Raw genomic sequence first — 49,203 nt, forward strand, 5'->3', positions numbered from 1 at the left:
CCATGTCCTCGACCGCTGCCGGGCCTTGGTGGATCCTGGGCTGCGGGCAGCGTCGTCATCGCGCGGTCCCCTCGCCGGTGCCGGTGCCGGTGCCGGTGCCGACGCCGACGCCTGCTTCCGGGCCGGGGCCGGTGTCCGTGCGGGGGCCCGCGTCGACGCCCAGCTCCTCCTGCGCCCGTGTCACCATCTGCCGGGCGTGCCGCAGTCCGATCCGCTCCAGGGTCCGGGCCAGCTCGGCCAGTTCGGTCGCGGTCTCCGCGCGGTCGCGGCCCAGCCGGGCAAGGGACTTGGCCAGACCGAGCCGGGCCAGCGCCTCGCCGCGCGGTTCGCCCATGGCGCGGAACTCGTCCAGCGCCAGCTCGTAACGCTCCCGGGCCTCCGCCCAACGCCCGGCACGGTAGAGGACGTTGCCCTGCATCTTGTGGTTGTAGGCGAGCGCGCTCGACAGGTTCATGGCCCGGCAGGTCGTCTCCGCCTCGGCCAGCAGGGCCAGTGCCCGCCCGGTGTCGCCGTCGCGCACCGAGACGACGTCGGCGAGCCCGCGCAGCGCCCAGGCGTGCCCGCGCCGGTCCTCCGCGCGCTCCGCTATCTCCGCCGCCTCCTCGAACAGGGCGTACGCGCTGTCGTGGGCGCCCGAGTTGCGATGCATCTGGGCGATGCCCTCCAGGGCCCAGACCGTGTGCCGGGCCTCGCCGCGCCGCCGGGCCTCGGCGAGGAGCTGTTCGTGCAGCCGTCCGACGGCCTCGTAGTCGCCCTGGATGCGGCCGGTCTCGGCCAGGCCCGCCAGCGAGTAGCCGCGGGCCACGACGTCGCCGCCGCGCTCACCGAGTTCGGCCGCGAGCTCCAGCAGACGCCGGGCCAGGGGGAGCGCGCCGCGCTGGCGGGCCAGCGTGCCGCCGCTCCACAGCGCCCAGGCCATCGCCGCGACGTCGCCCGCGTCCCGGGCCGCGCGGTAACTCGCCTTCCAGGCCAGGTCCGCCTCCCGCACCTGCCCCAGTCGCCGGTGCGCCTCCGCCACCGCCAGGCCCGAACGCGCGGCCTCGGCGCGCTGTCCGGCCCGTTCGGCGGCCCGGAGCTGTTCGGTGCCCGCGGCCAGCACGTCGACCAGGGAGGAGTTCACGGAGAGGGTGGTGAGGGCGCCCTGGTACTCGGGGGCGTGTGCTTTGCCGTACATCGATGCCTTTCCACGGGGTGGGACGCTGTCCGGCACGACATCTATGCACTGTGCGTATACATGTCGTGTATACATGTCGTGTATACATGCCGCGTATACATGATGCGTATAGTGCGCCGGAAATCAGCCCCGGCACTGGAGGCCGGGGCCGTCGTCTGTTGTGGATCAAGACGTCGGATCGGGCGGGGAGGTTGCCTCTCAGGCGCCGAAGAGCTGGGTCCAGTACGTACCCGCAGGTCCGCCGCCCGCGAAGCCGACCCCGATATGGGTGAAGTCGGGCTTGAGGATGTTGGCCCGATGCCCCGGACTGTTCATCCAGCCCTCGACCACCTCGGCGGGGGAGCGCTGCCCGCAGGCGATGTTCTCGCCGATCGAGCGCCGGGTGGAGCCCGCCGCGGCGGCCCGGTCCCACGGCTGGATCCCCTCGGGCGAGGTGTGGGAGTAGAAGGCGCGCGCCACCATGTCCGCGCTGTGGGCCCGCGCGGCGGTCGCCAGCAGCGGATCTGCGGACAGGGGCCGCAGGCCCGCGCGGGCGCGCTCGGTGTTGGTGAGGGCCACGACCTCGGCCTCGGCGCGGGCCAGTCCGTCGGCGGTGAGCGGGGTCGCCCACAGCGCGGTCCAGTAGGTGTCACCGTCGGCCGGGACCCGGGCCACACCCGCGTGGGTGAACGCCGGGTCCTGGAGGGTGCGCCGGGGCTGGTCGGATTCCAGGCAGTAGGCGACGAACTCGGCCGGGGTGCGCGGTCCCGACACCAGATGCTCGCCGACGGTGAGATAGGCGTATCCGGCGGCGGTGACGCGCTGGTGGACGGAGACGCCGTCCCGTCCCTCGACGCCGAGGCGGCGGGCCGCGGCCATGGCCGCGGCGTGCTCGCGCGCCGCACCGGCCAGCCGGGCGTCGAGGGCGACGGGCGGGGAGCCGGCCCGGGCACGGGCGGAGTTGACCAGGTCCAGGAAGCCGTCGGGATCGGGGGCGGGCACGTGCCCCTGCGCGGGGCCGCCCGCCGGGACGGGGACCCGGCCGTGCGCGGGCCGGACCGCGGACGCCGTCGGCCGGACCGCCGGTGGTGCCGGGCGGGCGGACGGTGGTGCCGGGCGGGTCGTCGGTGGCGCGGGGGCCGCGGCGGACGGTCCGGGCGGCTCGTCGGTGACGTCCACGCCGAAGTCCCGAGCCAGGCCCGCCAGCCCGTCCGCGTACCCCTGCCCGACGGCGCGCAGCTTCCAGCCGGTGCCGCGCCGGTATATCTCCGCGAGCAGCAGGACCGTCTCCTGTCGGGGCCGCGACGGGGCGAACCGGGCGAGCGCGCGGCCCTGCGGGTCGGTGACGTACAGGACGGGAGCGGGCAGCCGGTCCAGGGAGGTGCCGGGGTCGGCGGGGCTGACCACCACGGTGACCCGGGTGGCGCCGGGCCGCAGCGAGGCCGGGTCGACGCGCAGGGTGTCACCGCCGAGCCGGGCGCCCGGGGCGGTCGGCTGGTTGTAGAAGACGAAGTCGCCGTCGCCCCGGACCCGGCCGCTGTCGTCGGTGACGAGCGCGGACACGTCGAACGGGCCGGGCACCCGGACGGTCAGCGCGCCGTCCGGGAGGGGCACATTGCCGCCGGGGACCAACTCGCTCATCCTGCCGCCCTGGTGTCGTGGTGCCGGACCTGCCGGGCCCTCGATCGGACAACGCGCCCCGACCCCCGGGGGTTCCTGGCCCGACGCCCGACGCCCGACGCCCGACGCCCGACGCCCGGCGCCCGACGCCCGGCGCCCGGGGTCAGTCCCGCTCGATCCCCGGGGCGATGTCCTCGTGCCGCTCCACCGATGCGGCCCGCCCGGCCGCGCCGGCCGCGCCGCCCACGCGGTTGCGCACACCGCAGAACGCGGACTCCAGCGTGCCCAGCATGGTGTTGAGCACCTTGCCGTTGTTGGAGGTCGTGGCGAGCGCGGTGAGGCTGCGGCCGCCGTCCCCGGTGGTGAACGCGTAGCTGTAGTAGCCCTGCACGGCACCCGTGTGCCCGTACACGGACACCCCGCAGGACAGGTCGCGCCGCCGCAGTCCGAGCCCGTACCCCTGGGTGGGGTTGACCACGGTCCATCGCTTCATCTCGGCCAGTCGCGCGGCCGAGGTCAGCCGGCCGCGCAGCAGCGCCGCGTAGAAGGTGCCGAGGTCCCGGGTGCTGGAGATGATCGCGCCCGCGCTCTGCGCCCACGACGCCGTCTGCTCGGTGGCGTCGACCAGCGGGGCGCCGGCCTTGTCGGGGGTCAGATAGCCGTGGGCGTGGCGGCCGGGGATCCCGGTGTCGGGATGGACGTAGAAGGTGTCGCGCAGTTTCAGCGGATCGATGATCCGCTCCCGGTACTCGGTGCCGACCGGCCGGCCTGTGAGCTTCTCGATCAGCAGACCGGCTACGACGAAGTTGGTGTTGGAGTAGGAGTAGGCGGCGCCGGGCGCGTTGGTGGGCGCGTGCCGCAGCGACAGGGCCACCAGCCGGCGGTAGGTGAAGACCTTGGTGCGGACCGCTTCGAAGCCCTGGACCGAGTCGGCGAACATGTCGTTCGTGTAGTCGTACAGACCGCTGCGGTGGCTGAGCACCTGGCGCACCGTGATCCGGGCGTCGGGCAGCAGGCCCGGCAGATGGCGGTCGACCGGGTCGTCCAGTTTCAGCCGCCCCTCGTCGACCAGTTGGAGCAGGACGACGGCGGAGAACGTCTTGGTGATGCTGCCGACCCGGAAGCGGTCGGTGTCGGCCAGGAGCCGTCCAGTGGTCCGGTCGGCCACCCCGACGGCCGACCACCGGACCGTGCCGTGGTCGTCGATCCTGGCCATGGCGCCCGGCGCGCCCTGCTGCTGCGCCGTGCGCAGGACTCCGCGCAGCCCCGTGAGATCGGGTTCGGGCAGCAGGGGGCGGGTGGTCGTGGCCGGGGCCGCGGTGGGGCTCGCTCCCCGGGGTGTCGCGTGCGCCGGTGCCGCCAGGAGCGACAGCAGGACTGTCGTCGCCAGTGCCGTACCTCTTCGGGCCGTCGTTGTGACCATGCGGTTCCTCGTCCGTCGTCGGTCGATGGGGAAGCGAGTGTCACGAGCGGACGTCAATGCGAGATGTGTCACACCCGTGCGAGGGCAACCTTCTCGCGTCTCGTCATATCTCCTCGTTCGACGCACAGTTGGTCGCTCACCGATCACTGAGCGGGATGGATTTGCAAAGTAATGCCATGAAAAGCAGCTAAAAAGACCATTCGCTCTTTACATGGACATGACTGATCCATAAGGGTTCCACTCTGGGGCTCTCCCGGCCCCCATGGCGTTCGACACCGCCATGCGTCAGGGCGGTCGGTGCTCCCGGCCGTCTGCGAACTAAGGAACCCTCAGCAGTGCGCAGACCCCATATACGCAGCCTGGCGGTGGCCGTCGCCGTGACGACGACCGCCACCGGACTGGCGGGCACGGCCCTCGCGGCCCCGGCCACGGGGACGGGCGCGGGCACCGCCTCGACCTCGCCCGCGTCCGTGGTGGGGGCGGCCGTGGCCGTCGCCTTCGCCCACGCCTCGGCGACCGGCCTCGCGCCCGGCGACGAACTGCACGCCCGGGACGTGCTGATCGACCCGGAGGGCGCACGCCACGTCCGGTTCATCCGCACCCACCGGGGGATGCCGGTCCTCGGTGGCGACATGGTCGTCCACCTCACCCGGAACCTGACGTACGCGGGTGTCACCCGCGCCGCCGACCACACGGTCAAGACCGTCGCCACGGCCAGGCTCACCGCGCGACAGGCCGAGCAGAAGGCCGCCGCCGTCGCCAAGGGCGACGCGGGCGGCGCCCGGCTCGTGGTCGACGCCCGCGACGGCTCCTCCGCCCTCGCCTACCAGGTGCGGGTGAGCGACAGCGACACCACCGAGAGCGGCGGCTCCCGTACGGTCGTCATCGACGCCGTCACCGGCTCGGTGCGCAGCAACGCCCCCGACCAGGACGAGTTCCTGTCGCCCCGGCTGCTGGACACCCTGCGCCGGCGCGGCGAGACGATCTCCCCGGCCGTCGGCACCGCCCCGCGGTCCGCCTCCTCGATCGTCGGCTCCTCGATCGCCGGCTCGTCGGCCTCCGCGGTGTCGTCCGCCGCGGTGACCGCGGGCCGCTACCCGGCGACCGCCTTCGGCACCGGCACCTCGCTCTTCGTCGGCAAGGTCCCGCTGGTCACCACCCGGACCGCCGCCACCACGTACGTGCTGAAGGACCCCTCCCGCTGGGGCACCGAGACGCGCGACGCCAAGGGCGCGGAACTGGAGGTCTTCGGGCAGGGCAAGCAGTTCACCACCACGAACGACTCGTGGGGCAACGGCGCCGTCTCCAGCCGTACCACCGCCGCCGTCGACGCCCAGTACGGCATCACCAAGACCCTGGACTTCTACAAGAAGACCTTCGGTCGCAAGGGCATCGAGAACAACAGCAAGGGCGCCCGCGCCATGGTCCACTTCGGCAACAAGGTGGGCAACGCGTTCTGGGACCCGTACTGCGACTGCATGCTGTACGGGGACGGCGACGGGTCCGTCATCAAGAAGCCGCTCGTCGTCCTCGACGTCACCGGCCACGAGCTCACCCATGGCGTCGTGGACGCCACCGCCGGCCTGGAGCCCACCCGGTACGACAACCTGGGCAACCAGTACGGCGAGCCCGGCTCGCTCAACGAGTCGCTCGCCGACGTCTTCGGCTCCAACGTCGAGTTCAGCGCGAACAACGCGAACAACCCGCCGAACTACCTCATCGGCGAGAAGCTGGGTCTGTCCCAGAAGTTCCTGCGCCGCCTGGACAAGCCCTCGCTCGACACGATGGAACGCACGATCGACTACTGGTCGCCGGCGGTGTACGACACCGAGGTCCACGCCGGCTCCGGCGTCTCCTCGCACGCGTACTACCTCCTCGCCGAGGGGAGCGGCAAGAAGACGATCGGCGGTGTCACCTACGACTCGCCGACCTACGACGGTCTGCCGGTCACCGGCATCGGCCGCACCAAGGCCACGGCGATCTACTACCGGGCACTGACCCGCTACATGGTCTCCACGACCGACTTCCACGACGCGCGCGTCGCGACGCTGAAGGCGGCGAAGGACCTCTACGGGGCGGACAGCGCGGAGTACAAGGCGGTGGACCGGTCCTGGGCCGCCGTCAACGTCACCGCCGCCAACACCCCGGCCGCGCGCAACTGACGCGAGGCCGGACCGGGTGCTCCGCCCCGGGCGGGGCACCCGGACCCGCGGCCGTGCCGCCTCGCCAGGAGCCGGGACCGGCCGGACGCGCGTGCGGTTCCCGGGCGATCAGCCGGACGCGTTCGCCTGCCGGGGGATCAGCCCCTCCCGGTAGGCGATCGCCACCGCCTCCGTACGGCTGGCGGCGCCCAGCTTGGCCAGGATGTTGGAGACATGGACGCTGGCCGTCTTGCCGGTGATGAAGAGCTCCTCGCCGATCAGACGGTTGCTGCGGCCCAGCGCGAGCAGCCGCAGCACGTCCTGCTCGCGCGCGGTCAGGGGGGAGACGCGGTCGTCGGACGGCCGGGTGTCCGCCAGCCGCCCGCGCCGGACCAGGGCGTCCACCTGCTCCCGCAGCGGCGCGGCACCGAGCAGGTCGGCGCACTCGCGTACCGCCCGCGCCTGCGCGGCGGCCTCCTCCCGGCGGTCGGCGACCAGCAGCGCCTCGGCGAACCGCAGCCGGCAGCGCGCCCGCTCGTACACGTCGCCGTAGTCGAACGCGACCACCGTCCTTTCCCAGATCACCGGATCCGGTCCGGACACGGCCCGGGTCCACTCCGCCTCCGCGCGGGCCAGCCACGCCTGCCCCTCGGGACCCTGCGGTGCGGCGGGCTTTCCTTGCGCGGCCGTCTCCCGGGCCAGTTCGACCAGTTGCGTCGCGGTGTCCGTCCAGCGGTCCAGCTCGCCTTCCTGGCCCGGCTGGCCCGCCTGGCCCGTGCGACCCGACCGGCGCAGCTCCGCGGCCCGGTCGGCGACCGCGGACAGCGCGAGCGCCACCAGCCGGACCGCGGCGTCCGGCAGCCGTCCCCCTTCGGACAGCGCCGATACCGAGGTGCGCGCCCGCTCCACGGCTTCCTGCGGGTCCCCGCGCAGCGCGGCGTCGTCCGTCAGCACGATGCCCGCGACGAGCGTGGCGAGCCAGTCGAAGGGCTGCCGCAGCAGCTTCCGAGCCTGCTCGGCGGCCGACCGGTCGCCGCGTGCGACACCGACGTACCACGCGGGCCCCAGCGCGAACCCGCCCGACGGGGGCAGCGCCTCGGCCGCGTCCGCCGCCGCGCCCAGACACGCGTCCCACTGCCCCAGGGTGTACATCGCCAGCAGCTGGAGATAGCGCATCTCCAGCGGATACGGCGCGGCCTGCAACCCTGTGCGGCGGGCCCGGTCCAGGCCATCCGCCAGCCAGGGCAGACACTCCTGGAACTCGCCCGACTCGAAGCAGCCGATGGCCAGATGGAACAGTGCACGCATCTCGACCGTCGTGTTGCCCGAACGGCGGGCCAGTTCGCGGGCCTCCTTCAGCCGCTCACGGCCCTGCGGGGTGCGCCGGGTGCAGCCCTCCAGCCCCGCCAGCGAGATCAGCAGGTCGGCCTGCGCGTCGGTCACCCGCAACTCGCGCGCCACCGGCAGCGCCTGCCGGGCGACGCGCAACGCGGTCTCGTCGTCGCCGAGCTGACGTGCCGCCAGGACGTGCGTGGCCGCCGCCCACACCCAGGTCGGCGACGGAGGATCGGCCGGTATGAGCGCCAGCGCCTCGCCGCTGTGCGCGAAGGCCGCGCCGTGGTCGACGCCCAGCAGGTTCCCGGCGAGGGTGTAGCGGACCCGGGCGGCGAGTTCGGAGTCCGCGTCGTGTCCGACGCCGGCCAGCGCGGCCCGGGTGAGCGCGACCGCGCGATGGCCCTCGCCCGTGTGCGCCGCCGCCACCGAGGCACGCAGCATGAGCGTGATCCGGTCCGTCCCCTCGCCCGTGGGCAGCGCCGCCGCGTCCACCGCGGGCCAGAGGTCCAGGGCCGTCTCCAGGTGCCGCAGCTCCTCCGCGGGCGCGCCGACCCGCTGGGCGTGCCCGGCGGCCTCCAGCGAGGCGGCGAGGGCCTCGGCCAGGTCGTGGCTCTCGCGGTAGTGGTGGGCACGCTCCGCGGCCGTCTCGGCCGCGTTTCCCCGTCCGGCCAGCAGGCGCGCGAACGCCCCGTGCAGCCGCGCCCGTTCACCGGGCAGCAGATCGGCGTAGACCGCCTCGCGGGCCAGCGCGTGCCGGAAGGCGTACGTGTTGCGGCTGTCGGTCACCAGGAGCTGATGCCCGACGGCCTCGCGCAGCGCCGACTCCAGCTCGTCCTCGGGCAGCCCGACCGCCTGGCTCAGCAGGTCGTGCTCGACCCGGCGCCCGGCGACGGCGGCCGTCCGCAGCATCGACTGGGCGGTCTCGGACAGTTGCTCGACCCGAATGAGCAGGAGGTCGGCCAGGCCGCTGGGCACCCCGCCCACCCGCGCGTCGGTGGCGGCGAGCAGTTCCTCCGCGTAGAAGGCGTTGCCCTCGGCCCGCTCCACGATGCCGCGGACGGTCGCCTCCGGCAGCGGACGGTCCTGCCGGGCGCGCACCAGCCGGGCGACCTCCCCGTCGGTCAGCGGCCGCAGCTCCAGGCGCTCGACGGCGGGCAGCCGCACCAGTTCGGCCAGCAGGGGACGCAGCGGGTGGCGGCGGTGCAGGTCGTCGGCGCGGTACGAGCCGAACACGGTGAGCCGGTGGGCGGGCGCGCCGCCCACCGGGCGGGCGAGGAAACCACGGCTGAGCAGGAAGCGCAGCAGGTCCCGGGAGGACTGGTCGGCCCAGTGCAGATCCTCCAGCACCAGCAGCAGGGGCGCGGTCCTGGCCAGGTCGGCCAGCAGCGACGCGACCGCCTCGAACAGCCGCAGCCGCCCGCCCGCGTCCCCGGCGGCGTCCGGCCCCGCGCCGAGCAGCCGGTCCACGGCGTGATGGGCGGCCAGGACCGGCGCGAACCGCTCGTCGGCGGCGACCGCCGCCAGGATCTCGGTGAACGGCAGATACGGCAGCCCGACGTCCCCCAGATCGACGCAGTGGCCGGTGAGCACGGTCGTACCGGACTCGGCCGCCCGCGCGGCGGCCTCGTCCAGGAGCCGGGTCTTGCCGACCCCGGCGTCCCCGGCGAGGAGCACGGCACGGGACTCGCCGGCGCGGGCGAGCTCCAGCACACCGGCGAGGCGGGCGAGTTCCGCCTCCCGGCCGACGAGAGCGGTGGTGAAGACGGGTTGCGGCACGCCCCCATCCTGGCACGGATCACCGACAGCGCCCCGGCCGCGACCGACAGTGCCGCGGCCGCGCGACGGCAGGCTCAGTGCAGCGACTGCGACCAGTTCGCCGGTACGCGCCCCGCCGGTCCCGGTGCGGGCTGGTCCAGCGGGTGGTGCTCGGGCGGCGTGAGATCAGGCCCCGACTCGTACAGTTCGCTCGTCTCGTAGTTCCAGAACCAGTCCTCGCCCGGTTCGAAACTGCGCACCAGCGGATGCCCGGACGCCTTGAAGTGGGCGGTGGCGTGCTGGGCGGGGGAGGAGTCGCAGCAGCCGACGTGCCCGCACTGCGTGCACCGCCGCAGATGGAACCACCAGCCGCCGACCGCGTCGCAGTCCACGCAGCCCTCGCCGCTCGGCGGGACGCTCGGGTCGATGCCGTCCACGTTGCTCACAACGCCTCCTCGGAAGTGGTCTCGGACTCTGCCCCGGTGAGCGGCAGCAGGATCCGGAACCGGGTGTCACCCGGCACGGACTCGACCTCGATGCTGCCGTGGTGCTTGTTGACGACGATCCGCCAGGAGATGTCCAGGCCGAGACCGGTGCCCTGGCCCACCGGCTTGGTGGTGAAGAACGGGTCGAAGATCCGGCCGCGGATCTCCGGCGGAATCCCGCCGCCCGTGTCCCGGAACACCACCACCAGCTGGTCGTTCTCCCGCGCGGTGCTCACCGTCAGCGTCCCCTCCCCGCCCGCGTCGGCGATGGCGGAGACCGCGTTGTCGATCAGGTTGGTCCACACCTGGTTGAGCTCCGCCGGGTAGGCCGGGACGCGGGGCAGCGAACGGTCGTACTCCTTCACGACCTTGATCTTCTGGCCGATCTTCCCGGAGAGCATCAGCAGCGTGCTGTCCAGGAGTTCGTGCACGTCGGCGACCTGGAAGGGGGCGCGGTCGAGCTGCGAGTACTGCTTGGCGGCGTTGACCAGGTTCGAGACGCGGGTGGTGGAGTCCTCGATCTCGTCCATCAACAGCTCGGTCTCGACCGTGTAGTTGAGCCATCCCACCGCCCCGGGCAGGATCTCCTCGTCCACCGCCGCGGCGACCTGGTCCAGCCAGTCGACGTGCAGACCGGCCTGGACGAAGGCGGGCGCGAGCCGCCAGCCGTCCGGGATGTCGTGGTCGTCGAGCCAGTCGGTGACGGCGTCCTCCCGGTCCGAGGCCTCCAGCGGGCTCAACGTGGGGGCCTTGGCGACCAGTTCGGCCGTCCGCTCCTGGATCTCGATGAGGCTGACGAGGGCTTCGCGCGGATACGGGCCCGCCGAGATCACACTCAGCTTGTGCCGCATCTTCGCCACCCGCTCGCGCAGCGTCGCCGTGGCCCGCACGGCCGCCGCGGCCGGGTTGTTGAGCTCGTGCGTGAGCCCGGCGGACAACGAGCCCAGCGCCAGCAGCCGTTCGCGCTGGCCGATGAGCCGCTGCTGGCTCTTCGAACCGAAGAACAGCCCCTCCAGCAGATGGACCGCCATCGGGAACCACTCCTGCATGATGCCCGCGAACGTGTCCGCGGGCAGTACGAAGAACCGCGTCGGCTCCGTGACCCGCATCGAGTTCGTGTAGACCTGCCGCACCCGGTCGTCGCCGATATAGGCCTGCATCGCCCCCGCGTACACCCCGCGCTGCGAGGTCCGGCCGACCTCGACATCGTCGTCGCCGACCCGGCGCAACAGCACGACCGTGCCCTCGACCATCACATAGAAGCAGGTGGCGGGCTCTCCCTCGGTGTACACCGGCCCCGGTTCGTACTGCTCCACCCGCCCCTCGTGGCACAGTCTGCCGAGCTGCTCCGGGGTGAGCTTCTCGAACAGGAACAGCGATCCGATCTCCTGCGGGCGGCACTCCACCCGCCGCCCGCTCACGACTGCTCCAGATACCGGTGGACGAGCATCACGGCCATGGCTCCCTCTCCGACGGCGGACGCGACGCGTTTCGCGGACTCGGCGCGGGCGTCGCCCGCCACGAACACGCCGGGGACACTGGTCTCCAGGTGGTACGGCGGCCGGTCCAGCTCCCAGCCCGCGGGCGGCCGCCCGTCGGGTGTCAGGTCGGGTCCGGCCAGGATGAACCCGCGCTCGTCGCGCAGCACCGTGCCGTCCAGCCAGTCGGTCAGCGGGGCCGCGCCGATGAACACGAACATCCACTGCGCGTCGACGAGTTCGCTCTGCCCGCTCGCCGAGTCGCGCAGGGTCAGCTGCTCCAGGTGCTCGGAGCCGTGCGCGCACTCCACGACCGTGCCGGTGCGCACGGAGATGTTGGCCGCCTCCTCGATCTGCTGGATCAGGTAGTACGACATCGACGCCTCCAGCGACGGCCCGCGCACCAGCAGCGTCACCGACTTGGCGCCCCGGGACAGGTACATCGCGGCCTGCCCGGCGGAGTTGGCGCCACCCACGATGTACACGTCGTGTCCCTGGCAGGAGGCCGCCTCGGTCAGCGCCGACCCGTAGAACACCCCGCAGCCGGTGAGGTCGGTCACGCCGGGCGCGGGCAGCTGCCGGTAGGAGACGCCCGTCGCCAGGATCACGCTGTGCGCGGCGATCGCGGAGCCGTCCGAGAACCGTACGATCCGGGCCGCGCCGTTGATCTCCAGGCCCGTCACCTCGCGCGCGGTGAGGATCTCGGCACCGAACTTGGCTGCCTGCCGCCGGGCCCGGTCGGTGAGCTGCGCGCCCGACACCCCGTCCGGGAATCCCAGGTAGTTCTCGATCCGGGAGCTCTGCCCGGCCTGCCCGCCGGTGGCCTCGCGCTCCACCAGCACGGTCCGCAGCCCCTCGGAGGCCCCGTACACGGCCGCGCCGAGCCCGGCCGGGCCGCCGCCGATGACGACGAGGTCGTAGAAGTCGGCGGTCGGGGTGGTGGCCAGCCCCACCCGGGCGGCCAGCTCCGGCGCCTCCGGCTCGACCAGCGGGGTGCCGTCCGGGGTGACGACCAGCGGCAGCCGCTGTCCGTCCTGCCCGGCCGCTTCGAGCAGCCGCTTCCCCTCCGGCTCGTCGGCCGAGTACCAGCGGTAGGGCACCTGGTTGCGGGCCAGGAACTCCCGTACGTCCGACGAACGCGCCGACCAGCGGTGCCCCACGACCTTCGTGATCGCCACCGACCGGTAGTCGCTGGCCCGCCAGGCGACCAGCAGGTCGTCCAGGACCGGGTAGAGCTTCTCCTCCGGCGGGTCCCAGGGCTTGAGCAGATAGTGGTCGAGGTCGACCACGTTGATCGCGTCGATCGCCGCGCTGGTGTCCGCGTACGCGGTCAGCAGCACCCGGCGCGCCCCCGGATACACGTCCAGGGCCTGTTCCAGGAACTCGATGCCGTTCATCTGCGGCATGCGGTAGTCGGCCAGGATCACCGCCACGAGGTCGCCGCGCAGCTTCAGCTCGCGCAGCGCGTCCAGCGCGGACTCTCCCGACTCCGCGCGCACGATCCGGTACGACTCGCCGTAGCGCCGTCTGAGGTCCCGGGCGACGGCACGGGAGACCCCCGGGTCGTCGTCCACGGTCAAGATGACGGTCCGCGCTGCCTCGGCGGCCTGTGCCATACGTCTCCCACCCCGAGTGGTCGGATGTGCGGCACGGCGCCTGCGTCGCCGCCGGGCCGACTTCCGCCATCGTATGTTCGATCGCCCGGCTTCGCTCGGGTATGCGGCGGCCCGGGCCGCCCGCGATCATGAAAGGCGGGCGTGCCGGGAGGGCCGTGGGGAAGACTGGGGGCCCACGGACGACACGCGACACAGGGAGGCGACGCGCATGACGCGCCCCATCACGGCAGGCGTCGACGGAACGGACGAGAGCCTGGCCGCGCTCGCCTGGGCGGCGCGGGAGGCCGTCCGCAGGCGGCTGGCGCTGCGGGTGGTGCACGCCTGGCGGTTCCAGCAGGACGCGGCGCCGGACGTGGCCGAGCGCGACACGCAGGAGCGGTGGGTGCGGGACGCGGTGGCCGGTGCCGTGCGCACCCTCGCCGAGCGGCACCCCGACCTGGAGGTGACCGCCGACGTACCGGAGGGCGACGCGGCCGAGTCCCTCGTCGCCGCCGCGGCGGACGCCGAGCTGCTGGCGCTGGGCTCGCGCGGGCACGGCGCCGTCGTGGGCTTCCTGCTGGGCTCCGTCGGACAGCAGGTGATCGCCGAGGCGGTCCGGCCCGTGGTCCTCGTACGGGCCGGGGACCAGGCCGCCGCCGAGGCCGGCGGCCGCGAGATCGTCGTCGGGCAGGAGGGCGGACCGGACGACAGCGCCGACGTGCTGCGGTTCGCCTTCGAGACGGCCGCCGCCCGCGGTGCCACCCTGCGCGCGGTGCGGGCCTGGACGCTGCCGCCCGCGTTCGCCTACAGCCCGGGTTCGCTCCGGCTCCTCGACGACGCCGGGGGCCTGGAGCCGTACGAGACGAAGGCGCTCGGCGAGGCCCTCGCACCCTGGCGGGCCCGCTTCCCGGAAGTGCGGGTGGTCGAACACGTGGAGATGGGCAGCGCGGGCCAGGTCCTGCTGTCGGCGGCCGGGCGGGCACAGCTGGCGGTGGTCGGACGCCGGGCCCGCCGTACCGCCGTGGGGGCCCGGATCGGCTCCGTCGCGCACGGGGTGCTGCACCACGCGCCCTGCCCGGTCGCCGTCGTCCCGCACGCCTGAGCCACCCGGTGCCGGGGGCGTCCGAAGCGGCCCGGGCGCCCCGGTCACTCGGGATCCGTCGGCTCCAGGGTGTCGCGCGCCTTGGGAAGGATGTTCGCGACGTAGTCCGCCACGGCCCGGTCCAGACCGATGTCGTGCTGGGCCCGCTCGGACAGGTACCAGCGGTGTTCGAGCAGCTCGTGGTAGATCTCGGCCGGGTCCATCGCACCGCGCACTTCGAGCGGCACGGCGCGCACGGTGGGCCGGAACACGTCCCGCACCCAGCGGTGCGCCAGCACCTCCGGGCGGGCCGCGAGCGGGTCGCCCGGCGCGTAGTCGCTCTGGGTCGCCATCCAGCTCTCCAGATCGTTGAGCAGCCGTCTGGCCTGGTTCTCCTCGGTGTCCAGGCCGGTCAGCCGCAGCAGCTGACGCTGATGGTGACCGGCGTCGACGACCTTGGGCACGAAGGTGACCGCGTCGCCGTGCGAGGAGTGCTCGATCTGCATCTCGGCGACGTCGAACCCCAGGTCGTTCAGCCGGCGTATGCGGCGCTCCATGTAGTGGTGCTTGCCCGCCGGGTAGACGGAGGTGCGGGTCAGCTCCTGCCACAGCCCGTCGTAGCGGGCGCAGATCTCCTGGCCGAAGCCGATCGGATCGACGGCCGGGTGCAGCGCCCCGGCCGCCTCCAGATCGAGCAGCTCGCCGCTGATGTTGACCCGGGCGAGGTCGAGGTCGTACTCGCGCTGCCCGGGGCTCAGCCGCGGGTGCAGCTCGCCGGTCTCCGCGTCCACCAGGTACGCCGCGTAGGCCCCCGCGTCGCGCCGGAACAGCGTGTTGGACAGCGAGCAGTCGCCCCAGGCGAACCCGGCCAGATGCAGCCGCACCAGCAGCACCGCGAGGGCGTCCATCAGCCGGTGCATGGTCGCCGGGCGCATGGTCGTCTCGAACATCGAGCGGTACGGCATCGAGCCGCCGAGGTGCCGGGTCACCAGCGCCGGTTCCAGCGGGGCGCCCGCGGCGTCGAGGCGGCCGGTGACCACGGCGAGCGGGTCCACCGCGGGGATGCCCAACCGGTCGAGGTCGCGCAGCAGTTCGTACTCGCGCAGCGCGGGCCGCTGCGCGAGCTCCTTGACGGCGATCACCTCGTCGCCGGCCCGCGCGTAGCGCACCACGTGCCGGGAGATGCCCCGCGGCAGCGGCACCAGGAACTCCTCGGGCCACTCCTCCAGGGCCGTGTCCCAGGGCAGTTCGAGCAGGAGCGCGGGGTGCTCCGGGTTGGTGGCACTGATCTGCAAAGCCATGGCCCGAGCTTAGGCGGCGCGCTCCCGGGCCAGTCGTGCCGCCGCCTCGACCGATCCCCGGTGCACGGGTCCGTGTCCGGGGAGCAGCAGGTCGGCGGAGAGGGCCTCGATGACGGACAGGGAGGCGACGGCCCGGGCCCGCTCGTGGTGGAACATGTCGGGCAGCAGCTGCGGGCCCTTGGTCCGCGCGGTGGCGTGGCCGCTGACCAGGGCGTCGCCGGAGACCACCGCGCCGACCTCGGGCAGATGGAACACGGCGTGTCCGACCGTGTGGCCGGGGGTGTGCACGGGCACGGGCCGGCCGGGCAGATCCAGCGCGCCGGTGCCGGTGAACGGCGCGGGCGCCGTCACGGGGTGCTGCTCGGCGCCGCCGACGCGCAGCACGTGCACCAGCCACGGCAGCACACCCGGCCGCCAGATGTTGCCCAGTACCTGTCCGACGCTCACCTGCTGGAGGAAGTCCCGGCGCGCGTGCGGCACTTCGTCCTCGTGCAGGTAGACCGGCGTGCCGTAGGTGCTGCGCAGGTATTCGGCCGAGCCCAGGTGGTCGTTGTGGGCGTGGGTGATCAGCACGGCGGCCACGGCCTCCGGCGAACTTCCCACCGCGGCCAGGGACTCCAGGAGCTGCTGCCGGTCTCCCGGATAGCCGGTGTCGATCAGGGTCGCGGCGTCCCCCTCGGTGAGGATCACCCAGTTGGTGTTGCTGCCGTGCACCAGGTAGGTGCCGTCCGCGACTTGCTGCACATCCGCCCGCATGATCGCCCCGTGTGGTGTGGTCCGTGCCTGACCCGCACAGCAAAGCAGATCATCAAGACGGCCCTCCAGGCGGGGCGGCTCCGTAGGATCCCTCGTATGCCTTGGATACGCCGCCGCGCGCGCCAGCCCGAGCCGTCCCCGGAGCGCCTGCCGGACCTGGAGTTCCTCGCCCTCGTGAAGGCGAGCCTGGAGGAGTACGCGCCCGGTGTGACACGGGGCGCCGAACTCAAGGGCCAGTCGCTGCTCAGTCCGCACGGATGGGCCGTGGCCGTGGCGCCCCCGCACCACGGAGGCGGCCGCCACTACGATCTCGTCGCGCTGCCGGACGTGAGTATCCAGCCGGACGTGCCGTGCTTCATGGACTGTGTCGTCGCCATGTCCGGCGACCCACGGCAGGCGGCTAACGCGTGGGTGGAGACGGCCGGCGCGTGCCTGCTCGAACTCCTCGACCCGCAACAGCGCTTCGCGGAGCACGCGGGTCCCGGGGACGAGCGCGGCGTCCCCGGTATGCACGCGATCGTCTCCGGCGTGGTCGGCTTCGGATTCGACGCCTCCGAGAACCGGCGCATCCAGACCGCCCTGGTGGAAGCGAACGTGCTGCACCGTCTTGCGGACACGTTCACCGCGGACCTGGAGTCCCCGTTCTTCAACGGGGTCAAGTTCTTCTACGGCGGGCAGCCCGGCTCGATGCAGACCGAGATCCGGGTCAACGGGGAGCGCCACGAGGCCGCCTCGGCCGCGATGGCGGCACTGGACCTGCCCGAGCCTTCGGTGTTCACCGCCGTGCGCGGTTACGCGTTGCTGATCCCCGAGCGGGCCGACGGCGGGGAGCCGGAACACCGCTGAGCCCCCCTGAGCCCGCCGCACCCGGCGGTGCGATCGGCGGACCTCCGTCACCGCACCCCGTGCGGCCGGAACTGGACGCTGATGCGCGGCCCGGCGGCGCGCGTGGACTTGGGTACGCAGTGCTCCCAGGTGCGCTGGCAGGAGCCGCCCATCACGATCAGGTCGCCGTGGCCCAGCGGACGCCGCACGGTGTCGCCGCGTCCGTGCAGCGGCCGCAGCAGCAGATCGCGGGGCGCGCCCACGGAGAGGATCGCCACCATCGTGTCCTCGCGCGCGCCCCGGCCGATCCGGTCGCCGTGCCAGGCGACGCTGTCCCGCCCGTCGCGGTAGTAGCACAGCCCGGCCGTGGTGAAGGGCTCGCCCAGCTCGTCCCCATAGCGCGCCGAGAGCAGCTCGCGTGCCTCGGCCAGCACCGGATGGGGCAGCGGATCGTCGGCGCCGTAGAACGCGAGCAGCCGGGGCACGTCCACGACCTGGTCGTACATCTTCCGCCGCTCGGCACGCCACGGGACCTCGGCCGCCAGCTGTTCGAAGAGTGCGTCGGCTCCGGCGAGCCAGCCGGGAAGCACATCGATCCAGGCGCCCAGGCCGAGCTCCGTGCGGCGCGTCCCGTCGAGCCGGCCCAACCGCAGCCGGTCGGTCTGGTCGAAGAGCGAGCCCTGGAGGTGCGTGGTCATGGAACCAGCGTACGCCTTAATCGAAAATATGTTCCCTTCCCAGAGCCGGGTGCCACCGGATTTCCTCACCCGTCGCACACCTCTTTCGATGCACTGATGTATCGGATACATTCGCGTATCGAACGGAGGTGGGGCATGGCGCAAGCGGCGCAGCAGCCGGCGGGGCGGGTCACCAAGCGCCGGGTCCGCACCCGCGCCAACCTGCTCTCCGCGGCCTTCTCGGTGTTCGCCGCCAAGGGGTACGGGCGCGTGTCGATCGAGGAGGTCTGCGAAGCCGCCGGCTACAGCAGAGGCGCCTTCTACTCGAACTTCGACAGCCTGGACGAGCTGTTCTTCGCCCTCTACCGCGAACGCGCCGACCTCATCGCCGACCAGGTCGCCGGGGCGCTCGCCCTCGACGGACCCGACCTCGACGTACCCGCCGCCGTGGACCGCGTCACCGAGGTGCTCCTGCTCGACCTGGACTGGCTCCTGGTGAAGACGGACTTCCTGGTGCACGCCGCGCGCGACCCGGTCGTGGCCCGGACCCTTCTGGAGCACCGGGCCCGGCTGCGGCAGGCCGTCGCCGACCGGCTCTCCCGGGCCCGGGGGCACACCGAACTGCCCGCCGTGCTCGGCGACGTGGACGGCGCCGCCCACGCCGTGGTCGCCGCGTACGACGGCGTCACCACCCAACTGCTGCTGGACAAGGACGTCGAGGGCGCCCGCGCCTGGCTCAAGCAACTGCTCACCGCGCTGCTCACCGACGGCAGCGACAAGCCCGCCGCGCAGCGCGGCGGATGAGGAAGGAAACGGTCGCCATGGACGCGGACGTCATCGTCGTCGGAGCGGGCCTCGCCGGCCTGGTCGCGGCGCACGAACTCACCAGCCGGGGCCGACGCGTCGCCCTGGTCGACCAGGAGAACGCCGCCAACCTCGGCGGCCAGGCGTTCTGGTCCTTCGGCGGACTGTTCCTCGTCGACTCCCCGGAACAGCGCCGCCTGGGCATCAAGGACTCCTTCGACCTCGCCTGGACCGACTGGCAGGGCAGCGCGCAGTTCGACCGCGCCGAGGACGAGGACTCCTGGGCGGTGCGCTGGGCCCGCGCCTACGTCGAGTTCGCGGCGGGGGAGAAGCGCTCGTGGCTGGAGGGCCACGGCATCAAGCTGCTGCCCACCGTCGGCTGGGCGGAGCGCGGCGATCTGCGCGCCGACGGGCACGGCAACTCCGTACCCCGCTTCCACATCGCCTGGGGAACCGGCACGGGCGTCGTCGAGCCGTTCGTCGCGTACGCACGCCAGGCCCAGCGCGACGGACTGCTCACCTTCCACCACCGCCACCGGGTCGACGAACTCGTCGTCGAGGACGGCGCCGCGCGCGGGGTGCGGGGCACCGTCCTGGCCGACGACGACTCTCCCCGCGGTGTGGCCTCCAACCGCGAGGCGGTCGGCGAATTCGAGCTCACCGCGCAGGCCGTCGTCGTCACCAGCGGCGGCATCGGCGCCGACCACGACATCGTCCGGCGCTACTGGCCCGAGCGGCTGGGCACGCCCCCGGCCCACATGGTCACCGGCGTGCCGGAGTACGTCGACGGGCGCATGCTCGACATCAGCGCCGCGGCCGGTGTCAGACTCGTCAACCGCGACCGCATGTGGCACTACACCGAGGGCATCCAGAACTGGAACCCGATCTGGCCCGGCCACGGCATCCGCATCCTGCCCGGCCCGTCCTCGCTGTGGTTCGACGCCCTCGGCCGCCGGCTGCCCGACCCGTGCCTGCCCGGCTACGACACCCTCGGCACCCTCAAGCACCTGCGCACCACCGAGGACCTCGCGGGCCACGACCACTCGTGGTTCGTCCTCACCAGGAAGATCATCGAGAAGGAGTTCGCGCTGTCGGGCTCCGAGCAGAACCCCGACATCACCGCCAAGGACCGCAAGGCGGTGCTGCGCGACCGGCTGCTCGGCAAGGGCGCGCCCGCCCCGGTGACGGACTTCCTGCGGCACGGCGCCGACTTCGTGATGGCCGACACCCTGGAGCAGCTCGTCGAGAAGATGAACGGCCTCACCGACAAGCCGTTGCTCGACGCGGCCGGGATGCGCCGTCAGATCGAGGCCCGCGACCTCCAGATGGCCAACCCCTACAGCAAGGACTCGCAGATCCAGGGCATCCGCAACGCCCGCCGCTACATCGGCGACCGGCTCGGCCGGGTCGCGACCCCGCACCGGATCCTCGATCCGGCGGCCGGCCCGCTGATCGGCGTCAAGCTGCACATCCTCACCCGCAAGACGCTCGGCGGCATCCAGACCGACCTGGACTCCCGCGCCCTGGGCGCCGACGGCACCGCGATCGACGGTCTGTACGCGGCCGGAGAGGTCGCCGGATTCGGCGGCGGCGGTGTGCACGGCTACAACGCCCTGGAGGGCACGTTCCTCGGCGGCTGCCTCTTCTCGGGGCGGGCGGCCGGACGGGCGGCGGCGAAGCAGACGGCCTGACCGTTCCCGCCGGTCGCCGCCGCGACCGGGGTGACTGCCGCAACCGCCGTGACGGTCGCGGCAGTCACGGCGGCCCGGCCCGTCGCGCTCAGCCCTGGAGGAGGTGGGCCAGGACGGCCGCGTGGCTGTGGTCCGGGGACTTCGAGGCGGTCAGCAGGGTGACGGGCCCCTCCTCGGCCGACTCGCGCAGCACGTCGACGAGCTCCGCCGCCTCCGGCGCGGCGAGCTCCGCCTCGTAACGGCGCGCGAACTCCTCGTACGACGCCTCGCCCTCGTGGTACCAGCGGCGCAGCTCGGTGGACGGGGTCAGGCCCTTGGGCCACTCGTCCACCGCCGCCGCGTCCTTCGACAGGCCACGCGGCCACAGCCGGTCGACCAGGACCCGCACACCGTCCTCGGGCTGCGGCGTTTCGTAGACGCGGCGCACACGCACGCTCATGGTCAGGCCCCTCCGTAGTGGCAGTGGTCCTCTCGAGCCTACGACCGCGCGCAAGGTGACGCCCCGTGACTTGACCTGAACGAGGGGGACCGCCGGGCGGGGGCGCCCCTAGTCTGTGGGGGTTTGATCATCGCCACCCCCCAGGAGCGCATGTGAGGCCCACTCAACAGCAGTCCGTCAGAAGCACCACCGTCCTCGGCCGCAGGGCCGTCGTCGGAGCCGTCCCCGTCGCCGTCGCGGCCCTGCTCGCGACCGCCGGGCCCGCAGCGGCGGGCACCACGGGCGCATCCGGTGCCGCGGACCCGTACTTCCCGCTCGCCGGAAACGGCGGCTATCACGTCAGCCACTACGGCCTGACCCTGGACTACCGGCCGTCGAACCGTCACCTCGACGGCAGGGCCGTGCTCACCGCCCGCGCGACCGAGCATCTGACCCGCTTCGACCTCGACTTCAAGGGCCTGAAGATAACCGGCCTCACCGTCGACGGGCACAAGGCGGCCTTCCGGCGCAGCGGCCAGGAACTCGTCGTCACCCCGCGCCACGCCCTGCGCAAGGGGCAGCGGTTCTGTGTCACCGTCACCTACGGCGGCACCCCCGCGCCCGTCACCGACCCGGACGGCTCCGCCGACGGCTGGATACCCACCGACGACGGAGCCTTCGTCGCCGGTGAGCCGCAGGGCGCCATGACCTGGTTCCCGGCCAATAATCATCCCAAGGACAAGTCGGCCTACGACTTCACCCTCACCGTCCCCGAGGGACATGCCGCGATCGCCAACGGCGTCTACCTCGGACGGCGCACCGCCCACGGGAAGACCACCTACCGCTGGCACCAGGCCGAGCCGATGGCCGCCTACCTGGCGACCGCGACCGTGGGGAAGTTCAAGGTCCAGCAGTACACCACCCGCGACGGCGTGCAGGTCGTCAACGCCGTCGACCCGCGCGAGGCGGCCGCCGCCGCACCCGTGCTGAAGAAGCTGCCCTCCGTGCTGGAGTGGGAGAGCAAGGTCTTCGGCCCCTACCCGTTCCGGGCCGCCGGCTCGATCGTGGACCACGCGCCCGACGTCGGCTACGCCCTGGAGACCCAGACGCGGCCCCTGTACGACTCCGCGCCCGACCTGGCCACCCTCGTCCACGAGAGCGCCCACCAGTGGTTCGGCGACTCCGTCTCCCTGACCAGCTGGAAGGACATCTGGCTCAACGAGGGCTTCGCCACGTACGCCGAGTGGCTCTACAGCGAGCAGCACGGGGGCGACAGCGCCCAGAAGACGTTCGACGCGCTGTACGCGCGTCCGGCGGGCGACGACCTGTGGGCGTACCCGCCCGCCGACCCCGGCAGCGGCGCGAACATCTTCGGCACGCCCGTCTACGCGCGCGGCGCGATGGCCCTGCACGAGCTGCGCACCGCCGTGGGCGACCGCACGTTCCTCCGCATCCTGCGCGCCTGGGCCACCGAGCACCGCGACGGACACGGTACGACCGCGCAGTTCGAGCGTCTCGCGCAGCGGGAGTCCGGCAAGAAGCTCGACGGCCTGTTCCGGACCTGGTTGTACGGCACCGGCAAGCCGGCCCGCTCGGACCGGTCGTAGGGACCGGCCAGTCGCGCCCCCGTGTCGGCCGCCGGAGCGGGGCCGACACGGGGGCCGTCCGCGGTCGCAGGGGGCGCGGTCCGCGCGTGTGCGGCCGTCGCGGGCGCGGGTCCGCGCGTGTGCGGCCGTCGGGGGAGGGGCGCGCTATCCCGAGTGCCTGCCGGAGCCCAGCCGGCGCCTGAGCGCGCGCCGTGCCGCCTCGTCCGTGCCGCCCCAGACACCGAGGGCCTGCCCCGTGTCCAGCGCGAACCCCAGACATTGCTCCCGGACCGGACAGCGCGCGCAGACCCCCTTCGCCTGTTCGGTCTGGAGCAGCGACGGCCCCGAGGTGCCGACCGGGAAGAACAGATCGGGGTCCTCGGTCCGGCACTCGGCGCGGAATCGCCAGTCGTCCATGGAAGTCACCTGCGATCGGGATCGTGTGTGCGCTTGTGGAGGATTAATGTGAACCACTTGCCTGCGGGTCACCTCTCGACGCGCCGTCAAACAGCGGTCAGGTCCTCCGGGACGCACATCACTGTTCCCGGATGCCCCAGGGCGAGCCGTACTCGGTGAGCAGGTCCAGGAACGGCACGGCCGGGAACGCCTCGGGTCCGAGGACACCCTTGCCCGACCAGACGCCGTCGGCCAGGAGTTCGAGAGCGACCACGGGATTGACGGCGGTCTGCCACACCACCGCCTGGCAGCCGTACTCGGCCATCGACCACTGGTTGTCGACCACGTGGTACAGGTACACCTCGCGCGGCGCGCCGTCCTTGACGCCCCGTACCCAGGTGCCCGCACAGGTCTTGCCGTGCATCCGCTCGCCCAGGGTCGCGGGGTCGGGCAGGCAGGCGGCGACGACGTCCCGCGGCGAGACGGCGATCGGACCGTCGGGGCCGGGCACGGTCACCGGTTCGGTGCGGTCGAGACCGAGCAGACGCAGGGTCTTCAGGGTACGGATGAAGTCCTCGCCGAGGCCGTACTTGAAGGTGACCCGGCGGGCGCCGACCCAGCGCGGCACCAGCAGTACCTCCTCGTGCTCCACGTTCACGCACTCCACGGGCCCGATGCCTTCGGGGAAGTCGAACACCTCGGGCTCGCTGAAGGGTTCGGTGGTGAACCAGCCGCGGTCGGCCTCGTAGACCACCGGCGGGTTGAGGCACTCCTCGATGGTGGTCCAGATGTTGAACGACGGCGCGAAGTCGTGGCCGTCGACGGTGAGGTCGGCGCCGTCGCGGATGCCGATCTCCTCGATCTCGTCGAACAGTTCGTCGGCGGCGTACCGGGCGAAGACGTCCGACAGACCCGGCTCCACCCCCATGCCGACGAGCGCCAGGGCACCCGCCTTCTCCCACTCGGCCGCCTGCGCGAACTGGGCGTCGCCGAGCATGACCCCGCACTCCTCGTACGGCCGCTCCGGGTGCGGCCGGGACAGTGACATCGCCATGTCGACATAGGTGGCCCCGGCGGTGCGGGCCGCCCGGAACAGGGGCTCGACGAAGCGCGGGTCGGTGGCGTTGAGCAGGACGTCGCAGGCGTGCCGCCGCAGCAGCGCGGCCACCGCCTCGTCGTCGCCGGCGTCGACCTGCTCGGCGCGGAACCTCGTCCCGTCACCGAGGGCGGCGACGGCGGCCTCGGCCCGCGCCGGGTCGTAGTCGGCCACCACCATCGTCTCGAAGAACGACCGCCGGGCCGCGATCCGGGTGATCGCGGTACCCACACCGCCGGCTCCCACAAGCAGAACACGCATGACGAGGACTCCTTCTCAGCTGAAATCGGCGACTCGGTGACTCGGCGACATGGCGACGCGACGAATCGGTGCACTCGGTCGAGTCGGGTGAACGAAAGACGTAAGGGGCCCCGGGGGTGATAAAACGCTTCCCGTCGTCGTAAGGTCAATGGCGTTGGCATAAGAGCGGTCGTGCAGGACAGCGGTCGAGGAGGCGGAGATGCCCAAACCGGTGGTGCCCGAGGACAAGCGGCGCCGACGCCGGCCCACCAGGAGCGGCACCGTGCTCTCCGAGCAGCTGATCGTCGACACGGCGCTGCGGATGCTGGCCGAGCACGGCAGCACCGGACTCACCGCCCGCCGCCTCGGCCTGGCCCTGGACTGCGACCCGAGCACGCTCTACCGGTACTTCCGGGGCATGGACGACCTGACCCTGGCCATCGGCGACGCCCTCATCGGGCAGGCCCTGCGGGGCTGGCGGCCCACCGGGCAGTGGCGGACGGACCTGCACGCCGTCGGGCTGCGCATCCACGCGGCGTACGTCGCCCATCCGCAGGCGGCCCTGCTCACCGCGAGCCGGGTCACCGGCCGCACCCATGAACTGGCCGCCGACGAAGCCGTGCTGGACATCCTGCGCACCGCCGGCTTCCCGCTGCCGGACACGGTCCGCGTCTACCACGCCTTCATCGACCAGACCCTCGCCTTCGCGGCCCTCGACGCGGCCTCGCTGGCCCTGCCGCGGGCCGCGCTGCGCGCCGACGAGGGCAGGTGGCGCTCGACCTACGCACATCTGCCGGCCGCCACCCACCCCCGGATCGCGGAGGCTGCGCCGCTGCTGGCGGCCCGCATGGTCGACAGCGCCTACCCGACCGCGCTGGAGATGCTGCTGGACAGCGTGGCGGCCCGGCTGGCGGCGCTCTGATCCGGAGTCGGGCCCGGGGCGCCCGGCGCCCCGACCCCGGTGCTCGTGAGCACGTCCCGGTCCGGTACCCGCCCCGTGTCCCAGAACCCGGGATCGCGTGTCCCGAGGGCACAGCCGGTGCTGCGATAGTGATCCCCGGCCAGAAAGATGTATCGAGCAACCAGGAAGCCCGTGGACACCAGCGAGAGCAGTACCGAGTCACCCACCGCCGCTCCGGCGCCGCCCCGGCGCGGCTGGCGCCGCTGGGCCATGGACACCCGCCCCCTGCGCCGCCCGGCCTACCGCAGGCTGTGGTCGTCGACGATCGTCACGTCGGTCGGCAGCCAGCTCACCGCGGTCGCAGTGCCCAAGCAGATCTACGACATCACCGGCTCCTCGGCCTGGGTCGGGGCCGCCAGCCTCGCCGGCCTGCTGCCGCTGATCGTGTTCGCGCTGTGGGGCGGCGCGGTCGCCGACACGGTGGACCGCCGCAAGCTGCTGCTGATCACCAACGTCGGCATAGCCGTCACCTCGCTGCTGTTCTGGGTCCAGGCCGCCGTCGGACTCGACTCGGTGGCCGCGCTCATGGTCCTGCTGGCCGTGCAGCAGGCGTTCTGGGGGCTCAACGCCCCGGCCCGCAACGCCTCCATCGCCCGGCTGGTCCCGGCGGACGAGCTGCCCGCCGCGAACGCCCTCGGCTCGACCGTGATGCAGACCGGGCAGGTGGTCGGACCGCTGCTGGCGGGCGTCCTGATCCCGATCATCGGTCTGCCCGAGCTGTATCTCGTCGACGCGGTGGCGCTGTGCGTCACGGTGTGGGCGGTCCTGCGGCTGCCCGCGCTGCCGCCGCTCGCCGCCGTGGCACGCCGTGCGGGGGTGCGCGAGATCGCGGCCGGCTTCCGCTACCTCTCCGCGCACAAGGTGCTGCTGCTGTCCTTCCTGGCCGACATCATCGCGATGGTCTTCGGCATGCCCCGCGCCCTCTTCCCGCAGCTCGCCGCGGAGACCTTCGCGCCCTGGGGCGAAGGTCTCGCGCTCGGTCTGCTGTTCGCGGCGATCCCCGTCGGCGCGGTGGCCGGCGGGCTGTTCTCCGGCGCGTTCTCCCGGGCCCGCCGGCACGGCTGGATGGTGATCGGCTCGGTCGTCGCCTGGGGCGCGGCCATCACGGGCTTCGGGCTGAGCCGCAACCTGTGGTTCGCGGTGGTGTTCCTGGCGGCCGCCGGGGTCGCCGACATGGTCTCCATGGTCTTCCGCGGGGCGATCCTGCTGTCCGCGGCCACCGACGAGATGCGCGGCCGGATGCAGGGCGTCTTCACGGTCGTGGTCGCGGGCGGACCGCGTGTCGCCGATGTGCTGCACGGTACGGCCGGTGCGGCGTTCGGCCCCCGCGCGGCCGTCGCGGGCGGCGGTCTGCTGGTCGTCGTGCTGATGCTGGGCCTGGCGGCCGCGGTACCCGCCCTGCGCCGCTACCGCGTCTGACGCTCCGCCCCCCCCGCGGCGCCACGGGGGCGCGGGATCGCTGTGGGCTACAGGGCGCTGCGTCGGCGCACCGCGTACTGCTCCATGAGTTTGGTGCGGGTCATCTCCAGCCGGTGGGCAAGGATCTCGGCGACCGTGCGGATCAGCGTCAGCCCGAGCTGGGCGTCCTCGTCGCACAGCTCCCGTACGGGCTGCGCCTCGAACTCGTAGGCGCGTACGGGGCTGAAGGCCTCCGCTCCGAAGTCCCACAGATAGGGCGGGAACAGCCAGGACCAGCCGAGCATGTCGCCCGCCCCCAGCGTGGCCACGGTCACCCGCTGCGCGGTCGTGACCTGCTGGTCCAGGGAGACGGCGCCCGAGCGGATCACCCAGAACCGGTCGGCCGTGCCGCCGGACTCGAAGATACGGGTGTCCTCGGGGAAGGAGACCTCCCGGGCGAGCGACATCAGGCGCTCGCGCTGCGGCTGGGGCAGGGCGGTCAGGAGTTTTGTCGCTTTGGTCATGAGCGGGGCTCCTCGCCGGCGAAGTGGAGGGAGAGCGGCCGCGTGGCGGATCGTCACCGTCGGCGGTGTCCTCCCCGGAGCTCTACGCCCCATTTCAGCCGCTGCCGACGGCGGGGGCACCTCGGCGGGGTGGGCACCGGTGCTCGTCGGCCCGACGCGTGGGTGGGGGTGGTAGAGGCAGTTACCCAGTCCCTCGCGATTCAACCGGGGGAGGGCGGCACGGACCGGTCCGGGCATGAAAAAGCCCTGGCTGGACGGGGGAAGCCAGCCAGGGCCGTAACGCGGTCGTACACGGAGGACGGTACGGTCGACTCCGTCACCACGTATGGGTGAACGATAAACCATCTAGCGCGGGTCCATGCACCGGAAACCGGGTTGCGTGACCGGTTTCACTTGCCGTCCTCTCCGCGGTGCCTGCCGGGAGTGAGGATCTCGTCCATCACCCTGATCACCGCCTCGTAGGCCAGCGTCCGCACGGCCGCCTCGCGGGCCCCGTCCGGATCGGTCGCCCTCAGGTCCCCGCACCGCTCCTGCCAGGTCCGCGCCTCCTGCTGGGCACAGGACCTGGCCCGCTGCATACGGCGCACCAGCTCGTCCGAGTCCACAACATCCGTCATGGGACCCGACTACCCCCGATGGGCCCGTCGATGACGGGGTCTTCGCTCGGGAACGGCAGGTTTGAGGCCCTGCCTCCCGGTCATGCGAACAGAGAAGGATCCGCTGATTCCGGGCGGCGCGAGAGCGGGTGCCCGGTCCGGGCGCCCCCAGGTCCTCTCCGACGGGCGCCGCGGCCGGACGGAGCTCGGGCGCGGGTCGCCCGCGAGCCCTGGCCGGGGCCGTGAAGACGCGATCACTCAGGGAGCGCCACCATGTGTGCGAAGCCGCCGACCGGACACACCACAGATCCCGTCCGGGGCCCGGACGACTCGCGCACCCGGACCGACTTCGACGGCCGGCGACCCTGGTGCCCGGCCGACGTCCGCATCGCCGTACGGAGCGTGGTGGACCGGTGGTGCCGGGAGAAGGGCTCGCCCTGTGACGAGGACGCGCTCTCGGACGCGCTGCTCGTGGCCTCGGAACTGACCACGAACGCGATCCTGCACGGCGGTGGGGTCACGGGGGTCGACGTGGACCTGGAGGGACGGGCCGTACGGGTCTCCGTCTGCGACCGCAGCGAACGGCTGCCGGTCTTCACCCCCTCCGCCGGTCTGCGCGAGCATCGGCACACCGGCGGCCGAGGCTGGCCGATCGTGTGCCTGCTGTCGCGGGACGTACGGGTGACCGACCTGCCCGCGGGCGGCAAACGGATCACCGCGGTCGTGCCGGTCCTCTGACGGGGGCGGAGGATGCGCAGCGGGCGGATCCGCCGAAGTGGGCGGACCTCCGCCGGGGTCGCTCCCCGGCCCCGCGACCGTGCCCTCGCCCTCGCCCTCGCCCTCCTGACTCTTCCCGCGATCGTGCCTTCCGCCCCGGCTTCCCCCGAGGCCGAGTTTGTCCCCCGGAAGCCAGGGCAGACGCACGTTCGTGCTTCGGACCGGAGGCGCCCCCGCGGAAGCGGTGTGCGGGCCCCGGTGCTCTGGGGCCGCCCAGCCAGGCCCCTTCCGCGGCACATCCCAGAAACCATCTGTTCGGGAGTGATTCCGCATGCTCATCGACGCATCGACAGGCAGCACCGACGCACGCGATCGCCTCACCCCGCCCGCGCGGCGGCCGCACGACGACACCCCCGACACCGCAGGCCTGTTCGGTCGTCTGGTGGACCTGGAGGACGGCCCCGAGCGGGACGACGTCCGCGACCGGCTCGTCGCGGCCTGGCTGCCCATGGCCCACCGGATCGCCGGACGCTTCCGCGAGCGCGGCGAGTCCCTGGAGGACCTGCGCCAGGTGGCGGCCCTCGGACTGGTCAAGGCGGTCGACCGGTTCGACCCGTCCCGCGGGGCGTTCGAGAGCTATGCCGTGCCCACCATCACCGGTGAGGTCAAACGGCACTTCCGCGACCGGATGTGGGCCCTGCGGGTGCCCCGCCGGGTCCAGGAACTGCGCAACAAGGTGCGCGTCGCGCGCCGCGAGCTCACCCTGAACCCCGGCACCCCCGAGCCCTCGGTCACAGAGATCGCCGCCCACACCGGGCTGACGGAGGACGAGGTCGGCGCGGGCATGGAGGCACTGGAGAGCTTCAGCACCCTGTCCCTGGACGCCGAGCTGTCGTCCGCCGACGACGGCCACAGCCTCGCGGACACCCTGGGCGAGCCGGACACCTCCTACGACGTGGTGGTCGACCGCGAGGCGGCCAAGGAAGGCCTGCGCCGGCTCTCCGAACGCGAGCGCGCCGTGCTGTACATGCGCTTCTTCGAGGACATGACGCAGAGCCGTATCGCCGACCGACTGGGCATCTCCCAGATGCACGTCTCGCGGCTCATCAGCCGCAGCTGCGCCCGGGTGCGCGACCAGGCGACGGAACGGCACGGAAGCCGCCGCGGGCCCGGTCGGGGCCGGACGGCCTGAGGACGCAGAGGACGCGACGGACATGACGGTCAGGACCGACGGCGGGCGCAGCGAGGTCGAGCGCGTGGCGAGGGGATCGGTGACGGAGGGCGCCGCGCGGGCGGGGCTCGTCGCACAGGGCGTCATCTATCTGCTGGTCGGGGTGCTCGCGCTGCGCATCGCCGCGGGCGACGGCGGACACCAGGCCGACCGCGGCGGCGCCCTCGCCGAGATCGCCGACCAGCCCTTCGGCGACGTACTGCTGTGGGCGCTGGGCATCGGAGTGGTCGGCATGGTCGTGTGGCGGCTGTCCGAGGCGGTCTTCGGCGCGGTCGGGCCGGACGGTCGCAAGCCGCACATGCGGCTGCTCGCCGTCGTACGGTGCGTGTTCTACGTCTTCGTCGCCTTCTCTGTGCTGGCGTTCGCGGCCGGGGCGGGCGGCAGCGGCAGCGGGGCAGGCGACCGGGAGTCCAAGGACGTCACGGCCCGGGTGCTGCACCTGCCCGCGGGGCAGTGGCTGGTGGCGGCGGTCGGGGCCGGGATCGTCGTGGCGGGCGTCTGGACCGGGGCCCGCGCCGTCGTGCGCTCCTATCGTGACGAGCTGAAGCTCGCGGAGATGTCGCGAGGCGCCCGGCGGCTGGTGGACGTGACGGGCGTGGCGGGCGGCGCGGCGCGCGGGCTGGTGTTCGCCGCGGCCGGAGTGTTCGCCGTACTCGCCGCGGTCGACTACGACCCCGACCGTGCCAAGGGCCTCGACGACAGCCTGCGCGCCTTCGCCGGCACTCCGCTGGGCCCGTCGCTGCTCGGGTGCGTGGCCGCCGGTCTCGCCCTGTTCGGGGTGTTCTCCTTCGCCATGGCCCGCTGGCGCAGGGTCTGACGGTCCGGCGCCGGTCGGGCGGCGCGCGGTCCGACGGCCGCGCGCGGAGGCGGACGGACGCGCGCGGAGGTGGACTGACGCGCGCGGAGGTGGACTGACGCGCGCGGAGGTGGACTGATGCACACCCCTCGGGACCGGACCGAGGCCGGGGCCCGTACCCGGAGCGTTGCCGGGGTGGTCACCGCCGGGCGTCCGCCCGCGGCCGGCCCTGGTCCTCGGGTGTCACCACCGGGACGTGCAGCGGGCGGGCCAGGCCCACGACCGCCTCGTCCAGCCGTTGCAGATGGCGCAGCACCCGGTCGGTGACACGGCCGTAGCGCGGGCCGACGTCGGGCCCCAGCAGGGACGCGATGCTCGGACCGGTCCGCACCGGGACCTCTTCGCCGGGCTCCTCGTCCGCCGGCTGCGCGATCCGTGCGGCGATCGCCGCGATGTTGTCCACCACACGCCGCCCGGCCCGCCGCAGCCGCGGGTCCGCCGCGATCGACGGGTGGGTGGGCAGCAGTTCGGCCGTCGCCGCCAGTGAACGGGCGTGATACGCGCACGTCTCCAGCAGCGCGAGCACATAGCGGGCGGTGTTGCGCCGGTTCCGCAGCGGCGTCACCGGATGCGTCAGCGGCTGCACGGCGGCGCGCAGATCGCTCAGCGCCTGGTCCAGCTCGCGCGCCCGGTCCAGCAGATCGGCCGGGTCCCCGCCACTGAGCTGCGCGACCGCCTCGTCCGTGACCTCGCCGAGTCGCTCCAGCACCGTGACCAGCAGTTCGTCCGTACGGCGGGCCGTGCGCACCGGCAGCACCACCGCCGCGGCGATGACCCCGCACGCGGCCCCGAGCGCCGTCTCCGCCACCCGCAGCACCAGGACCGACGGCGAGTAGGTGTGCAGCAGGGTGTACAGCAGCCCCAGCGCCGCGGTCACGAAGAACGACATCAGCGTGTACGACAGCGGAGCCGTGTAGAACATCGCGAAGAGACACAGCAACACCAGCGCGAACGCCGTCCAGGTGTGGTGGCCGACGAGTCCCGCCAGGGCGATACCGGCGCACACGCCCAGCACCGTGCCCACGAGCCGACGGGAGCCCTTGACCAGGATCTCGCCGGTCGACGCCGTGTTGATGAACACGATCCAGCAGGTCAGCACCGCCCAGTACCAGCGCTGGGCGGAGAGGAACTCGCCGCCGACCATGGCCAGCGCGGAGCCCACGGAGACCTGCACGGCCGTGCGCGTGGTGGGCCGGTCCAGCCCGGTGAGCGTGCTCGTCTCCTGGTCCTGCTCCTCGGCACCGGCGATCGCGGCGTCCTCGGCGTCCAGCTCCTCGCGGGAGCGGGCCGTCGAGGGACTGTCGTCCGTGTCGTCCTGCGGCCCGTCGAGGGCGATCCGCAGGCCCAGCACCGCCCGCGCGGCCTCCCCGACGCCCCGGAAGACGTCCCGGACGGCCGGCGAGGCGGGCGGCAGGTTCTCCTCCTCCCGGTAGCCCAGGAGCCGGTTGCGCATCACGGCCGACGCGGTGCCCCGGTTCTCGGCGACCGGGCGCAGCACGAGCAGGCGCAGCGCCGCCAGGTCCCGCCGCAGCGTGTCCGTCGCCTCGTCCCGCACCGGCAGATGACCGCCCGACGGCAGCGGCGCGCCGGACAGGTGCAGGGTGAGGGTGGTCGCCCGCTCGGTACTGCGCGCGGTCAGCACCAGCACCCCCAGCCGCTCGGCGGTCACCTCGGCGTCCGCGATCCGGCGTTGCAGCAGCCGGGCCACCGACGGGTCGGAGGTGCCGTCCTCCAGCCGGCCCTGGATCATCAGCGCCGTCTCGTGCAGGCGCGCGGTGCCGGCGCGTACGTGCTCCAGCGCCTTCTGCACGTCGTCGGGGCCAGCGTCCAGCAGTTCGGTCTGCGCGGCCACCAGCTGGGCGAGCCGGGCCCGGAACGCCTGGCGCAGCCGGTCCAGCACGCCCTCGGGCGTCTGAGGCACCACCACGAACCGGACCACGGCACTGCACAGGAACGCCACGCCCAGGACGCCGTACAACATGGGCAGTGCGGGCACGGTGGCGCCGACGAACAGGGAGACGAAGTAGATCTGGAAGGCGATCAGTCCGAGCGCCGTGCCGCGGTCGCCGAACCGACGGCCGTAGACGGCGCCGAAGATGACCAGCACGAAGACCAGGTCACCCAGGACCACCCGGGAGTTCAGCACCGCACCCAGGGTCAGCGAGGCCAGGGCCACCGGCAGACCCAGGGCCAGCGTGAGCGCCTGCCGGTCGCGCTGCTTCTCCCTGACGGCGAAGGTGGCGACCATCGCCGTGATGGCCCCCGCCACCAGATGGGGCACGTCGGCCCCCAGCGAGGCGAGCACGGCGAGGGTCAGGGCCACGGACCCCACGGTCCGCAGCCCGGCGGTCAGCCGCAGCAGCCCGGGATCGGATGCCGCGAGGTGGTCCCGCAGCCGGGCCCGGGCCCGTCCCACCGCACTCACGTCGCCGGGCCCGCTCCCGCCGCGCCCTCTTTCGCCCCACGGCCAGCGCGTGCGCCGGACGCGGCGTGCCGAGTCACCGCTTCGGCGAATCCGTCCGGGCCACGTGGGCCCGCACCTCGTCGGGGGTCAGATAGTGGTCGGGGTACTCGAAGTCCTTCAGCTTGGCCGGCCTGCGGGACTGGAACCCGGTACGGACGAAATCGTCGCCGGCGAGCGCGTTGAGCGTCCAGTTGGTCAGCACCCGCGCCTTGGCGACGTTGGTGCGCAGCGCCGACCAGTGGTAGCCGCGCGCGACCGCCTGGGCGGCCAGTCCGCGCAGCTCGATGCCCAGCGGCTTGGAGACGGCGTCCGTGCCGCCGAGGTCGACGACCAGCCCGAGATCCCGGTGGACGTACGGGGTCAGCGGCTGGTTGTGCAGTGTCGCGATGACGTTGTCGGCGACGTGCCGGCCCTGCCGCATGGCGTGCTGCGCGGTCGGCGGGCAGACCGCGTCGTCGCCCTTGGCCCGGTCGGGTACGGCGGCGGCGTCACCGAGCGCGAACACTCCGTCCTCGCCGGGCAGATGCATCTCCGCGTTCACCGCGAGCCGCCCGCGGACCGTCTCCGCGCCGAGTGTGGCGATGAGCGGACTGGCGACCACCCCGGCGGTCCAGATCAGGGTGTGGGTGGGCACCACGCGGCCGTCGGTGAAGGTGACCTCCTCGGCGGCGGCCTTGTCGATCGAGACGCCCAGGGAGACCTCGATGCCGCGCCGGGCCAGGATCTCCTGGGCGGTGCGGCCGAGCTTGTCGCCCAGCTCGGGCATCAGCTTCGGCGCGATGTCGATCAGATGCCACTTGATCAGGCTCGGGTCCAGCCGCGGATAGCGCCGGACGGCGCCGTGCGTCAGGCGTTGCAGACAGGCGGCGGTCTCGGTGCCCGCGTAGCCGCCGCCGACCACCACGAACTGAAGCCGGGAAGCGCGCTCCGCCGGGTCGTCGCTGGCGTCGGCGAGGTCCAGCTGCGAGATGACGTGGTCACGGAGGTACGCGGCCTCCGCCAGGGTCTTCATGCCGTACGCGTGATCGACGAGCCCGGGGATGTTGAAGGTGCGGGTGACGCTGCCCGGGGCCAGCACGATGTAGTCGTACCGCTCGTCGACGATCTTGTCGGTGATGGTGCGGATGACGCAGACCTTGGCCTTGAGGTCCACGCCGATGGCGCCGCCCGGGATGATCCGGGTGCGGTACTTCTTGCTGCGCCGCAGGGACAGGGCGATCGACTGGGGTGTCAGCACGCCGGAGGCGACCTGAGGCAGCAGGGGCAGATAGAGCTGGTAGGAGTACGGCGTCACCAGAGTGATGTCGGCCTCGCCCGGGGACAGTTTGCGCTCCAGGCGTCGTACGCATCCCACTCCGGCGAAGCCCGCGCCCACCACCAGGATCCTGGGTCGTGTCACGATGGTTCATCCCTTCTGCGGCTCCAGGCGGTCTGCCTCGGCACCATTCGCGTGCCCACCGGGCGCTGCTTCGCACCTCTCGATCCCACCGCGCCCCCGTCGGCCGGGTGCGGCGCGCGGGCGAGCGAACAGATCTTCAGTCTGCCTGCTCGACGGCCAGGGCGCGTGGGGAGCCGGGACGCGCCCGCGCTCCCACGGGTTCCACGGGTTCCACGAGCCCAGCTGCCGTACACCCCTGGGACCTTTACGGACTTTTTGGACTTCGGGGCGGGCCGCCGCGCGGTCAGGACAGCGGTGGGCCCGGCTGCCGGGTCGGGCCGGTCCGGTCGGTCCGGTCGGTCCGGCCGTCGATGTGGCACAGCAGCAGACACACGTCGTCCTCGCGCGGGGAGTCGTCGAGCAGTGGACGCAGCATCCGGTCCGCCGCACCCTCCAGGTCCGTGTCCAGCTCCGCCGGGCGGAACCCGCCGAGCGCGGCCGCCAGCCGCTCGATGCCCGAGTCGATCCCCTGGGCCCGGCGCTCCACCAGACCGTCCGTGTACAGCGCCAGCGTGCAGCCGGGGGACAGCCGTAGCGTGTGGTCGGCGATCCGCTGCTCCAGCGGGATGCCGAGCATCGCGCCCGGTTTGGCGTCGAGGATCCGGACACCTCCGTCGGCGGTCCGCAGCACCGGCGGCGGGTGACCGGCGGCCGCCCAGGTCACCGTCGGGTCGTCCGGGTGGAAACGGGCGATGACCGCGGTGGCGTACAGATCGGGTTGCAGATGACGCAGCAGTACGTGCAGCCGGGTCAGCAACTCGCCCGGGCTGCCGCCGTCGACGGCGTACGCGCGCAGCGCGGTACGCAGCTGGCTCATCATGACGGCCGCGTGCAGCCCGTGCCCGGTCACGTCGCCGATCACCGTGATCAGGCTCCCGTCGGGCTGACGGAAGGCGTCGTACCAGTCCCCGCCGATGTTCAGCCCGTACGTGGCCGGCAGATAGCGGGCCGCCAGGTGCAGGCCCGGGGTGCGGGGCAGGTCGGTGAGCAGGGCGCGCTGAAGGGTCTCGGCGATGTCCCGGTTGTGCTCGAAACGCCGGGCGTTGTCGATGGCGGTGCTGGCCCGCCGGGTGAGCTCGACCAGCATGACCGCGTCGTCGGGGTCCCAGCGTTCGCCCGGCGGGGACAGCGTCAGCACGCCGAGGGGTGTGTGCCGGGTGGGCAGCGGGATGCACAGCAGCGGCCGGGCCGGGTCCAGCGCCGACGGCGGCTGGTCGTCGACGCCGGGCAGTCCGCCGGGGTGCCCGGCGGCGTACTGCGGCTGGCCGGTGCGGGCCGCGAGCACGGCGGCGGCCGGCCGCGCCCCGGGCCGGCCGCGACCGCCCACCCCGGCCGCCGGCGCGCCGTCCTCGGTCCGGGGCGGGCCCGGGAGCCGTTGCTCGTCCTCGGCGTCGAACAGCCATACGTCGACGCTGCGGGCGTACTCGGGCACCAGCAGCCCGGGCAGTCTGCGCACGATTTCGTCGTGGTTCAGCGACGCCGTCAGCACCGCACTCGCGTCGGCCAGGAAGGTCAGCCTGCGCCGGGCGCGTTCCGCCTCCCGATGCGCCGCGCGTTCGGCGGCGAACGCCTCGCGCTGGGCCCGTCCGGCGGCGTCCAGTTCGCCGTGCAGCGCGAGCACGCCCTGGTTCGTCTGGTGCAGCTCCTCGCGGTGGTAGGCGACCAGCTCCTCCTCGTCCGCGAGCCTGCCCAGTACGAGAGCGGTGTCCTCGTCGGCGCCGAGCAGGGCCTCCGCCAGGAGTTCGGGGCCGTCGGCCACGGTGTCCGGGCCCGCCGTCCGGGCCTCCTCGGTGCAGCGCACCGCCATCCGCCAGGTCGGCTCGCCGTCCTCCCGGGGACGCACCAGGGCGTGCAGCGACCGCTCCCCGCCCGGCGCCGCGGACGCCTCCAGCGTGAGCCGCCAGCTGCCGCCCTTGGTGAGGCACTGGCGCAGCCGGGCGCTGAGCGCCGTGACCAGCCGGGTGCGCTCCAGGACGGGCACGCCGAGCGCGGCGGCGATCCGGGCCGTGGCGATCCGGGCCCGCGCCGCGTCGGTGACGGTCGCGACCGGCCAGACCCGTGTCATGGGCCCTCCGGCGGGTTCGGCGCCAGTACGGCGACGGCGGTGTCGTCCCTGACCGGGCGGGCGGCGCTGCCGGCGTCGCGGACGGTCACGGCGGCCACGACCGCCGGGTCGGCCAGCAGCAGGCCGGGGTCGGACGGCGGGACCCACCGGCTGGGCAGCCCGTCGCTGTGCAGCACCAGCAGCCGGTCCGGGCCCCACGGCAGCCGGGTCTCGGGCAGGGTCGCGGGGCGGTGGACGCCGACGATGCCGGGCCGGGACAGCAGATGCCGCCAGGTGTCGCCCTCCCGCAGCCGCGCCCCGATGTTCCCGATGCCGGCGAACGTCAGCCGGCCGGTGTCCGCGTCGAGCTGGGCCAGCGCGACGGCCGCGCCGCGGGTGCCGCGCAGTCCGGTGTCCAGCAGGCGCAGGAGTTCGGCGGGGGAGAGATGCGCCGAGTGGGCGAGCACCTGCGCCGCCGCCGTCGACGCGTGGGCCGCCTGCGGCCCGTGTCCGAGCCCGTCGGCCAGCATCAGGGTGAGCCGGTCGCCCGCCCGGACCCATGCCCAGGTGTCCCCCGAGTAAGCGGCCCCGGCGAACGGGATGTTGACCCCGCCGGCCCGTGCCGTGCACCGCTGCGCGCCGTCGGGCGCCGCGGCGGCGCGCCCGGCCCTGCCGGAGGTGGTGCCGATCCGGGCCAGGGCGACCGTGCCCCGGCCCGGGGCGCTGTGCAGGCCGAAGTCGTCGGCGAGGCGCACACAGGTGCCCAGGCCCGCGCCGAGCGAGTCGGCCGTCGAGAACCCGTCGCGCAGGGCGGCCCCGACGTCGGGCATGCCCGGGCCGTGGTCGACGGCGGCGATCTGCACGACGTCGTGACCGTCCCGGCCCTCGCCGACCGTGGCCGGCGCGACCAGGTCGACGAGGAGCTGCCCGCCGCCGGCGTGCTTGAGCAGGTTGGTGGCCAGCTCGCTGGCCACCAGAGCGGCCGCGGCCTTGCGCCGTTCGTCCAGCCCGGCGAGCGCCGCGGCCTCCTCGGCGGCGACCCTGGCGTCGCGCACCCGGGTCGAGTCGTGCACCGGTACGTCCCACAGTCGTGCCATCACCACTCCTCGCGCGGGTGGCCCGGGCGGGGCGGCCGGCCCGCCCAGGACGTCACCGTGACGGTGGTACCGACACCCGGGGTGCTGTCGATGGCGAACTGGTGCACCAGGCGGCGCGCGCCGCCGAGGCCCATCCCCAGTCCGTCGCCGGAGGTGTAGCCGTCCCGCAGGGCCTGTTCCAGGTCCGCGATCCCCGGGCCCCGGTCGCTGAAGGCCAGCCGCAGTCCCTGCGCCCGGCCGTGGGCCACCCGGGTCGTCGTCAGCTGCCCGCCGCCGCCGTAGACGAGCGTGTTGCGGGCCAGTTCGCTCGCCGCGGTGACCAGCTTGGTCTGTTCCACCAGACCGAAGCCGAGCCGGGCGGCGGCCTGGCGCACATGCTGGCGCACCCACACCAGGTCCAGATCGGAACGGATCGGCAGGCGGGCGTCGACGCCCGCGGCCGCCTCCATCACCGTCTCCCGGGTCGCGGGACGGCGCTGCCGGAGCGCGCCGGGTCGCCGAGCAGATGCAGGGCCGCCTCGGTGTTCAGGGCCGTGCGCAGCCCCGGCAGCGTCAGCCCCATCTCCACCAGGGTGATCGCGACCGCCGGCCGCATGCCCGCGACCACGGTCCTGGCCGCCAGCAGCCCTGCCTTCGCCGCGATCTCGGCCAGCACCCGGCCGAGGAAGGAGTCCACGATCTCGATGCCGGAGATGTCGATGACGACGCCCGTCGCCCCGCTGCTGCCGATCCGTTCCGTGATGTCCTGCTGGAGCTGCTCGGCCGTGCTGTCGTGCAGATCCCCCTGGAGGGTGACCAGGAGGACGTCACCGAGCCGGAGCACCGGCACGGGTGCCACGGGCGGGCGGGAGAACTCGTCGGTCACCGCGACCCCGCACCGCCCGATGAGGCGTGCACGATGTCCGCGCCCAGCCGGTGCAGGGCGTGCGCCAGGGCGTCGGCCAGGCTCGCCCGGGTGACCACCGTGCCCAGGTCCAGACCGAGGTGGACGATGGTCTGCGCGATCGCGGGACGGATGCCGGAGACCACGCACTCGGCGCCCATCAGCCGGGCCGCCGCGACCGTCTTCATCAGATGCTGGGCCACCAGGGAGTCGACCGTCGGCACACCGGTGATGTCCAGGATCGCGTACCGCGCCTGCTGGTCGACGACGGCTTCCAGCAGCGTCTCCATCACCACCTGGCTGCGGGCGCTGTCGAGCGTGCCGATGAGCGGTACGGCCACGATGCCGTCCCACAGTTTGATGACGGGCGTGGCCACCTCCAGCAGTTGCAGCCGCTGCCGGTCGATGAGGGCCTCGCCCTCGCTCAGCGCCGTCTCCAGCACGACCAGCCGCAGGGTGCCGAGCAGCACGGTCAGCGCCGACTCGCACTCGCGCAGCCGTCCGGCCGGCGCGTCGGCGAGGTCGGCGACCAGGAGGTCCACGACCGGCGGCCGCAGTGCGTCGACCTCCCTCGACACCTGTGCGGTGCCGAGTCCGGCACGGGCGCGCGAGGCCGCCATCCGGGCCAACTGCTCCCGCACCAAGGTGAATCCGGCGGCCTCGGGGTCCACCACCCGTTCCGCGGTGGCGACTTCGGCCAGCGCGTCGGCCACCGTCCGCCCCGCCTCGACCGCCTCGTCCCGCGAGACGGTGAACACCGCGCGGAACAGGGGCTCGTCGGCCCACCGCTGTGCGATCTGCTCGCGGCGGCGGCGCAGGAAGACCCCGACCTCCCGGGCCGGTGACCCCTGCCGTGCTTCCGCTTCGTGCTCCGGCACCTGTTTCACTCCTCGTGTCTGTCGCGGTGGGCGACGACCGGCGGCGGCCGGCCGTCCTCGGACCGCTCGTGGCCGGGTCCTGCCCGGCGGGGCGCGCGGCCCGTCAGGTCCGTCGGTCCGGTGTGGCCTCCGGCACCGCGTCGACGAGCGCGAGGGCGTCCTCGACGGTCTCGGAGACGGGGACCGTGATGCTGACGCCGGTGAGGTCCAGGATCCGCCGTACGGCCGGGGTGGGGGCGATCACGTGCACGCTCCCCGACACCCCGCGTGCCTCCTGGTACACCCGCAGGACGATGTTCATGCCGGACGAGTCCATGAACGGAACCGCGGAGAGGTCGAGCAGGAAGTGCCGGCGGCCGTGGTGCAACTGGTTGGCCAGCTGATGCTGGAACTCGGTCGCGGTGTCGAGGTCCAGATGGCCCTCGACCGCGACCAGGGCGATGTCCTCCCTGGGCACGGTGACGTCGACGGACAGGGGGTTGCGGGCTCGTATCACGACTGCCTCCACGCGTGCGGACGACCTGGTCCGGTCCTGGTCTGTGATGCGGGGGCGCAGGCCCCCGCACAAGGCTGTGCCCGGCGTCACCGCCCTCGGGCGGCGACGCCGGGCACAGGGATGTCAGGCGATCTCGGGGCCCAGCAGTCCGGCGCGCAGCCGGCGGACCATACGGGTGATCAGGCGCGACACGTGCATCTGCGAGATGCCGAGCTCCTTGCCGATGTCCGCCTGCGTGCGCTCCTCCACGAAGCGCATATGGATGATCAGCCGTTCCCGGTCGTCGAGTTCGGCGATCAGGGGCGCCAGGGAGTGGAAGTTCTCCACCAGTTCGAGGGCCGGTTCCTCCTCGCCGATGAAGTCGGCCAGCACGGACTCGCCGTCCGCGCCGCCGTCCGAGGTCAGGGCGGCGTCGAGGGAGGAGGAGGTGTAGCAGTTGGCCGCCTTGCGGGCCTCGATGACCTCTTCCTCCGACAGCGACATGAGCTGCGACAGCTCGCGCGTGGTCGGCATCCGGTCCAGCCGGGTCTGGAGTTCCTCGGTGGCCTTGGCCAGCTCGACCCGGGCCTCCTGGAGGCGGCGGGGCACGTGCACGGCCCAACTGGTGTCGCGGAAGAAGCGCTTGATCTCACCGACGATGTACGGGACGGCGAACGAGGTGAACTCGACCTCGCGGGACAGCTCGAACCGGTCGATGGCCTTGATCAGACCGATCGTCCCGACCTGGACGATGTCCTCCATCGAGTCCCCGCGGCTGCGGAAACGGGAGGCGGCGTAGCGCACCAGGGAGAGGTTCATCTCGATCAGCGTGTTGCGCACGTACTGGTGCTCGGGCGTGCCCTCCTCCAGGGTCGCGATCCGGTCGAAGAACCGACGGGAGAGCTCGCGCGCGTCCTTCGGGCTGACCTGTGAGGGGCTGTCGATGAACGGCAGGCCGCCCCGAAGGCCGTCCGTGACCGTTTGTTCCACTGCCGTCACGGCATTCATGCCGCCCACTCCGTTCGTCGTACGAGTTGCTGACAGGGGTCGACTGCCCCGGCTCCGCCAACTCATGTCAGGGGGAGGCAAAAGAAAATGGCGCACCTCGAAGGCATGACCGAAATGCGCCGTTTGGGCCCGGCCGGCCGCGGCGACGGGTCCGTCACGCGGGACCCGGCGGTCCCGACAGTACGTCAGGACGACGACGTACGCTGGGGGACGGGATGCGGAAGGCGGGTGTGCGGGTGGTGCAGGTCGGGCGTGCGCAAAGACCAGGGGAGTCGTTCGTCCACCCGGCCTTCCTCTACCGCGGTGACGACGAGTACCGGGCGGGGATCGTGTCCTTCGTCCTCGAAGGCCTCGCGGCGGGGGAGCCGGTGGCCGTCGCCGTCCCTGCGCGTCGGCTCGAACTGATCCGGGACACGCTCGGCGCGCGCGCCGCCGAGGTGCGCTTCACCGACATGACCGCCGCCGGCCGCAACCCCGGCCGCATCATCCCGACGGTGCTGCGGGCGTTCGCGGACGCCGTCGCGGGCGACCGCCGGGCACGGATCGTCGGGGAGCCGATCTGGCCCGGTCGGACCGCCGAGGAGTATCCGGCCTGCGTCCAGCACGAGGCGCTGATCAACGCGGCCTTCCAGGGGCGGCCCGTGACGATCCTGTGCCCCTACGACGCCCGCGCCCTGTCCGCCGGCACACTCGCCGACGCGCACGCCACGCACCCGCTCGTCGTCGACGCGGGGCGCACGACCGTCAGCCGGGCCTACGACCCGCAGGGCGTGCTGGAGCGCTGCAACCTCCCGCTGCCGCCCCCGCCGCGCACGGTCGTCGTCCGCTTCGACGCCGCGGGGCTGCCGGACACCCGGGACACCGCAGTGCACGAGGCGCGAAGCCGGGGCATGAGCGCCGCCCGATTGCCGGATCTGGCCCTCGTGGTCGCGGAGTTGACGACCAACAGCGTGGTGCACGGGGGCGGCGAGGGCACGTTCAGGCTGTGGGCCGAGGGCGGCCGGATCGTGTGCGAGGTGCGCGACTCCGGCCGGCTCACCGACCCGCTGGCGGGCCGCCGCCCCGCACGCCCCGAGCAGATCGGGGGACGCGGACTGCTCCTCGTACACCGGCTGGCGGACCTGGTGCGCACCCACACCGGCGAGCACGGCACCGTCACGCGCGCCTGCCTCGACCTCCGCTGACCCCACGACCGCCCGCACGATCCCGCCAGACCCGAATGCGCGTGCGGGGAAAGGGTATTTGGTGCTGTGTGGGACAGGCGGGCGACCGTCGGCCGCCCGCGGGGCAGCACAGGCCCGGGAGGAAGAGGGAGGAGCAGTGTGGCCACAGGCAGAATCTGGACGTACGCACCGGACAGCGGTCACGTCGAGGGGCAGGATCTGACGGGCTACGCCGTCGTCGCGAGAGACGGCACGGTCGGGCAAGTGACGCGCCAGGCCGACCCCCACGGTATGCGGCACCTGGTCGTCGACAGCGGTGTCTGGCTGTTCGGCAGGAGCGCCGTCGTCCCGGCGGGTCTGGTCACCGGGATCGATCCGAGGGCCCGCAGGGTCTCGCTGGCCTGCACGGCGGGCGCGGTCAAGGCGGCGCCGCGGTTCCGCATCGACAGCGAGACGAGGGACGCGCGGTACCTGGCGACCGTGGGGGAGCACTACGAGCGGCTCGCCGTGCCCAGGACCGCGACGGACTGACCCGGACACCGCCCCGCACCCGGTGCGGTGTCCGACCTCCGGTCTCCGGCCTCAGGTGTCTCACCCCGGTGATTCACCCCCGGTGTCTCACCAGGGGAGGAAGACGTGCACGTCCTTGCCCCGGTCGGCGGCCACCACGCTGACCTGGGTGCACAGCGCGTGGACCAGGTGCCAGCCGATCCCGCCGCCGCCGGTGCCGGGGTTGAAGGGGCGGGGCGTCGGCGGGGTGGCGCTGGTGTCGTGCAGGGTGACGTGCACGCCGTCGAACGTACGGCGCAGCCGCAGCTCGAACGGGCCCGGCGCGTACTGGACGGCGTTGGCGGCCAGCTCCGTGACGATCAGCACGATGTCGTGCCAGTACTCCGGCGCCGCGGGCGGTGAGACACCGGCCAGGGCACGCAGGAAGTCCTCCGCGGCCAGCCGCGCACCGGTCACGTCCGCGGGCGCGCCGGTGAAGCCGACGGTGCGGCTCTCGATGTCCTGGGAAGCCAGTGTGTCGTCCCCACGCTGCTCGGCTGCCATCTCGCCTCTCTTCGACCCTGACGTCGGCAGGGCCCTCGTCCCTTCTCACACGTCTCTCGCGTCGTCACCTCTGCGAGTTCCCGGGGGTGCGCGGCGTACGCGTCCGAGGCGGGGGCCGTATGGGTGATCCTTCCCCGGCCCGCCCACCGGACACACCGGGTCCACCTCCGGTCACGGAGCGTACGGGGGCGGAGCCGACGCTGCGCGACACAGGGAAATCGCGGCCGGGACGGCTGTCCCGGCGTTTCCGGGGAACCAGGACGCCACGGAAAGACACAGACCTGACAAGAGGAGAACCCGTGCTTGCCATCGTTGCGGCGGTCCTGCTGTTCATCGCGTTCCTGATCAATGCCGCGGACATCTCCACCAACGACGTCTTCACATCGACCAACGTCATGCTGCTCGGGCTGACCGCCCTGAGCCTGCACCTCGCGGGGGTGGGCACCGCCTGGGCGAGCCGCGGCCGCCGGCGCTGACCGGGGCCGCCGCCTGCTATCGGAACATGTTGTCCGCGTCGTCCCAGCCCAGTACCTCCTCCGCGGTGGGCTGCCGCGGGACGCGCGAGCGCGACTGGTACATCGCCTCGATCTCCTGCGCGTAGTGCTGGACGATCGCGTCCCGGCGCAGCTTCATCGACGGGGTCAGCAACCCGTTGGACTGGTCGAACTGGTCCGGGAGCAGCCGGAACACCCGGATGGACTCGGCCCGGGACACCGCGCTGTTGGCGGCGGCCACGGCACGCCCGATCTCCTCCCGCAGCGCGTTCTCCTCCCGCGCCTCCCGGTTGGGCGTGTCGCCCTGGAGGGTCAGGGCCGCCCGCCAGTGCGCCAGATAGTCCGGGTCCAGGGTGATGAGCGCGCCCACGCAGGGCCGGTTGTCGCCCACGATCACCGCCTGGTGGACCAGCGGATGCATCCGCAGCCGCTGCTCCAGCGGGGCCGGGGCCACACTGTTGCCGCCGCTGGTGACGATGATGTCCTTCTTGCGGCCGGTGATGGTGAGGTAGCCCTCGTGGTCCAGGTGCCCGAGGTCGCCGGTGGCCAGCCAGCCGCCGCGCAGCGCCGCTCGGGTGGCCGCCTCGTCGTTGACGTATCCCTGGAAGACCGACGGCCCGTGCACCAGGATCTCGCCGTCCTCGGCGACCCGGATGTCCGTGCCGGGCAGCGCCTGCCCGACCGTCCCCGACTTCTCCCGGCCCAGCGGCTGCATGGTGATGCCGCCGGCGGTCTCGGTCAGCCCGTAGCCGTCGTGCACGTAGATGCCGATGCCCTCGTAGAAGAGGGAGAGTTCGCGGCTGAGCGGTGAGCCGCCGGAGGTGGCGCGGATGACCCGGCCGCCCAGCGCGCCGCGCAGCCTGCGGTAGATCGTCCGCTCGTACAGGGCGTGCTGGAGCCGCAGGTCGAGGCCGGGACCCGAGCCCCGGCCCAGCCGCTGCCGCTCGTTCGCCGCGGCGAAGTCCCGCGCCGTCTCGGCGGCCCGCTCGAACAGCGGTCCCCGGCCCGACTGCTGGGCCGTGCGCAGGAACGTCTTGTACAGCTTCTCGAAGACCGACGGTACGGCGTAGAAGTACGTGGGCCGGAACGAGAGCAGCGCCGACGCCAGGGACTCCTCGCTGAGGTCGGGCTCATGGCCCATGAGCAGGCCGCCGCGCAGACACAGGCCCTGGATCATGAGGCCGTACACGTGGGAGAACGGCAGGAAGGCCAGGACGGCCGCCTGTTCCCCGGCCTGCGCCGCCGTGTGGCCCCAGCCCTGGAGCAGGGTGTCGCAGGGGCTCGCCAGACTGCGGTGGCTCAGCGCGCAGCCCATCGGGTGTCCCGAGGTGCCGGAGGTGTAGGCGACGACCGCCGTGGAGTCCGGCATGACGATACGGCGCAGCGAGTCGACCGTGGTGATAGGGATGAACTCGCCCCGCTCCACGAGCTGTTCGAGCGCGCCCGCGTCCAACTGCCAGACGTGCCGCAGCCTGGGAAGCCCCGCGCACACCGAGCCCACCGTCATCACGCTCTGCTCGTCCTCGACCGCGACACCCACGCAGCCCGAGTCGCGCAGCATCCATTCGACCTGGTCGCGGGAGGAGGTGGGATGGATCGGCACCACCTCGGCGCCGACCGTCCACAGCGCGAGACTGAGGACCGTCCACTCGTAGCGGGTCCGCGCCATGACGGCCACGCGGGCGCCCGGTGAGATCCCGGACGCGATCAGTCCCTTGGCCAGGTCGACCACCGCGTCCCGGACCTCGACGGCCGTCACCTCCTGCCAGGAGGCGGTCCCGGAGGTGCCCTGGCGGCGGGCGAGCAGCGGCAGGGCGGGGTTGCGCGCGGCCGTCTCGAAGACGGTGTCGGCGAGTCCCCCGGTCACGGACGGTCTGGCCGGGGGAGCGAAGGCGAAGTCGCGCATGCGCTGGCTCCTGGGGTGTACGGGGAGTGACTCCGCCTATGAGAACTGTTATCGACGGTGGTCGAATCTAGCCCAGGAGAGACCGGATGGGGCCGGGAATGGAGAAGTAATCGAGCCGTGATCATTTCCACACGGCGGACCGGACCGGCCCCCGTTTGAATCCGGGGTCCGGCAAACCGGACCCGCCCGGTTCTCACCGTTCGGGCGTCAGCCAGACCGTCGCCAGCGGCGGCAGTGTGAGCGTGATCCGGCCGTCCAGCCGCTTGACCGGTTCGGGGTGGGTGACGTCGCTGCCGCCGTAGCACGCCGCGTCGGTGTTGAGGGTCTCCTGCCAGGTGTCGACCGCGTCCGGGACCCACAGCTCGTAGTCGTGCCGGACGACGGGGGAGAAGTTGCACACGGCCAGCAGCGGGCTGCCGTCCGCGGCGAACCGCAGGAACGCGAACACGTTGTCGTCGGCGGCGTCCCCGACCACCCACCGGAAGCCCTCGGGCCGGGTGTCGCGCTGCCAGAGCGCGGGGGTGTCCCGGTAGACGGTGTTGAGATCGCGCACCAGGTCGCGCACCCCACGGTGGTCGCCCTGCGCCGCATAGGCCGGGTCCAGCAGCCACCAGTCCGGGCCGTGTTCCTGCGACCACTCCCCGCCCTGGGCGAACTCCTGCCCCATGAACAGCAGTTGCTTGCCGGGATGGGCCCACATGAAGCCGAGGTAGGCGCGGTGGTTGGCGCGCTGCTGCCACCAGTCGCCGGGCATCTTCGCCACCAGCGCCTGCTTGCCGTGCACCACCTCGTCGTGCGAGATGGGCAGGACGTAGTTCTCGCTGTAGGCGTACACCATCGAGAAGGTCATCTCGTTGTGGTGGTACTTGCGGTGCACCGGCTCGTGGCCGATGTACTCCAGCGAGTCGTGCATCCACCCCATGTTCCACTTCAGCCCGAAGCCGAGACCGCCGCCGTCGGTGGGCCGGGTCACCCCGTCCCAGGCGGTGGACTCCTCCGCGATGGTGACGACGCCCGGCACCCGCCGGTAGACGGTCGCGTTCATCTCCTGGAGGAACGCCTTCGCGGCCAGGTCCTCGTTGCCGCCGAAGACATTGGGCTCCCACTGGCCGGAGTCACGGGAGTAGTCGAGGTAGAGCATCGAGGCGACCGCGTCCACCCGCAGCCCGTCGATGTGGAACTCCTCGCACCAGTACACCGCGTTGGCGACCAGGAAGTTGCGGACCTCGATCCGCGCGTAGTCGAACTCGTAGGTTCCCCAGTCCGGATGCTCCGCGCGCCGCCAGTCCCCGGGTTCGTACAGCGGCTCCCCGTCGAACCGGGCCAGCGCCCAGTCGTCCTTCGGGAAGTGCGCCGGCACCCAGTCCATGATCACGCCGATGCCGGCCCGGTGCAGCGCGTCCACCAGGTACCGGAAGTCGTCCGGCGAGCCGAGCCGGGACGTCGGCGCGTAGAAACCGGTGACCTGGTAGCCCCAGGAGCCGCCGAACGGGTGCTCGGCCACCGGCATCAGCTCCACATGCGTGAAGCCCAGGTCCTTCACGTACGCCGGGAGCTCCTCGGCCAGCTCGCGGTACGTCGCCCCCGACCGCCAGGACGGCAGGTGCACCTCGTAGACGGAGAACGGCGCCTCGTGCACCGGGGTGTCCCCGCGGTGCGCCAGCCAGTCGGCGTCGCCCCACTCGTAGTGCGAGGCGGTCACGATCGACGCGGTGTCGGGCGGCACCTCCGTGCGGCGCGCCATCGGGTCGGCCTTGAGGAACCGGTCCCCGTGCCGGGAGGTGATCTCGAACTTGTACCGCGCGCCCTCGCCGATGCCCGGCAGGAACAGCTCCCACACCCCGGCCGCGCCGAGGGAGCGCATCGGGAACTGGGTGCCGTCCCAGAAGGTGAAGTCCCCGGCCACCCGCACCCCGAGGGCGTTCGGCGCCCAGACGGTGAAGCGGGTGCCGGCCACGCCCTGGTGCGTCATCGGCTCGGCGCCGAGCGCCTTCCACAACTGCTCGTGCCGGCCCTCCCGGATCAGGTGCAGGTCGAAGTCGGCCAGCGACGGCAGGAAGCGATAGGGGTCGTGGACCTCGTACTCCGCGTCGTCGTACGCCACCAGCAGCGTGTACTGCGGGATCGCGTCGAACGGCAGTACGGCGGAGAAGAGGCCGTCGCCCTCCGAGACCAGGGCGCCGCGCGTGCCGTCCGCCACGACGGTGACCGAGCGTGCGAACGGACGCAGCACCCGGAAGAGGACTCCGCCCGTCACCGGATGGGCGCCGAGCAGCGCGTGCGGGTCGTGGTGCGCCCCCGACAGCAGGCGCAGGCGCTCCTGCGGATCCAGGGTGAGGGCGGTCGGCGGAACGGGTCCGGCCGACTCGGGGGGCGAGGTCTCTCGCAGTGCCACGGTGTCAGGCTCCTCTCACGGCGAGACGCTCGATCGCCGCCATAGGTACGGGCATCCAGTCCGGGCGGTGCCGGGCCTCGTACAGGACTTCGTAGACGGCCCTGTCCGTCTCGTAGGCGCGCAGCAGGGCGTGTTTCTTGCGCGGGTCCCAGCCCGCCCGGTCGGCGTAGCCCGCGCAGAAGGCCTCACGGCAGCGCCGGGCCCACTCCGGGCGCCAGGGGTGGCGCTGACGGGCGGCGTAGTCGAAGGAACGCAGCATGCCCGCGATGTCGCGCACCGGGGAGTGCGCGCTGCGCCGTTCCGCCAGCGGACGCGACGGTTCGCCCTCGAAGTCGATGACGAACCACTCGCGTCCGGCGTGCAGCACCTGCCCCAGGTGCAGGTCGCCGTGGATGCGCTGGACCGGCGGGCCGGGGTCGCAGGTGGCGAGCGCGGTGAACGCGGTGCGCAGGGCGCCGACGAACGGCCGCAGGGCCGGGACGTGGTGCGCGGCCGCTTCCAGCCGCTCGGTCATCGCGGCCGCCGTCACGTCGTTGTCGGTGTGGGCGCAGGACGGCAGGGCGGAGGCCAGCGCCAGGTGCACCTCCGCCATCGCCCGGCCCAGCTCGTGGGCCTCCGCCGTGAAGGTGTCGCCGGTGGCGAGCGCGCGCAGGGCGAGCGCCCAGCCGTCGGAGGCGCCGGGCAGGAACGGCTGGAGCACCCCGAGCGTCGCCTCCTGCGGATGCGTGGTGCGGAACCAGGCCACGGGCGCGGGCACCCGCCCGCAGCCCTGACCGGCCAGCGCGACCGGCACCTCCAGATCGGGATTGATCCCGGGCTGGATGCGCCGGAACAGCTTCAGGATGAACGCGTCGCCGTACACCACCGACGAGTTGGACTGCTCGGCGTCCAGCAGCCGCGGCGGCAGCCCGGCGGGCACCGGCACGGACGCGTCGGACTCGAACCGCAGCGGCCCCAGGGTCCCGGGGTGACGCAGCCGCTCCAGGAGCAGATGCGTCGAACGGGGGTCCTGGAGGGCGTCGTAGACCGCCAGGCCGGCCAGCGGACCGAAGTCCGCCCGGCCGATCAGCGCCCGGCCGAGCCGGGGCGAGAGGTGTTCCTGGATGCCCAGCAGCAACTGGTAGCAGTCGTCGGCCGGGGTGGCGCCGCCGGGTGCGGGGACCCCGCTCTGGCCGGTCTGGACGAGCAGATGCAGACAGCCCGGGAACAGCTCGGTCATGGACAGCAGCCGGAGGTCGGTCAGGGGCCGGTCCTTGCCGGCGAACCAGCGCTGCCGCGGCAGCCACTCCCGCAACAGTCCGCCGAGCGATGCCATCGGCTGGATGCCGTCGGCAGTGATCGGGTGGAGATATGCGGTCTTCGGCATGGTGACGCGTCCTTTCCTCGGCGCACGCTCACAGTTGTCGGCCGGTGCGGGGTGCGACTCGGGCGAGTCGGAACCAGTAGAAGCCGTGTCCGGTGAGGGTGAGCAGGTAGGGCAGTTCGCCGATGGCCGGGAAGCGCACCCCGCCGAAGAGCTCGACCGGATGCCTCCCGTCGAACTCGCGCAGGTCCAGCTCGGTCGGCTGGGCGAAGCGGGAGAAGTTGTGCACGCACAGCACCAGGTCGTCCTCGTACTCGCGCAGGAAGGCGAGAACGCCCGGGTTGGACGACTGGAGTTCGGTGTAGGACCCCAGTCCGAAGGCAGGATTCTGCTTGCGGATCTCGATCATGCGGCGGGTCCAGTGGAGCAGGGACGACGGCGAGGACATGGAGGCCTCGACGTT

Annotated in this window: 43 protein-coding genes; 14 read left to right on the forward strand and 29 right to left on the reverse strand. The window is 73.0% G+C overall.

Annotation, left to right across the window (positions count from 1 at the left end; all coding sequences use genetic code 11):
• Positions 1-55: 55 nt before the first annotated feature.
• The 3 genes from FNH09_RS13630 to FNH09_RS13640 all read right to left on the reverse strand — a co-directional run bounded on the left by FNH09_RS13630 (position 56) and on the right by FNH09_RS13640 (position 4,196).
• Positions 56-1,174, reverse strand: coding sequence for a tetratricopeptide repeat protein (locus tag FNH09_RS13630; RefSeq protein ID WP_152887553.1), 1,119 nt, complete (start codon positions 1,172-1,174; stop codon positions 56-58).
• Between the two features lie 198 nt (positions 1,175-1,372).
• Entirely contained in the window at positions 1,373-2,794 is a 1,422-nt protein-coding gene (locus FNH09_RS13635) for a CAP domain-containing protein (protein ID WP_152887616.1), read from the reverse strand.
• Positions 2,795-2,936: 142 nt separating this feature from the next.
• On the reverse strand, positions 2,937-4,196 hold the full coding sequence (locus FNH09_RS13640; protein WP_152887555.1) for a serine hydrolase domain-containing protein: 1,260 nt from the start codon (positions 4,194-4,196) through the stop codon (positions 2,937-2,939).
• A 335-nt stretch (positions 4,197-4,531) separates the two neighbouring features.
• Between FNH09_RS13640 and FNH09_RS13645 the strand changes: the two genes are divergently transcribed.
• Positions 4,532-6,358, forward strand: a complete 1,827-nt coding sequence (locus FNH09_RS13645; protein WP_162468539.1) for a M4 family metallopeptidase — start codon at positions 4,532-4,534, stop codon at positions 6,356-6,358.
• Positions 6,359-6,466: 108 nt separating this feature from the next.
• On the opposite strand, the gene FNH09_RS13650 is transcribed toward FNH09_RS13645, so the two are convergent.
• From FNH09_RS13650 to FNH09_RS13665, 4 genes are all read right to left on the reverse strand, one after another.
• Positions 6,467-9,448: an AAA family ATPase gene (locus tag FNH09_RS13650; protein WP_162468540.1), complete on the reverse strand. Its 2,982-nt coding sequence runs from the start codon at positions 9,446-9,448 to the stop codon at positions 6,467-6,469.
• Between the two features lie 74 nt (positions 9,449-9,522).
• Complete coding sequence (locus tag FNH09_RS13655) at positions 9,523-9,873, reverse strand: UBP-type zinc finger domain-containing protein (protein WP_162468541.1); 351 nt, start codon at positions 9,871-9,873, stop codon at positions 9,523-9,525.
• Entirely contained in the window at positions 9,870-11,333 is a 1,464-nt protein-coding gene (locus tag FNH09_RS13660) for an ATP-binding protein (protein ID WP_162468542.1), read from the reverse strand. Before FNH09_RS13660 ends, FNH09_RS13655 begins: the two co-directional genes overlap by 4 nt.
• Positions 11,330-13,006, reverse strand: a complete 1,677-nt coding sequence (locus FNH09_RS13665; protein ID WP_152887559.1) for an NAD(P)/FAD-dependent oxidoreductase — start codon at positions 13,004-13,006, stop codon at positions 11,330-11,332. The genes FNH09_RS13660 and FNH09_RS13665 overlap by 4 nt, the downstream gene beginning before the upstream one ends.
• A 208-nt stretch (positions 13,007-13,214) precedes the next feature.
• Here FNH09_RS13665 and FNH09_RS13670 point away from each other — a divergent pair, with 208 nt between their 5' ends.
• Complete coding sequence (locus tag FNH09_RS13670) at positions 13,215-14,087, forward strand: universal stress protein (RefSeq protein WP_152887562.1); 873 nt, start codon at positions 13,215-13,217, stop codon at positions 14,085-14,087.
• A gap of 44 nt (positions 14,088-14,131) precedes the next feature.
• Here FNH09_RS13670 and FNH09_RS13675 read toward each other — a convergent pair whose 3' ends face one another.
• Together FNH09_RS13675 and FNH09_RS13680 are read right to left on the reverse strand one after the other, a co-directional pair.
• Complete coding sequence (locus FNH09_RS13675) at positions 14,132-15,367, reverse strand: DUF4032 domain-containing protein (RefSeq protein ID WP_152887564.1); 1,236 nt, start codon at positions 15,365-15,367, stop codon at positions 14,132-14,134.
• A 9-nt stretch (positions 15,368-15,376) separates the two neighbouring features.
• On the reverse strand, positions 15,377-16,123 hold the full coding sequence (locus FNH09_RS13680) for an MBL fold metallo-hydrolase (RefSeq protein WP_152887566.1): 747 nt from the start codon (positions 16,121-16,123) through the stop codon (positions 15,377-15,379).
• A gap of 96 nt (positions 16,124-16,219) precedes the next feature.
• Here FNH09_RS13680 and FNH09_RS13685 point away from each other — a divergent pair, with 96 nt between their 5' ends.
• Positions 16,220-16,969, forward strand: coding sequence for a DUF6348 family protein (locus tag FNH09_RS13685; RefSeq protein WP_152887568.1), 750 nt, complete (start codon positions 16,220-16,222; stop codon positions 16,967-16,969).
• Positions 16,970-17,016: 47 nt separating this feature from the next.
• On the opposite strand, the gene FNH09_RS13690 is transcribed toward FNH09_RS13685, so the two are convergent.
• Positions 17,017-17,646 (reverse strand): alpha-ketoglutarate-dependent dioxygenase AlkB, encoded by a 630-nt coding sequence (locus FNH09_RS13690; protein WP_152887570.1) that lies wholly within the window; start codon positions 17,644-17,646, stop codon positions 17,017-17,019.
• A gap of 135 nt (positions 17,647-17,781) precedes the next feature.
• On the opposite strand from FNH09_RS13690, the gene FNH09_RS13695 reads away from it, so the two are divergent.
• Positions 17,782-18,429 (forward strand): TetR/AcrR family transcriptional regulator, encoded by a 648-nt coding sequence (locus FNH09_RS13695; RefSeq protein WP_152887572.1) that lies wholly within the window; start codon positions 17,782-17,784, stop codon positions 18,427-18,429.
• Positions 18,430-18,446: 17 nt separating this feature from the next.
• Complete coding sequence (locus FNH09_RS13700) at positions 18,447-20,120, forward strand: FAD-binding dehydrogenase (RefSeq protein ID WP_152887574.1); 1,674 nt, start codon at positions 18,447-18,449, stop codon at positions 20,118-20,120.
• An 88-nt stretch (positions 20,121-20,208) separates the two neighbouring features.
• Here FNH09_RS13700 and FNH09_RS13705 read toward each other — a convergent pair whose 3' ends face one another.
• Positions 20,209-20,559: a DUF488 domain-containing protein gene (locus FNH09_RS13705; protein WP_152887576.1), complete on the reverse strand. Its 351-nt coding sequence runs from the start codon at positions 20,557-20,559 to the stop codon at positions 20,209-20,211.
• 152 nt (positions 20,560-20,711) lie between these two features.
• On the opposite strand from FNH09_RS13705, the gene FNH09_RS13710 reads away from it, so the two are divergent.
• Positions 20,712-22,145, forward strand: a complete 1,434-nt coding sequence (locus FNH09_RS13710) for a M1 family aminopeptidase (RefSeq protein ID WP_162468543.1) — start codon at positions 20,712-20,714, stop codon at positions 22,143-22,145.
• 144 nt (positions 22,146-22,289) lie between these two features.
• Here FNH09_RS13710 and FNH09_RS13715 read toward each other — a convergent pair whose 3' ends face one another.
• On the reverse strand, positions 22,290-22,541 hold the full coding sequence (locus FNH09_RS13715; RefSeq protein ID WP_152887580.1) for a WhiB family transcriptional regulator: 252 nt from the start codon (positions 22,539-22,541) through the stop codon (positions 22,290-22,292).
• 118 nt (positions 22,542-22,659) lie between these two features.
• A complete protein-coding gene (locus FNH09_RS13720) occupies positions 22,660-23,877 on the reverse strand; it encodes a saccharopine dehydrogenase family protein (RefSeq protein WP_152887582.1) in 1,218 nt (405 codons plus the stop codon).
• A gap of 199 nt (positions 23,878-24,076) precedes the next feature.
• Between FNH09_RS13720 and FNH09_RS13725 the strand changes: the two genes are divergently transcribed.
• Both FNH09_RS13725 and FNH09_RS13730 read left to right on the forward strand, forming a co-directional pair.
• Complete coding sequence (locus FNH09_RS13725) at positions 24,077-24,778, forward strand: TetR/AcrR family transcriptional regulator (RefSeq protein ID WP_152887584.1); 702 nt, start codon at positions 24,077-24,079, stop codon at positions 24,776-24,778.
• A gap of 171 nt (positions 24,779-24,949) precedes the next feature.
• A complete protein-coding gene (locus FNH09_RS13730; protein WP_162468544.1) occupies positions 24,950-26,236 on the forward strand; it encodes an MFS transporter in 1,287 nt (428 codons plus the stop codon).
• Between the two features lie 47 nt (positions 26,237-26,283).
• Here FNH09_RS13730 and FNH09_RS13735 read toward each other — a convergent pair whose 3' ends face one another.
• Together FNH09_RS13735 and FNH09_RS13740 are read right to left on the reverse strand one after the other, a co-directional pair.
• Positions 26,284-26,739 carry a cyclic nucleotide-binding domain-containing protein gene (locus tag FNH09_RS13735; RefSeq protein ID WP_152887589.1) on the reverse strand — a complete coding sequence of 152 codons (456 nt, stop codon included), beginning with the start codon at positions 26,737-26,739 and terminating at the stop codon, positions 26,284-26,286.
• A 389-nt stretch (positions 26,740-27,128) separates the two neighbouring features.
• Positions 27,129-27,356, reverse strand: a complete 228-nt coding sequence (locus FNH09_RS13740) for a hypothetical protein (RefSeq protein ID WP_152887591.1) — start codon at positions 27,354-27,356, stop codon at positions 27,129-27,131.
• A 252-nt stretch (positions 27,357-27,608) separates the two neighbouring features.
• On the opposite strand from FNH09_RS13740, the gene FNH09_RS13745 reads away from it, so the two are divergent.
• The 3 genes from FNH09_RS13745 to FNH09_RS13755 all read left to right on the forward strand — a co-directional run bounded on the left by FNH09_RS13745 (position 27,609) and on the right by FNH09_RS13755 (position 30,100).
• Positions 27,609-28,073, forward strand: coding sequence for an ATP-binding protein (locus FNH09_RS13745; RefSeq protein ID WP_152887593.1), 465 nt, complete (start codon positions 27,609-27,611; stop codon positions 28,071-28,073).
• A gap of 310 nt (positions 28,074-28,383) precedes the next feature.
• The gene (locus FNH09_RS13750; protein WP_152887595.1) at positions 28,384-29,244 is read left to right on the forward strand and encodes a SigB/SigF/SigG family RNA polymerase sigma factor; all 861 of its coding nucleotides are present in this window, start codon (positions 28,384-28,386) and stop codon (positions 29,242-29,244) included.
• A 22-nt stretch (positions 29,245-29,266) separates the two neighbouring features.
• Complete coding sequence (locus FNH09_RS13755) at positions 29,267-30,100, forward strand: DUF1206 domain-containing protein (protein WP_152887596.1); 834 nt, start codon at positions 29,267-29,269, stop codon at positions 30,098-30,100.
• A gap of 178 nt (positions 30,101-30,278) precedes the next feature.
• On the opposite strand, the gene FNH09_RS13760 is transcribed toward FNH09_RS13755, so the two are convergent.
• The 9 genes from FNH09_RS13760 to FNH09_RS13800 all read right to left on the reverse strand — a co-directional run bounded on the left by FNH09_RS13760 (position 30,279) and on the right by FNH09_RS13800 (position 40,426).
• Positions 30,279-32,564, reverse strand: a complete 2,286-nt coding sequence (locus tag FNH09_RS13760) for an FUSC family protein (protein ID WP_338017562.1) — start codon at positions 32,562-32,564, stop codon at positions 30,279-30,281.
• 73 nt (positions 32,565-32,637) lie between these two features.
• Positions 32,638-34,005, reverse strand: a complete 1,368-nt coding sequence (locus FNH09_RS13765) for an FAD-dependent oxidoreductase (protein WP_162468550.1) — start codon at positions 34,003-34,005, stop codon at positions 32,638-32,640.
• 280 nt (positions 34,006-34,285) lie between these two features.
• Positions 34,286-36,106, reverse strand: a complete 1,821-nt coding sequence (locus tag FNH09_RS13770; RefSeq protein ID WP_152887598.1) for a PP2C family protein-serine/threonine phosphatase — start codon at positions 36,104-36,106, stop codon at positions 34,286-34,288.
• Positions 36,103-37,182, reverse strand: coding sequence for an ATP-binding SpoIIE family protein phosphatase (locus tag FNH09_RS13775; RefSeq protein ID WP_152887600.1), 1,080 nt, complete (start codon positions 37,180-37,182; stop codon positions 36,103-36,105). The genes FNH09_RS13770 and FNH09_RS13775 overlap by 4 nt, the downstream gene beginning before the upstream one ends.
• Entirely contained in the window at positions 37,182-37,631 is a 450-nt protein-coding gene (locus tag FNH09_RS13780) for an anti-sigma regulatory factor (protein WP_152887602.1), read from the reverse strand. The genes FNH09_RS13775 and FNH09_RS13780 overlap by 1 nt, the downstream gene beginning before the upstream one ends.
• Positions 37,631-38,047: an STAS domain-containing protein gene (locus tag FNH09_RS13785; protein ID WP_162468545.1), complete on the reverse strand. Its 417-nt coding sequence runs from the start codon at positions 38,045-38,047 to the stop codon at positions 37,631-37,633. Before FNH09_RS13785 ends, FNH09_RS13780 begins: the two co-directional genes overlap by 1 nt.
• Positions 38,044-38,943 carry an STAS domain-containing protein gene (locus tag FNH09_RS13790; RefSeq protein ID WP_162468546.1) on the reverse strand — a complete coding sequence of 300 codons (900 nt, stop codon included), beginning with the start codon at positions 38,941-38,943 and terminating at the stop codon, positions 38,044-38,046. Before FNH09_RS13790 ends, FNH09_RS13785 begins: the two co-directional genes overlap by 4 nt.
• Before the next feature lie 103 nt (positions 38,944-39,046).
• A complete protein-coding gene (locus tag FNH09_RS13795; protein ID WP_162468547.1) occupies positions 39,047-39,439 on the reverse strand; it encodes an anti-sigma factor antagonist in 393 nt (130 codons plus the stop codon).
• 123 nt (positions 39,440-39,562) lie between these two features.
• Entirely contained in the window at positions 39,563-40,426 is an 864-nt protein-coding gene (locus tag FNH09_RS13800) for an RNA polymerase sigma factor SigF (protein WP_152887604.1), read from the reverse strand.
• 215 nt (positions 40,427-40,641) lie between these two features.
• Between FNH09_RS13800 and FNH09_RS13805 the strand changes: the two genes are divergently transcribed.
• Both FNH09_RS13805 and FNH09_RS13810 read left to right on the forward strand, forming a co-directional pair.
• Positions 40,642-41,610, forward strand: coding sequence for an anti-sigma factor RsbA family regulatory protein (locus tag FNH09_RS13805; protein WP_152887606.1), 969 nt, complete (start codon positions 40,642-40,644; stop codon positions 41,608-41,610).
• A 138-nt stretch (positions 41,611-41,748) separates the two neighbouring features.
• On the forward strand, positions 41,749-42,120 hold the full coding sequence (locus FNH09_RS13810) for a PRC-barrel domain containing protein (RefSeq protein ID WP_162468548.1): 372 nt from the start codon (positions 41,749-41,751) through the stop codon (positions 42,118-42,120).
• Between the two features lie 87 nt (positions 42,121-42,207).
• Here the strand turns inward: FNH09_RS13810 and FNH09_RS13815 are convergent, their stop codons facing one another.
• Positions 42,208-42,642, reverse strand: a complete 435-nt coding sequence (locus tag FNH09_RS13815) for an ATP-binding protein (RefSeq protein ID WP_152887608.1) — start codon at positions 42,640-42,642, stop codon at positions 42,208-42,210.
• Positions 42,643-42,941: 299 nt separating this feature from the next.
• Here FNH09_RS13815 and FNH09_RS47650 point away from each other — a divergent pair, with 299 nt between their 5' ends.
• Positions 42,942-43,118 (forward strand): hypothetical protein, encoded by a 177-nt coding sequence (locus FNH09_RS47650; protein ID WP_338017563.1) that lies wholly within the window; start codon positions 42,942-42,944, stop codon positions 43,116-43,118.
• Between the two features lie 16 nt (positions 43,119-43,134).
• Here FNH09_RS47650 and FNH09_RS13825 read toward each other — a convergent pair whose 3' ends face one another.
• The 4 genes from FNH09_RS13825 to FNH09_RS13840 form a co-directional block, all read right to left on the reverse strand.
• Positions 43,135-45,042 (reverse strand): AMP-dependent synthetase/ligase, encoded by a 1,908-nt coding sequence (locus FNH09_RS13825; RefSeq protein ID WP_152887610.1) that lies wholly within the window; start codon positions 45,040-45,042, stop codon positions 43,135-43,137.
• A 193-nt stretch (positions 45,043-45,235) separates the two neighbouring features.
• Positions 45,236-47,437, reverse strand: a complete 2,202-nt coding sequence (gene glgB / locus FNH09_RS13830; protein ID WP_162468549.1) for a 1,4-alpha-glucan branching enzyme — start codon at positions 47,435-47,437, stop codon at positions 45,236-45,238.
• A 4-nt stretch (positions 47,438-47,441) separates the two neighbouring features.
• The gene (locus tag FNH09_RS13835) at positions 47,442-48,803 is read right to left on the reverse strand and encodes a maltokinase N-terminal cap-like domain-containing protein (protein WP_152887612.1); all 1,362 of its coding nucleotides are present in this window, start codon (positions 48,801-48,803) and stop codon (positions 47,442-47,444) included.
• Positions 48,804-48,831: 28 nt separating this feature from the next.
• On the reverse strand, positions 48,832-49,203 hold a 372-nt coding region (locus tag FNH09_RS13840; RefSeq protein WP_152887614.1), incomplete at its 5' end, for an alpha-glucosidase C-terminal domain-containing protein.

The organism is Streptomyces adustus (assembly GCF_009377175.1).
Lineage (GTDB): Bacteria > Actinomycetota > Actinomycetes > Streptomycetales > Streptomycetaceae > Streptomyces > Streptomyces adustus.

Bases quoted from the DNA above. Each gene is read 5' to 3' on its own strand.
- FNH09_RS13630 (WP_152887553.1), bottom strand. From the start codon at position 1,174: ATGTACGGCAAAGCACACGCCCCCGAGTACCAGGGCGCCCTCACCACC.
- FNH09_RS13635 (WP_152887616.1), bottom strand. From the start codon at position 2,794: ATGAGCGAGTTGGTCCCCGGCGGCAATGTGCCCCTCCCGGACGGCGCG.
- FNH09_RS13640 (WP_152887555.1), bottom strand. From the start codon at position 4,196: ATGGTCACAACGACGGCCCGAAGAGGTACGGCACTGGCGACGACAGTC.
- FNH09_RS13665 (WP_152887559.1), bottom strand. From the start codon at position 13,006: ATGGCACAGGCCGCCGAGGCAGCGCGGACCGTCATCTTGACCGTGGAC.
- FNH09_RS13670 (WP_152887562.1), top strand. From the start codon at position 13,215: ATGACGCGCCCCATCACGGCAGGCGTCGACGGAACGGACGAGAGCCTG.
- FNH09_RS13675 (WP_152887564.1), bottom strand. From the start codon at position 15,367: ATGGCTTTGCAGATCAGTGCCACCAACCCGGAGCACCCCGCGCTCCTG.
- FNH09_RS13680 (WP_152887566.1), bottom strand. From the start codon at position 16,123: ATGCGGGCGGATGTGCAGCAAGTCGCGGACGGCACCTACCTGGTGCAC.
- FNH09_RS13685 (WP_152887568.1), top strand. From the start codon at position 16,220: ATGCCTTGGATACGCCGCCGCGCGCGCCAGCCCGAGCCGTCCCCGGAG.
- FNH09_RS13690 (WP_152887570.1), bottom strand. From the start codon at position 17,646: ATGACCACGCACCTCCAGGGCTCGCTCTTCGACCAGACCGACCGGCTG.
- FNH09_RS13695 (WP_152887572.1), top strand. From the start codon at position 17,782: ATGGCGCAAGCGGCGCAGCAGCCGGCGGGGCGGGTCACCAAGCGCCGG.
- FNH09_RS13700 (WP_152887574.1), top strand. From the start codon at position 18,447: ATGGACGCGGACGTCATCGTCGTCGGAGCGGGCCTCGCCGGCCTGGTC.
- FNH09_RS13705 (WP_152887576.1), bottom strand. From the start codon at position 20,559: ATGAGCGTGCGTGTGCGCCGCGTCTACGAAACGCCGCAGCCCGAGGAC.
- FNH09_RS13715 (WP_152887580.1), bottom strand. From the start codon at position 22,541: ATGGACGACTGGCGATTCCGCGCCGAGTGCCGGACCGAGGACCCCGAT.
- FNH09_RS13720 (WP_152887582.1), bottom strand. From the start codon at position 23,877: ATGCGTGTTCTGCTTGTGGGAGCCGGCGGTGTGGGTACCGCGATCACC.
- FNH09_RS13725 (WP_152887584.1), top strand. From the start codon at position 24,077: ATGCCCAAACCGGTGGTGCCCGAGGACAAGCGGCGCCGACGCCGGCCC.
- FNH09_RS13735 (WP_152887589.1), bottom strand. From the start codon at position 26,739: ATGACCAAAGCGACAAAACTCCTGACCGCCCTGCCCCAGCCGCAGCGC.
- FNH09_RS13740 (WP_152887591.1), bottom strand. From the start codon at position 27,356: ATGACGGATGTTGTGGACTCGGACGAGCTGGTGCGCCGTATGCAGCGG.
- FNH09_RS13745 (WP_152887593.1), top strand. From the start codon at position 27,609: ATGTGTGCGAAGCCGCCGACCGGACACACCACAGATCCCGTCCGGGGC.
- FNH09_RS13750 (WP_152887595.1), top strand. From the start codon at position 28,384: ATGCTCATCGACGCATCGACAGGCAGCACCGACGCACGCGATCGCCTC.
- FNH09_RS13755 (WP_152887596.1), top strand. From the start codon at position 29,267: ATGACGGTCAGGACCGACGGCGGGCGCAGCGAGGTCGAGCGCGTGGCG.
- FNH09_RS13770 (WP_152887598.1), bottom strand. From the start codon at position 36,106: ATGACACGGGTCTGGCCGGTCGCGACCGTCACCGACGCGGCGCGGGCC.
- FNH09_RS13775 (WP_152887600.1), bottom strand. From the start codon at position 37,182: ATGGCACGACTGTGGGACGTACCGGTGCACGACTCGACCCGGGTGCGC.
- FNH09_RS13780 (WP_152887602.1), bottom strand. From the start codon at position 37,631: ATGGAGGCGGCCGCGGGCGTCGACGCCCGCCTGCCGATCCGTTCCGAT.
- FNH09_RS13800 (WP_152887604.1), bottom strand. From the start codon at position 40,426: ATGAATGCCGTGACGGCAGTGGAACAAACGGTCACGGACGGCCTTCGG.
- FNH09_RS13805 (WP_152887606.1), top strand. From the start codon at position 40,642: ATGCGGAAGGCGGGTGTGCGGGTGGTGCAGGTCGGGCGTGCGCAAAGA.
- FNH09_RS13815 (WP_152887608.1), bottom strand. From the start codon at position 42,642: ATGGCAGCCGAGCAGCGTGGGGACGACACACTGGCTTCCCAGGACATC.
- FNH09_RS13825 (WP_152887610.1), bottom strand. From the start codon at position 45,042: ATGCGCGACTTCGCCTTCGCTCCCCCGGCCAGACCGTCCGTGACCGGG.
- FNH09_RS13835 (WP_152887612.1), bottom strand. From the start codon at position 48,803: ATGCCGAAGACCGCATATCTCCACCCGATCACTGCCGACGGCATCCAG.